Source organism: Gordonia lacunae (assembly GCF_002149015.1).
Taxonomy (GTDB): Bacteria; Actinomycetota; Actinomycetes; order Mycobacteriales; family Mycobacteriaceae; genus Gordonia; species Gordonia lacunae.
Window position 1 is genome coordinate 56,336 of sequence record NZ_NGFO01000010.1, and the last position, 57,671, is coordinate 114,006.

Genomic DNA, 57,671 nt, shown 5'->3' on the forward strand with positions numbered 1-57,671 from the left:
TGTGGGCGCTGCATCGGTCGCGATCGTCGGGCGGCAGCGCCGAGGAGGGGCCCGGGTTAGGCGTCGACGGTTGCCGCGACGACCGCGTCGCGCATCATGCCGGTCGCCGGGTGGCAGTTGATGTACTCGAAGAGTTGGCTGGCGCCGTCGGCCACCGACACCTCGTGGTACAGCCGCAGCTTGTCCAGGTCGGTCGCCACTTTGAAGAACGTGGTGAAGATCCGGAGATGGGTGGGGTGCGATTCTGCCCAGCGTTCGAGCTTCTCCAGTGACCGCCAGTGCCCGATGTTGTAGGTCTCGTCGACGGGATTGCCGTCCAGATCGATGTTCTGGACGAGACGGTTGCTGTAACAGCCGACGTCGGCACCGTTGTCGCGAAGGAAGTCCATACCCGCCTGCAGGGTCGGTTGGATCTCGTCGAGGTAGAGATCTCGCTCGGCCTGTCCGGCCTCGCGCCAGTCCTGGCCGGAACGGATCAGGGCGATGTTGTCATGCCCTGCGACGACGACGCGGCCGCCGTGCGCGGGATCTCCGTGGACCACGCGCAGCGACTCGTCGCGTCGCGGTTGCATCCAATCGTTCTGCGACAACGGGATTCGTTCGCGCATCGACCCCCAGTAACCGTGCTCGTTGATGTCGCCGCTGATCCCGTTCATCAGAGCGCCCACGCCGGGCAGTTGTTCCTGAAAGGCGTACAGGGTCTCGAACTGGTCGACTCGCGGCGACACGATCTCGCGGAAGTACCCGAGGGGTCCGGTCTCGCGGTCGGTGGACGACCACCAGGAGTCGACGTCGGGGCTGCTCATCCACCTGCCGAAGGCACTGGGATCGCTCCAGTAGCCGACGATCATGAAGTTGTCGTAACCCTGGTTGTCGGTGTGGTGCGTGATGTCGTGGTGAGCGGGTCCGTCGGCGTGCTCGAGGCTCGCCGCGATCTGCCGGACCGCCGCGAGTGCCTCGGTCCGGTGTTCGGCACCGGATGACTGCACACCCAGGTACGCCATGGTGACCTGTTGTATCCGGTGGTCGGCGCGGCCCACCCACATGGGGAAGGGCGGTTCGTAGTCGTCGGGTACTCGCCGCGAGATACTGCGCGGACAAGTGAGGTGGGAGTCGATCGCGGATTCCATCGGGGGCTGATCCTTTGGGCTGTGAGTCGGGTCGGATTGCAGTGTCGAGCTGAGTGATCGAGTCAGGAAAGCGGTGCTCTGCGGGCGCCGGTGGCCGCGTCGACGGAGCCGTGATCTCGGGGCGCGCGGAGAACTCGGTGGGCAAGCAGTGCGAACGATGCGGCCAGAGTGGTCCACAAGAGTGCGTGATCGGCGATGGTGTACATCCGGAAGTCCCCCAGTACATCGGCGGGAAAGCCCGGATAGGCGATGCCGGTCCCGTCCATGAGCGGCCCGGGGACCTCGTCGAAGCTCGGCAGGGCGAGAGCGGCGACCACGACGGTCGTCAGGTACAGGAGGACACCGACCAGCGACGAGGTCAGTCCACCCAGCCGCGGTCGCAGCCACACGACGACCACGGCCACCGCCGCGATGGCGGCGAGGACCGACACCACCGTGATGGTGAGGAACGCGCTGGTGCGCGACCCGATGGTCTCGCCGCTGCCGACCGCGGGCGGGTTGGCGGGAAAGACGAGGAAGGGAACCGCGAACACCGAGGTGAACCCGATCGCGCCGACCGCTGCCGCCACCCACCGCGGGTCGGTGCCGGGGTAACGCTTGCCGACGAAGCTCCAGAGAACGGTGAAGGCGACCGCGAACACCGCGCCCATGCACAGAGCGAAGGCGACGGTGCCCACGGCGGCACCCAGATTGGCCTGCATCGCCCGGCTGAAGACCTCGCCGTGATCGTGCGAGTGCCCGCCGGCACCCTCGAGTGCCTCGTGCGCGGCCGAGCGGCCCTCCTCGTAGGAGATCGCCGCACTCACCTGTGGCTGAAGGAAGATCCGGGCGAAGACGTAGGTCACGATTCCCGAGATCAGGCCGGCGCCGAGACCCGCGCCGATGAACTTCTTCTCCATGGTCTGATGTCCGAGTGTCGTCAGTGGCACGGGAAGCCGAGGAAATGGCGGGCATCGTGCACGAACTCGTGCACATGGGTGTCGGCACCGAAGACCGACACCGCGCCCTGGTCGTAACCGATGAAGTAGTACGCGAGCAGGGCCAGCGCCATGGTCAGACTCAGTGTGAGTGCGACACTGGCGGTCTCGAGATGGGGTACCGCCCAGCTGGGCGCGGCAGAGCGGGTGGTGGTGGTTGCGGTGGTGGACATGACGGTGCTTCCTTACGATCGAGCGGGTTGGGCGATGGCAGTGGACTCAGGGCGCGGAGGCCGGGTCGATCGCGACCGGTTCGAGAATGGCTTTGTGGTGGTTGCGATTCGGCGGCGCGGCCAGAACCCGGGCAGTGCGTCCGGCAACGTCGCCCGGATGCACCGCCCCGACCTCGGAGAGGACCTGTTCGAGTGCGGTGACCCAGTGCCGGTAGTAGGACCAGGATTCATCGGACAGGTCCTCGACCGAACTCTCCCACTCCTGGATCGACGCGATCAGCGCACCCTGGAACTGCGCCCACTCGTACTGCCCGCTCTGGTGGGCGGCCACGGCGAGGGCGAAAGCCCTGATCTCCCAGGGGCTGTCGAAAGCGAGATCCTCGGGTCGGCCACCGGGTAGATCGCAGACGAGATCCTCGACGATCTGGCGCTCCCGGGTCGTCGCCGGTGCGGTGGCGCTCATGACGCCGACACCTCTTTGACCGGTCCGACACCGATCATCGAGTCCCGGGTCACCAGCTCGGCGAGTTGGTCTTCGGTCCAGCCGTCGGTGCCGGCGGGTCGCTGGGGCAGCACCCAGTACCGCATTTCCGAACTCGAGTCCCAGATGCGGATCTCGGTGGATTCGGGGACGTCGTACCCGAAGTCCTCGGCCAGGACCTTGCGCGGCTCGCGCACGATTCGCGACCGGTACTGCGGTTCCTTGTACCAGTTCGGCGGCAGGCCGAGGACCGGCCACGGATAGCAGGAGCACAGGGTGCACACAATCGCATGGTGCACGGAATCGGTGTCTTCGAGTACACGCATGTCCTCGCCCTGCAAGCCGCTGATACCCAACTCCTTACAGGCCTCGGTCGCGTCGTCGAGGAGGCGTGCGCGGTACTCCGGGTCCGACCATGCCTTGGCCACCACCTTTGCGCCGAGCTGTGGGCCGACCTCGTTCTCGTAGATGTCGACGATTCGGTCGACCATCGACGTGGTCATCACGCCGTTCTCGATGAGCATCGACTCCAGCGCCTTGACGCGTGCGGCGATCTCTTCCTGGCTCGGTACTCCGTTGCTCATCACTCTGCTCCTTCTGTGGTGGATCCTTCTGGGGCGAATTCGATGTAGGGGTCCCACACGTCGAAGTAGACCGAGCTGTTCGGGTCGGCGTAACCGGCTCCCCACAGTTCCTCGGCGGCGAACTTCACCGTGTAGACGTGTTCGGGGTCCTCACCCAGCCCGTTGCCTGCGGTGTCCGGGTAGATGAAGGAACCATGGTGCGCGACAACGGTTCCGGTCTTTCCGCGCACGTATCGTGCCCGTCGGGTGTGACCGAACGGGCTGACGTCGGTCACCGTGACCACATCACCCGCCCGGAACCGAGCAACCTTGTCGGTCTCGCGGATGGCGGTCGCGCCCGCAGGGACGACAGCGTTGACGAACTCGATGAGCTCCTCGGACTGCTCGTGCTCGGGCAGCGGGGCATCCGGGTTCGCGAGGTAGTACTCGGTGCGACGATCGAGTTCGGCCGGATCGATCGCCCCGGCCGCGATGGCATGGTTCTCGATCGAATACAGCCAGTGCTCGTAGTACGGGGCCTTCAGGTAGACCGCGGGGTCCATCTTCTCCATGCCGTGGCGAAACGAATCGACCCCGAAGTACCCGGCGCGGAAGCACGCCGGGAACATGGTGAACATCGGCTTCTCCCATTCGGCGCGAAACACCGGTTCGTCGTCGACCACGACGACCGGACCGAGACCGTCGGTCCCGCCCAGATCGAAAACTCCGTTCATGCGAACTCCTCCTTGGTTTCCGGCGATGGCGACGGACTCGCACATCGCTCGACAGTGATGGTCGGCATACTGGCTGGCCGGCTCACGACGAGGCGCTGACCGAGGCCGTCCGGGGCGTGGGGAACCCGCCGACCAGTTGCTCGAATGAGTGCCCCACGCGCAGCACGGTGGCATCGTCGAAGTGCTTGCCGATGATCATCATCCCCACCGGTAGCCCGCTGACCTCGCCGGCCGGAACCGACAGTGCGGGATGACCGGTCACATCGAGCGGGGCGGTGTTCGCGAGCATCCCGAGCGCCTTGGTCACGTAGGTGGCGCGATCGACTCCTGGTTCGGGGAGTTCGGTGGCGACATACGGCAGGGTCGGCATCACCAGGACGTCGTAGTCACTCAGGGCCTGGTCATAGGCCGCTCGAATCAGCGGAACGAGGTTGCGGGCCTTGCCATAACTGGCACCCCCGAGTGCGGTGACACCGTGGTGCCCGCAGAACGCAACGAGTTTGACCGTCTCGGACAGCTCGTCCGCGTGCTCGATGCGATGCTGGGCGAAGAAGGCCATCTGCTCGGGGTCGTAGAGACCGCCCGCATTGAGGCCGTACCCGTTGCCGTCGAGCATCTGGTAGGCACCACCATCGGTGGCGATCACGTTCCAGACATGAAACGCGTCGCGATGCCACGCGACGCTCGTCTGCTCGACGACCGCTCCGGCGTCGGCGAACCGTCTCGCCGCGTCCTGCACCACCGCGTCGACCTCGAGCTGAGAGGCATCGTGTCCGAAACCCTCGGCCACCACACCGATCCGCAACCCCTGGACCCCGTCGGCGAGACCCGACAGATAGTCGCTCGGAGTGATCCCTTCGGGTTGGCGGGGGTCGAGTCCGTCAGCACCGGCGATCACCGACAGCATCAGAGCCGCGTCGGCGACTGTGCGGGTGATCGGCCCGACATGGTCGACGGTTCGCTCGATCGGAAACGCTCCCGTGTAGGGCACCAGGCCGAAGGTGGGTTTGTGCCCCACCACCCCGCAGAACGATGCCGGGATCCGGATCGATCCGCCCTGGTCACCGCCGATGGCGAGATCCACGTCGCCATTGGCGACCAACGCCGCACTGCCACCCGAGGACCCGCCGGCCTCCCGGCCCGGATCCCACGGGTTGCGCACCGGCCCGCTGGCGGGCGTGAAGCTCGACCCCGAGAAGCAGAGGTCCTCGCAGACAGCCTTCCCGGCGATCTCGGCACCGGCGTCCAACAGCCTCGACACAACGGTCGCGTCCCGTGCCGGAATGAATCCCTCCATCGACCGCGAGCCGTTCATCATCGGCACACCGGCCACCGCGACGTTGTCCTTGATCGCCACCCGACGACCCGCGAGCCGTGTGTCACCCGGCTCGTCGGCGGTGATGGAGGTACGCATGTACCACGCGCCCAACGGATTCGACCCGTCGACCGAGGCGGGGGTGGACTCACGAGCCGGCGCCACCGGGGTCGCCGAGGCGGCGTACAGCTCGTCGACCACGTCGTAGGAGCCCAGCGCGCCATCGACCAGCCCGGCGAACTCCTCGCGATCCTCTGCATTCAGCGTCAGCCCGAAATGTGCGGCTGCAGAACTTATTTCATCCACACTGGGACGACGAACCGACATGTTCTCTCCTTTTCGAAGCGGAATGCGAGACCAACTCCCCCGCCAGTTGCGCCTTCTCGCTGATGAACGAACCCGAGTCTAGGAACCGGCCGGCCAATAGGTCAATGGGTATCGACGTATTGACGCGTTAAGACTGTGTTTCGCCACTGTCACCCACCTCCCGAGATCCGACGACCGGTCGAATGCGACTGCGCGACAGCGCACTACGACACGCCACCCGCCGTCTCGGGGACCCGCCACTGCGGCCGGGCCAGACACCACCGTGGCGCGCGTCACATAGTCAGAACGTAGTACCCCGGTCGACATATGTCAATGAGTGGCGACGCATTAACTCGTAGCCGGGCGGGGGCGCAGGGTCCCCTGCCGCGATTCGGCCAGGATGATGGGACGGGACGGCGAGTTGCCGGCGGTTGCAGTACTGGTTATCAGTCTGCGCCGCAACCGTTCTCTGTCCATGTCGGGATCAGTCGACATCTCCTGCCCGTACGCCTTGATGGCTTCGTAGGTCGTCTCGGACAACGAGCTCATCGGTGGCATCAGGCCGTGCAGCTCGTGCCGGTAGCGACTCTCGAGATCGCGATGGACGTCGAGAGCACCCTGAAAGTACGCGAAGGCCGCCCAGACACCGTCGGCAGCGGTATCGCCGATCAGCTGCAACGTTGCCTCATCGAGCACGAGCGCAAGCGTTCTGGTCCGGGCCCGCAGTCCCCGCTGGGCGCATTGCCGTTCGAAGACGACCTCGTCCCGGCCGACCAGCGACGACAGGATCAGCTCCGCGCCGGAAGCCTCGATCGCCGCGATGGTCGAGGTGAAGTCCTGAGTCCCCAGCGGGAGGTAGGCGTCGCCCAGAACAGACCCGTGGTTCTCGGCCACCACGCGCCGAACCGCCCAGTGCGCACCATAGGACCACGAGTAGCGGTGGCCCACGAAAAACCATCTACGGCTACCTGTTTCCGCCATCAGCGCCGGCACGGCAGCGCGCGCTTGGGCCAGCGGCCGCTCCCCCAGTCGCACCGTCGTGGGACTGGGTCTACCACCCTCGTTCAGGACGGTGTGCACCAGCAGCGCATCCTTGCCCTGCAGCACGGAGGCAGCAGCGTTGAAGGTGGCCGACGTGACGCATGCGAAGATGACCCGGCAACCACTGCGCAGCAACCGGGTGGCCGCCGTTGCTCCCGCCAGCGACTCCGAGGCATCGTCACCGACCAGCAATTCGACGGGAACACCCCCGATGCCGCCCCCGGCATTGATCTCGTCCACTGCCAACTGGGCCAACGTCTCCGTCGCCTGGGCGAAGACCGCCGCGGAACCGGATTTGCTGACCAGCAATCCGATGCGGTGCCGGTCCGGCCGCAACGGCTCGGGCGGACCGAAACCGCGCTTGTGGGCCAGCCACGTCACACCATCCTGATCCAGACTGGACTCCACGACCACGCGCGAGCCACTGCCGTCGGCGAAGAACCGCACGGTCAGCCGACCACGCCATGGCTGATGGTGCACGATCACCACTGACCTGCCCCACCGAACCGAGGCAACATGTCCCAGCAGGGTGATCGGCATTCCCGCGACACCCTGACCGCCGCCGACCGGCAGGGATACCGACACGGCCGCGCCCACAGCCAACCTGGTGCATTCCAGATCGAGTAACTGGCCGGCCGCGAATCGACCGAACGCGATGTCGGGCGGATCAGCGGTAGGGATCTGGGCGGTCACGGAAAGAGTCGGCACACAACACCCCCGGATAGCCGGAACAGCGCCAGACTAGGCTTGCCGCCGCGCCTTCGCCTCGTCTTCACGGATATCGGGGGCCGGGGCGTCACCGGTGGCTTCTCCCGCACCGAGCGCCCGCTCCAGCACACCCTGCAGGAACTGCAGGGCGTCGTTGGCCGGACCAGCCGGGTCGATGGAGAAGTAGCGGTGCCGCCCCGCACGCCGCTCGACGACGACCCCGGACATCTTCAGTGCCTTGAGATGAGTCGATACGGTGGTGCGACCGACCGAGGAGATCTGGTCACTGATGAACCCGGCACTGCATTCGCCGTGGGACGCGAGTGTGTCCAGGATCTGGCGGCGAACCTGGTCGGCAAGGGCGGCGAAGACCAATTCACGACTCTGCTGGTCATTGGTCACACTCATGGTCGTTACCCGTCTGCCCCGGAACTGATACGTCAGTAAGTATCAACATATCGTACCGGCGGGCACTCCGGCTACCCGAGGCACCGCATCTCCGCGCCACTCACCTCCGGGCGGCTCCGTGGCAAGGACCGCTCGGATCTGCGGTACTCGGTCGGCGTGCACCCGAACTCGGCGCGGAATGCGCGGGCCATGTGGGCGGAGTCGGAGTATCCCCACCGTGCCGCCAGCATGGCTATCGGCCGCGAGTCGTCGCCGGTGAGCAGATCGCGGGCGCACGCCTGCAGACGTCGTTGGCGCGCCACCGCCCCGAAGGTCGTGCCGGATCGCTCGAAGAGCGCGTGCAGGGTGCGTACCGATACGCCGATCGCTCGCGCTGCCCCGGTCACCGACACCGGCCCGACAGGCAGGTGGGTGTCCATGTAGCGCACCGCAGCGGCACGGCGGGCGTCGTCGCTCAGCGGGGCGGAAGGCGGCCCCGGCGGGTTCTGGGCCCCGGCCAGCACAGCGCGGATGACGTCGGCGTGCGCGGTCCCGAGCATCTGGCGTTCCACCGGATTGCCGACCGCTCCTGCCGACTGCCACGTCGACACCATCAGCGAACGGGCGATCTGGGCGCTCCCCCGATCACCGTCGAATGTCGTCGCGGTGGCGGCCCGGGACGGATCGGACATCAGATCCGCCACAGATTCGCGAGGCAGGCGGAACGACAGGACTCGCCACAACCGCGCCACGTCATCCGGAGAGTGCTCCGGCTCGACGAATTCCAGGCTGTAGGGACGGGTCGAGTCGACGATCGCGAACTCGCCACGCGACACGACACATCGGCGGCCGTCTTGCTCGGTGAAGCACTGACCTTCGATCTGCAGGTTGACGAAGACGACGTCCTCCGTGGTCCGCGACACTTCGAGCTCGCCGTGTTCGACCAGTTGTGTACATGAGGCGATCTCGGCTGCGTTGGTCGTACCCATCGGGGCCGAGCGCACCCAGCCCGGCAGCCCCGCACTCACGCGACTGCGGCCCAGGTGATCACGGGACCGAGACGGGGTCAGCGGCGTGAAGGCCTGGCACAGGACGTCAGCCCAGTAGCTGACCTGGTCGGCAGTCCCCAACTCCTTGGTGGACCAGAAATCTGTCATGACGCGCTCCGAGGTCCGACGCCGCAGTTCGATCTCGTGCGGCGGCTTGGTGTCCACCTAAGCGCATTCGCGCCGCCGTGTCCGCCGACCGGAGCATCGGTGCAGATTTCTTCTGACAAGTGCGCAGGACGATTCAAGACCGGAGGCGGGGGTGTGCGACAGCCTTCGAGTGTGTGATTCGCCACACACCACGACCTCAGAGCAATCGTCATCACACCGGAGGAATCATGTCCCTGAGCTTCGAACTCAGTCCGGAACAACTCACCGTGCGCAACCAGGCGCGCCACGTCGCCGACGAGGTGTTGTCGCAGGTGGCCGGAGCAATCGACGGCCTCGACAAACCCGAGGACCGGTTCTACGCCTTGCTGCCGATCTACAAGCAACTCGTCGGCATGGGATTCCTGAAGGGCCTGGTGCCCGACGAGTACGGCGGAGCCTACTTCGACAATCTGACCTTCGCCCTGGCTGCCGAGGAACTCGCCCGTGTCGACGTCAACGTGCCGTCGGCACTTCTCGGAACCGGGCTGGGACTGAACCCGATCATCAATTTCGGCACGGAGGAGCAGAAGCAACGATGGTTGCCGTTGTTCTGTGGCGACGAACCACGCCTCGCCGCGATCGCCTACACCGAGGTCACCGGCGGAGCCAACTACGACACCCCCGATCCGACCGCCGGAATCCAGACGTTCGCCGTCCGAGATGGGGACGACTGGGTCATCAACGGCGCCAAGCACTACACCACCAACGCATCGGGTTGGGACGGGCTCGGCGCCGACCTGATCAGCGTCGTGTGCCGCACCGATCCCACGCTTCCGCCCTCCGAATCCCTCGCGGTCATCGTCGTCGAGCGCGGCACCCCCGGAGTCTCGATCACCGGGATGATCGACACCATGGGGCACCGTGCGACCAACTCGCCGCGGGTGGAGTTCACCGATGTCCGTGTCCCCGTGCGCAATCTCATCGGTCAACCCGGAGATGGATTGGAGATCGTGGCCACCGCCTTCTCCTGGACGTGCTCGTCCATCGGCGCGGCCTGCGTCGGGCGGATGCGCGCCGCATTCGACTACGCCCACAGATTCACGACCACCGATCACCGCTCCGGCCCGGTCCCGGTCATCGACCACCAGAACGCCGGCTACATGCTCGCCGACATCAAGACCAGGATCGAAGCCGTCCGCTACTTCGCGTGGAAGGCCGCCGACCACTTCGACCGCACCGGCGGCAAGGACCGTGAGCTGGCAAACGAGATCAAGATCTTCGCCTCGGAGACAGCCGTGCAGGTGGTCTACGACGCGATGCGCCTGGTCGGCGTCGATGCCTACACCAACCTCACCCCGATCGCCGCGATCATGGAAGACGTCCTGTGCTTCCCGGTGTACGACGGCGGCAACATGGGCGTGCGGCGACGCAATCTGCACAAACTCCTCAAGGACCCCAGCTTCGATGCCCTCGCCGCTGCCGAAAATCGGTTGACGACAACCTGATAGCAATCCTTCACACCCTTGTTCACCCGACTACCGAAGTGAGACAACCGATGACAACGACCGACGCCTCCCACGCCGCCCTGCCGGCGGGAGTCACCGACTTCCTCAACCGCCCCGTCCACCATTTCATCGACGGGGTCGACGTCGCCTCCCTGTCGAACGACTCGTTCGCCACGTTCAATCCGTCCGACGGAACCCCACTGGCCGAGGTCGCGCTCGGCAGCACCGTGGAGGTCGATCAAGCGGTGGCGGCCGCCCGCCGGGCCCTCGACGGACCATGGAGCCGGATGAGTGAGTCGCAACGCAGCAAGATCCTCTGGCGCGTAGCCGAACTCATCGATTCACGTGCGGACGAGTTCGCCATCCTGGAGGCGCTCGACAGTGGGAAGCCCGCGACTTACGCGCGGGCGGTGGACATTCCACTCGCCGTCGATTGGTTCCAGTACTTCGCCGGGTGGCCGACCAAGCTCGAGGGAACGACCATCCCGGTCTCGGCTGTCGCCACGCCCGGCAACTACTTCGCCTACACGGTGCGCGAACCCATCGGTGTCGTCGCCGCTGTCATCGCGTGGAACTTCCCCCTCATGCTCGCCGCCTGGAAGCTCGCCCCGGCGCTGGCCGCGGGCAACACCGTGATCCTCAAACCCGCCGAGCAGACGCCCCTCACCGCAACCCTTCTCGGCGAGCTGATGCGCGAGGCGGGAGTGCCCGAGGGAGTGGTCAACATCGTTCACGGCTACGGCCACGACGTGGGCGCCGCGCTCGCTGCCCATCCGGGAGTCGACAAGATCTCGTTCACCGGCTCCACCGAGGTGGGCAAGAGCATCATCACCGCGGCGAGCGGCAACCTGAAGAAGGTGACCCTGGAACTGGGGGGAAAGTCGCCCAACGTCATCTTCGCCGACGCCGACCTCGATGCGGCCATCGCGGGCGCGGCCAACGCCATCTTCTTCAACCAGGGCGAAGCCTGCGAGGCCGGCTCGCGCCTCTTCGTCGAGCGGGCGGTCTACGAGCGTGTGGTCGACGGGGTTGCGGCCGTGGCGGGACAGCTGACCGTCGGGGACAGCCTTGCCCCCGACTCCCAGATCGGACCGCTGGTGTCACAACGGCAGCTCGAGCGCGTCCTCGGCTACCTCGACAGCGGCCATACCGAGGGCGCGACCACGGTCACCGGTGGACGGCGCAAAGGAGATGTCGGTTATTTCGTCGAACCCACCGTCCTCACCGATGTGACCCCCACGATGAAGGTCGTCACCGACGAGATCTTCGGACCCGTCGTCACCGTCACACCGTTCGACGACGGCGATGACCTCCTGCGCGCGGCCAACGACACCAGCTACGGGCTCGCGGCCGCGGTCTGGACGAGAGACCTCACCAAGGCCCACAACGTCGCGGCGGGTTTCAAGGCCGGCACAGTGTGGATCAACAGCTATCACGTCCTCGACCCCGCACTGCCGTTCGGCGGGTACAAGCAGTCCGGGTGGGGCCGAGAGCACGGCGCCGCGGTCTTCGACGCCTACACCGAAACGAAAACCGTCATCCTCGACCGAGGCTGACGTGGTCCTCGGGCTCGTCACCGGCCCCGCCATGCAGGCGGTCGGTCGGGCACCCCTGTCGTACCGTGGACCCGATGCGTATCGCGGTGGTGGAGGACGACGACGGGGTCGGTGACGCGCTCGTCGACGCTCTGAACGAGGTCGGCCACGAACCCCGCCGGATGCGTCGCGGTGCCGACCTCCTCCTCAATCACCGGGATGTCGACCTGGTCCTGCTGGACCTGGGACTGCCCGACGAGGACGGCCTGACCGTGTTGCGCCGGTTGCGGACCGTCAGCGAGATGCCGGTGGTGGTGCTCACCGCGCGGCACGACGAACGGTCGGTCGTGCGGGCCCTGCGCGGGGGCGCCGACGACTATGTGGTCAAGCCGGCACGGCTCGGCGAGCTGATGGCGCGCCTGGAGGTGGCCGCCCGTCGGCGTGTGGCCGACGCCCCGGTCGCCACCGACCGACGGATCGCGTCCGGCGACATCGTGGTCGACCTCGATGCGCGTCTGGTCTCCGTGGCCGGCGTCGACGTGGCACTGACCCCCAAGGAGTTCGAACTCCTCGCGCACCTGGTCACACGCCGGGGTGAGGCGGTGAGTCGCGAGCAGTTGATGGACGCGATCTGGGGCGACGCCTACGTCGCGATCTCTCGGAGCCTCGACGTCCACATGACCGCACTCCGGGCGAAGCTCGGCAGACCCGGAGTGATCGAGACGATCCGCGGGTACGGCTACCGCTGGGGTTCCTGAGCGATGTGGCGGCGTGTGCTGCTCGTGCTGGTCGGCTATTCGGCGATCGTGGTGCTGGGCCTGGCAGTCCCCCTCGCGACGACGGTGAGTAGCGAACGGCTGCAACGGTTCACCGAGAGCCGGACCGCGTCCGCGGTCTATTTCGCCGACCTCGCCGATCGGGAACCGGAGATGCGGGGCACCGAGTTGCAGAGCGCCGTCGAGCGCTATCGGGATCTCTACGGGGAAGGTGTCGTGGTGGTCGATCGGGCCGGCACGACGCGGGCCGCAGCCGGGCTCACGGCCCGGTCACCAGAGGTCGCCGACGCCGTGTCCGAGGCGTTGCGCAATCAGCGCACCCGGGTCGCGTCGGGGTTGACGCCGTGGTCGCCCGGATCGGTTCTGGTGGCGATGCCGATCGGCACGGGCACCCAGGTCGACGGCGCAGTGGTCATCGAGGCCTCGACCTCGGCGGCCAGACGCGACGTCGCCGAGACCTGGGCGGTGATCGCCGGTGGGGCCGTCGCGATGCTCGTGGTGGGGTCGCTGATCGCGGTTGCCCTGTCGCGGTGGACGGTTCGTCCACTCACCGCGTTGACCACCCGGGTGCGCTCGCTGCGCGCATCGATCATCGACCGCGTTCCGGGTGCGAACGAGCCGAGTCAGAGCGGACTCCGCGAGCACCGGCACAGCGGCCCGCCGGAGGTCCGTGAGCTGGCCCGGATCTTCGACGCGATGGCCGACGACGTCGAGAACGCCACCGCGGCCCAGCGCCGTCTGGTCGCCGACACCGCGCACGCCCTGCGAAATCCGCTCGCCGCGGTCCGCTTTCGTCTCGACGCTCTCGGTCTGGGCCTCACCGGCAGATCGCTCACCTCGCATCAGAAGACGCTCGTGGAGATAGACCGGCTCGACCGCATCGTCGAGGACCTGCTCGTCCTGGCCACTGCCGAGTCACGACCCGTCGGCGCCGTGACGGGGGTCTGCGACGTCGCCGCCGTACTGACCGAGCGCCACGACTTCTGGGCGGGCGCGCTCGCGGATGCCGGGCTGTCGGCGTCGATCGCACTGCCATCGGGACGAGCGTCCTCGACGATCGCCGCGCTCGACGAGGACGACCTCATCCGGGTGACGGACGTCCTCATGAGCAACGCGGTCCATCACGCCGGACCGGGCGCGTCTGTCGAGCTGGGCTGCCGGTCCGAGGGAACGCGCGTCCGGGTCTGGGTGGCCGACACCGGTCGCGGTGTGACGGACGACGAGTTGCCTCGCGTGACGGAACGGTTCTTTCGTGCGTCGGCCGGCGGTGGACCGGGGTCGGGGCTCGGACTGTCCATCGCCGCGGCCCTGGTCGAGGGGGCCGGGGGCGAGCTGACGGTGAGCGCCGGACAACCCGCGGGCCTGCGGGTGGATCTCTGGGTCCCGGCGGCGGAAGTCGAGTTCCACGAAGCCGTGGACGACCTCTCCTAAGGGAGTGTTAGGAAACCGCGATCGGCTTCCGTTGCGCATGTGACTGCGTTCACAGTGTTAGGGGCACCGACGCCGGACCGGGTCGGGTGCACGTTCGACGACCTGGAGGACCCTGATGACCGACTCGCCCACCCGGCCCCCCGCGGATGCCCGGAACGCACCGCCGATCTCGTCCGCCGCGGCAACGCGCCGTGCCGTGCTCAACACACTGCGCGGATCCTCCGGCAATCTCGTCGAGTGGTACGACGTCTACGTCTACACGGTGTTCGCGACGTACTTCGAAAGCCAGTTCTTCGACTCGGCCGACAAGAACTCGACCGTATACGTGTACGCCATCTTCGCCGTCACCTTCCTGATGCGGCCGGTGGGCTCCTGGTTCTTCGGCCGGTACGCGGACCGTCGGGGCCGCCGGGCGGCGCTGACGTTCAGCGTGTCGCTGATGGCGGCGTGCTCTCTCGTCATCGCGCTGACACCGGGCCGCGAGTCGATCGGCGTGTGGGCGGCGGTCGTCCTGGTGCTCTGTCGACTGGTACAGGGGTTCGCGACCGGCGGTGAGTACGGCGCGTCCGCCACCTACATGTCCGAAGCGGCCACGCGTGAGCGTCGCGGCTTCTTCTCGTCGTTCCAGTACGTCACGCTCATCGGCGGACACGTGCTGGCGCAGCTCACCCTGCTGGTGATGCAGGGCTTCCTCGACAAGGATCAGATCTCCGACTTCGGTTGGCGCATCGCGTTCCTCATCGGCGGTGTGGCCGCCGTGGTCGTCTTCTGGTTGCGCCGCAGCATGGACGAGTCCCTCACGCCGGAGCAGCTGGAGGCCGTGCGCAGCGGGGCCGACTCCGAGTCCGGATCGATCCGCGAACTCCTGTTGAACTACTGGCGCCCCCTGTTGGTCTGCTTCCTGGTCACGATCGGCGGCACCATCGCCTTCTACACCTACAGCGTCAACGCACCGGCCATCGTCAAGACCGCTTACGAGGACCACGGTCGCACCGGGACCTGGATCAACCTCATCGGCTTGGTGTTCCTCATGGCGTTGCAGCCGATCGGCGGAATGATCAGCGACAAGGTGGGACGCAAACCCGTCCTCATCTTCTTCGGCGTCGGCGGTGTCCTGTACACCTACGTCCTGATCACCTACCTGCCCCAGACCACCTCGGTGGCGGCCTCGTTGACCCTGCTCGCCGTGGGATATGTGATCCTCACCGGTTACACCTCCATCAACGCGATCGTGAAGGCGGAACTGTTCCCCTCGCATGTCCGGGCCCTGGGGGTCGGGCTCGGGTATGCCCTCGCGAACTCCGCGTTCGGTGGCACCGCACCGCTGATCTATCAGGCCGCGAAGAACGGCGGTCATGTCCCGTGGTTCATCGCCTACGTCACCGTGGTGATCGCCGTGTCGCTGCTGGTCTACATCTTCGTCTTGCGCAACAAGGCGGAGACGCCCCTCGATCGCGAACAGGGGCGGGCCTTCGTCGACGCGGAGGTCGATGCCCGGCGGGCCTAAGGTGACACCATGTCGTACGCGCTCGGGTCGGTCGACCGGCGGACCGTGCTCCGCGGGGGCTGCGGGGCGGGAGCACTGCTTCTGCTGTCCGCATGCGGAACCGAGCGCGGTGCATCGGTCCGTCTCGCGGCGGGCGAGCCCGGCGGGTTCTTCTGGGAATTCGCCGGCCTCCTCGCCGCGGCGGCCGACCGGTCGGGCGCGCCGCCGATCCGCCCGCGTCAGTCCGGTGGCTCGGCCGAGAACCTCGATGCCCTGGCGGAGGGTTCCGCAGAGCTCGCCATCAGCCTCGGTGACACGGCCATCGAACGTGTGAATCCACAGCTGACCGCTCTGGGCTGCGTGTACGAGAACTACTTTCAGGTGGCGGTCCGCGCCGACTCCGGCATCGCGACGATCGCCGATCTGCGCGGACGGGTGGTGAGTGTCGGCGCACCGGGATCGGGTGCCGCGGGACTCTCCGAGCGCGTACTCGCCGCGGCGGGCCTCGCACCCGACCGCGACATCCGACCGGTCCGCCAGACGATGCGGGATGCCGGCGTGGCGCTCGCCGCGGGAGCGGTCGACGCCGTCATGTGGGCAGGTGGTCTGCCGACACCGGCGTTCACCGACCCGCGGGTGCCGATCGCTCTTCTCGACCTCGGTGGTGTCGTGTCGGCCCTGCGACGGCGGCATGGGCAGGCGTATGAGCCCGTCCGCATCCCGGCCGACATCTATGGCCGACATCCGGCGGTCACCACCGTCGGGGTCGCGAACCTGCTGCTCGCGCGCCGGGACGTCGCCGACACGACCGCTGCGGCCGTCGTCGATCTGCTCCTCGACGAGTCCGCGCACCTGGTGCCGTCCCAGGCGATCGGCAGTCAGTTCCTCGACGCGCAGTCACTGATCCTCACCGGCCCCGTTCCGCTGCATCCGGGTGCCGCACGCGAGTACCGCCGTCGGCACGGGTGAGTCGTCTGCACCCGCACGCCGGGCCGCGGTCCGTGATACCGATAGACGCGAGCAGTTTGTCGGGTTCGGGTCTCCGGATCGGCTGTCGAGGGTGAGAGGAACACATGAAGCAGGTGGCTTCCCGCCGCGCCCAGGTCATTGCCGGATTGTTCGCGACCACGCTGATCGCCGCCGGTTGCGGCGCGTCGGACGCGGACGAGTCGCCCTCCGGGGTGTCTACGACGACCGCAGCGGCCGGCGACACGACGGGCCCCTCCCCGGTCGCGGAGAATGTCGCGCCCGGACCCACCGAGGTGACGGTGATGGGCGAGGACGACGTGGAGGTCACCCTCACCGGTCCGATAGCAGCCAAGTACGGCTCGGCGACCGAGGCACAGCGGGCCGCCCTCGGCAAGCCGTTGACCGGGGATCACAACGCCGGGACCCGCGAGAGTGGCGTTGTCTATCAACAGTTTCGCGGTGGTGTGATCATCGCGGAGAACGACGCCCCGGCAACGCCGGCGTACATCATCAACTCCGGCAGGATCCGAGACGCGTGGAACACCGAACGGGCCCCGGACGGAACCCCAGCACTTACCGGCGCCAACGGCTCGGCGGGACCGCTGGGGGTGCCCACGAGCGACGTGACGGTCGAGGGCGACCTCGAAGTGGTGACTTTCGAACACGGCGAGATCTCCGAGAACACGACGAACGGCGAGGTTACCGTCACCGTCAACGGCAACACCGTGCCCTCAGGGCTGAAGTAGACGGTGAGGCCCTGATCTGTACCTACCGACTGGCGACCATGTGGACGACTCGCTGCCGTTGGTGACGATCATCCACGGCGGTGGTTGGGAAAGCCGCGCGGGTGCAGAGCAATTCGACGAGATGGCCAGAGATCTCGCCGGCCGCGGGTTGGCCGTCTACAACGTGGAGTACCGGCGGCTCGGCACGGGCGGAGGATGTCCACCACCTTCCACGATGTGGCTCGCGCACTGGACCACGTACCGGCGATCGCAGAGACGTACCCGCAGTTGCGAATCGACGACGAGTTGGTGATCGGACACAGCGCCGGTGCGCAATTGGCCGTCCGGGGCGGCACCCGCCATCGCCTCACCGACGATGAGGTCGGCTCGCGTCCTGCGTTCGTCCCATCAAACATCGACGCAACATCCCCACCCGCACGAAAAGCACTGACCCCCAGCGCAACCCCCAGAAGCGACCGACACGAACACGACCAACAAATCGGTCGACACCGACAAACCCTCCGGCCTCAACCCGAAGTCGAGAGTGTTCCGCGGAACACTATGAGGTCGGCGCCGCGCTCCCCTGCCGAGCGACTTTCGGTTGGATGACTTCCTTCGCGTACGTCTTCCCCCACTCGTTCAGTGCCGACACGAACGAACTCAGCGCCTGCCCCTGGTCGGTGAGCGAATACTCGACCCTGGGCGGGACCTCCGGGAAAGCAGTGCGCTGCACGATGCCGTCGCACTCGAGTTCACGGAGCTGGCGGGTGAGTACCCGCGGAGTGACCGGACCGACCGCACGTCCCAGCGCCCCGTACCTCATCGGACCCTCGAGAAGGTTCTTCACGATGGTCATCTTCCAGGAGCCGCCGAGAACGGCAACGCTCACTTCGACGGGACACACTTCGTAGGCGCGGCGAACCGGATCCCTCAGAGTGGGCACGTCCTCGCTGTCCATCGTCGACCTCCCGCAGTTACTTCTCGTGGACATTCTCGTCCATATGGACGATATTGTGCATACTACCGTCGGTGCACGTAGTGAGTTAGACAGAAGTCATGCACGGTTCCGTCGAGCAACGCGAGAACACTTCGGTGGAGCGCGACTTCGCGCGCTTCACGGCTCCGACAGTCCGAGCGTGGCTGGGTTCGATCGCAGTCCTGGCGACGCCGGCGGCCGCAGCCCTCTACGACGTCGGCACTGTGCCCGGGTTGATCGGAACAGGCTGTGCCGGGGCGGTTCTGACACTCGCCCACCTCGGGCTGCAATGCCAGGCCGCGATACTCGTCCTGCGAGATGGCCGATGGCTGCCGGCAGTGCTGGCCGCAGCGCTGTGCGCGGCGACGCTGACTGCGCTGTATCTGGTGGCGTTCGACCACCCCGCGGGGTGGTACCTGCTGCTCATGAGTGTCGTGGCGGTTGCCGCGTACGCCGCTGCTGCCGGCCCGAGAGCAACCACAACGGTCGACCGTCGATCAGGTCCGACACCTCGGTGACGGTGGCGCAGCGCTACCGGCCGATCGCCACCGGAGGCAAGGCACGGACGACGACCATCAGCGGCTCGCAGTAGAACGCGCTCGACATACAGACGAACCGTCCGGTCTTGTCGTAGTTCCAGGCGTCGCCATGGAACGACCATGTCAACCCGTCCGGCGATGGCTGCATTGCGCACTGGGCCTGGGATTTCCCTGCGCACGGCCCCTGGATCTTCCATGGGCCCACCGGATAGGCGTCGGCCGTTCCCGCGCCACTCACCATCGATCCCACCGAAGCGGCCAGGATGACACCGGCAGATGCGAGTCGCGTCTTCATATTCATGAATCGTGTATCGCACATACGGCATAGATGAGTTACGCCGCATCGGTCCTCCCCTGCAGCCATCCGGGTCGCGTACGGCGCCGAAGGTCCTTCCGAGACACCCAGGAAGGCACCGGCGAAGCCAACTGCCGACGCCACAGAGGCGGATCTCGATGCGCTGCCATCGCACTGATGGGTGACATCGAGCGGACAGAAGGCAGCGCCACATGAAGGCAGACAGCTTCGAACCGGTAGTCGTCGACGATGACCAGGACGCGTCCCCGGCAGGTCGTGCACTGGCACTGATCTCGACACGGCGCGATCAGCTCACGATCCTGACCGCTCACGGCAGCATCGATCTACTCACCGTTCCCCGGTTGGGCGCAGCCGTTCTCGAAGCGGCGAGCGGGCAACCCCGCGGGCTGATCATCGATCTCACCGCCACCGATTTCCTCGCGTCCTCCGGGATCGCCGCGCTCCTCGCCGCGCGTGACACCATCACCCCGTCCGGCCGGTTCGGTCTCGTCGGTGACCACCCCGCGATCACGCGGCCCCTGCAGATGACCGGTTTCGATCGCACCCTCGCGCTCTACGCAACGCTCGCAGACGCTTTCGCGGCGATGACCCAGGACTGAGAAAGCGGCGCGGTCACTCGCCACCCAAGAACTGCACGATCACCGCGTTCACCGCCTGTGGCGCCTCGATCGGGATGAGATGCGTCCCGGGGATCACCGCCAGTCGAGCGCCGGCGATGGCTGCGGCGACGTCGCGACTGTGCTCGAGGGTCACCTCGTCCCGGTCGCCCTGCATCACCAGCACCGGTACGGTGATGGCCGCCAGATCACCGAGATCGATCTCGGGTTCGGAGTTGATCATCGCCATCGTCTTGTCGAACACGACCGGAAAATGATCTGCTCCGTCCGGTGATTCGGATGCGTACTCCGCGGCGAAGAAACCCATCAGCTCGTCGTCGGCGGTGTCGAGCGCATCGAGGATTCCGCCTACGGCCCGCCCCGAACCGTTGAAGTACTGGCCGATCAGTACCAGGCGACGGACCAGATCGGGTCGACGAAGCGCGACCAGCACGCCGACCACCGCACCATCACTCCACCCGACGATCTCGGCCGGGCCACCGACGACCTCGTCGAGATAGGCGATCGTCTCCTCGGCCATGTCCGCGTAGTGGAACTCGTCCATCACGTCCGGGCTGTGACCGTGGCCGTGCCGCTCTGGACAGAACACCTTCCAGCCCGCCTCGACGAGCGCGGGCACCTGCCCACCCCATGACGACGCGCCCGCGAACGCACCGTGGAGCAGCACGACGGGCTGACCGTCTCCGTGGATCTCGAGCCAGACACGGGTATTCGGCTCCGGGTGGCTGATGGTCGTGTACTCGCGTATCGGAGAGGTCACCTTGCCAGAGTAGAGACCGACGCCGGGCGCCGTGGCACTACGCGGGGGTCGTCCGGACGGCCGATGAGAAACCGAGGCCGGACGAGTCAGCCTCGATAGGTGTTCACACGACGAAAGGGAGTCCCATGCCCACCGACACCACCCAGGCGCCGTCGATACTGGCGGCCGCCGACCACATGCTCGCGATGACCGCCACGATCTCCGATGCCGACCTGGGCCGTCCGACACCCTGTCGCGACATGGATCTCGCCGCGCTGCTGGCCCACGTCGACGGACTGTCCCAGGCGTTCACCGCCGCGGCACGCAAGGACTTCGGTCCGTTGACCTCGACGCCGCCGGACCCGGCACAGAGCCGACTGTCGTCGGAGTGGCGAGACGATCTGGCTCGGCATGTGCGCGAACTCGCCCACTCCTGGGACGACGACGCCGCCTGGGAGGGCATGACCCAGGCGGGCGGCGTCGAGTTGCCCGCCGAGATCATGGGACGGGTGGCGTTGTCGGAACTGGTGTTACACGGCTGGGACGTCGCCCACGCCGCGGGCGTCCCGTTCGAGGTCCCCGATGAGATCCTCCAGGTCGTCTTCGACTTCCACCACCCACCCCAACCACAGGACGAGCGCGAGGGAATGTTCGGGCCGGTGGTCGAGGTGCCCGACGACGCACCGCTCGTCGACCGGCTCGCCGGCCTGACCGGCCGGGATCCCAGGTGGGCGCAGGCAACCACGCAGGGCTAGCAGACAGTCTCAACGGATGTACTGCGCGGGCTTGGTGGCCAGATAGAGCAGTTGCTCCAGTGGTCCGCGACGAAAGATGCGAGACCAGAGGGTGGCGAAGAGTGCGGCTCCGGCGACGAACCACAGCAGGGGCACCCACGAGGCCTGGTCGAGCGGCCCCGCCTGCATCCCGAGAGCGGACTGCAGGACGAAATGCCCCACGTAGCAGGTCAGAGACATGCTTCCGACGGCGATGAGCGGCACCGCCAGACGTCGAAGCCATCCGCAGCTCTGCACGACGGCGACTGCGGTGACGATCACGAGTGTCGCAACCCCCAAGCTGCCGATGATGTCGAAGGTCGTACCGCTGTGCGGACCCGCCAACAAGAGCGCACCGGGATCTGACTGAGCGCCAACCGGTTCGAGCCCCTTGTCGAACTTCGGGGCCACATCCATGCCCGACGACGCCCCGGATTCGGCCATGCTCTTGAGCGCGTCCCCACCGGCGAGCAGCCGGGAGAGACCATATCCGAGGACCGTGAGGACCACACCCAGCGCGGCCAGTCGCTTTCGGACTGCGTCGATCGACATGTCCAGGCGGGCCAGCGCCATACCTGCGATGACAAACGGCATCCAGGTGATCGCCGGGTACATTCCGGTGAGCAGGAGATCGAGGACGCCGACGCCGCTGAGCCGCTCCAACGGGTCGATAGCGTTGACGCTCTGCTGAACAGAGTCGGTCAGCGTGCTGCGCAGGATGTAGGCGAGTTGCGGTGTCACCAGCGCGAGTCCGAGGGCGATGAGTGCGAGAGCGCGAGCCCTCAACCTCACCAGCGGCAACGCCAACAAGAAGTAGACCCCGTAAGCAGCGAGGATCACGACGTCGCCGTAGAACATCGCCATCACACTTCCCAGTCCCAGAAGGACCAGGGCACGAATAGCGATCCGCGCCTTTGCTTGTCGACCCGCCCTACCGGTCTTCGGCTCCAGACGACCGGCGATCAGCATCAGCGAGAATCCGGCAAGAGTCGCGAACAACACCGAGGAGCGACCGTCGGCCAGATATCGAACCCAGCTACCCACCCCACTTGTGGCCGACAGCGGGGGGCCGATGTGCACGGTGTACATGCCGAACACGGCCAGCGCCCGCGCCACATCCAGGCCGACGATTCGGCCCACCGAGGCGCCGGACGAGGCCGACGTGTCTCCGGTCGACTGGTCCGTGGGCTCGGGGAGAATCGGGTCCGGGTTCTGTAGCGACGTCACAGCCCCATGCTTGCGCCCAGGCGTGCTCGCGCCCATCCCTCAGGTGTCTATTTCGACCCCGCCGATCGGATGAGACCTGCGACATCGGCTGCCCGATCGACCATCAGATGGTGGCGAGCCGGCGTGAGAACAACGCACTCTGCCCGCAACTCGCGCGCGGCGCGACGCTGCATCCGGATCCAGCGCGCCGATGATGGGAAGGCTCGGCCCGAATCAGCGGCGATCACGAGAGCGGGACCGAGCAATGGCGCTGATCCCCGGATCTCCATCAGGTCGGCGACGAGCCGAGGATACGCGGCGTACTCCCGTAGGAGAGCACGAATGTAGGAGCGGCCGCGAAGGACCGTCGCCGCAACCTCAGAACGCGAACTGCCCGACTCCCGGACGCTCCCGATCAGCAGGCGATGAGCCGTCGGGACCAGGGTGGGGACTCCGGAACCGACCAGCAGCCCAGCGAGGGTCTGTGCGATCGAGTCCCGGCAGTCGGGTGAGAGTGCCGTTCGCGACGGTGTCGGTACCGATCCGTCCACCAGCACCACGCCCCCGACAAGCGATGGATGGGTGCGCGCGAGCGCTTCGGCATAGAGCCCGCCGAGCGAGTGCCCGACGACGATCGTCGGTCCTCGCAGGGTGAGTTCGTGCATCAGTCGACGGAGTCGTTCGACTTCGCCGCGGATGCTGGGGACCTCGGCAGCCGGCGGATTGAGACCGTATCCGGGTCGGTCGGACCGAATCACCTGCCGTTCGGACGACAACAGGTGGACGACCCCGTCCCAATCGAACCAGTTGCCACCGAGCCCGCTGCAGAGCAAGACTGCGGGACCACGACCGTCGACGGCGACATGCTCCGCCGGGAGATCGGGCACGGTCGTCACTTCACACCGACTGCAGCGGAAGTCGCAGGCCGCGCGGACCACAGCGCATCCAGTGCAGCGACAATCAACCAGGCGCTGGTTCCGATGAGTTGCGCACGCTGCGCGAGGCCGAGATAGAGGACATGCTGCTCACGCAGCGCGATCGCAGCGAGCGTCCACGCCGTTGCCGTGACCAGCACCACCACTGAACCCCCCGACAACAGTCGCCGCCATTGCGGCGCGTCGATGCGTCTGATCGCAAGCCAGCAGCACGCTGCCGCGAACAACGCCGCAGTCGAGGCCACGGAACTGAAGATCGCGTGCAGTGTCTCCGACATCGACGACCCGGCAGAGCCCGCGTCGCAACCCGGATGAACCGACGGGGCACACGCCATGGGCCAGCGCGAGTCGAGGAGGGTGGCCACGGCGAACACCATGAGCGCCACCCATCCGAACAGTTGCCACCGCCCGTGCAGTGGCCGCTTCAGCACTACAGCCCCGGCCGATGCGACGAGCAACGCCGCGATCAGATCGGCCGTTCTGTACAACGCTCCGAGCGGACGATCCCGGGCGCCGAGTTCGCTGACGTATCCGCGGAGTGGGTCCACACCGGAGACCAACCCGATGTCGAGAACCCACGAGGAGTACGCGAGGGCACCGGCGACCAGGAGCGCCGCAGGGAGCAGTCGCGCGCTCACGGATGAGGCCTGACGAGTGGGAATGCGAGTGACTCTCGAATGGTCGCTCCGGTGATGAGCATGACGACGCGGTCGACACCCATACCGAGTCCTCCGGTCGGCGGCATCGCGTACTCGAGGGTCGTCAAGAAGGCCTCATCGAGTTCCATGGCGTCCGGGTCCCCACCCGCGGCCAGCATGGACTGCTGGGTCAGTCTCCGCCTCTGTTCGATGGGGTCCGTCAGCTCGCTGTAGGCGGTTCCGAGCTCGACACCCCAGGCCACCAGGTCCCACTTCGCCGCGACTCCCTCGATCGTCGGGTGTGGTCTCGTCAACGGCGAGGTCGACGTCGGGAAGTCGGTGTAGAAGGTGGGGAATTCGGTCGTCTTCTCCACGAGTTCCTCATAGAGAGCCTGCGCCACTGCGCCTGCGTCCCATGTCGTCTGATAACCGACATCCCGGTCGTTGCAGAGACGCTGCAAGGTATCCAAGGGCGTGTTCGGGTCGACATGCACTCCGACAGCGTCGGACACTGCCTGGTACATCGACACGACGGGCCAGTCCCCGGATATGTCGACCTCGACCAGGTCGCCGTCCGGCCCGCGCCGCATGATGACCTCTCGACCGTGCGCGGCCACCGCCGCAGCTTGGATGAGCCGACGGCACAGGGTCATCATCTCCTCGTAGTCGCTGTGCGCGCGATAGGCCTCGAGGATGGTGAACTCCGGGTTGTGGGTCCGGTCGGCCCCCTCGTTGCGGAACACACGTCCGATCTCGAAAACCTGGTCCATTCCCGCCACGCAGAGTCGCTTCAGGTACAGCTCCGGGGCGATGCGCAGATAAAGATCCAGGTCGTAGGCATTGATATGGGTCTGGAACGGCGCAGCGTTGGCGCCTCCGTGAACCGGCTGGAGTATCGGTGTCTCGACCTCGAGATAGCCGTCTTCGCGCAGGAGGTCGCGCAGCGCGGTCACGATGGCACTACGGGCTTCGATCACGTCTCGAGCGCGTTGGTTGAGCATCAGATCGAGATGGCGTTGCCGCACCAGCGCCTCGGGATCGGTGAGCCCTTTCCACTTGTCCGGAAGTGGATGCAGTGACTTCCCGAGCAGGGACCAATCTCGCGCAGACAATGCCCGATCGCCGGATCGGGTCCGGGTCAGGACTCCCTCGAACTCGGCGAGGTCGCCGATGTCGAACTCACGGGTGAGAGCCCTTATGCGCTCTTCTCCGACGGACCGAGTATCGATCATGATCTGCACCTGGTCCGACCACACGCGAAGATCGACGAAGACGACTCCGCCGTGGTGACGCACTCGCACCAGCCGACCTGCGAGTCGCATCTCCGTGCCCAGTGGGGCCACCGTCGCCTGCCGAAGGGAATGTGTGGGACGACGAGCCGGCGGACTGGTGTCGACCCCTGATCGCGCGAGGCTCTCGAGCTTGGCCGACCGCACGCGCATCTGTTCCGGCATGCGTCGACGAGGGGGCGGAGGACGCTGAACCGCCCAGCTCGGCGGTCTTCCGTCCAGGTTGAGACCAGCGCGCAGGACGAAGTCACTCGAGAGGCTCTCCTGGGTCCCGGTGTGTCGAGCCGCAGAGTCCGCCGAACCTGGAACGGGAATGAAGCCTTCGGCAATCGCCGAGGCCACTCCCACCCGCGGGAGCGCACTCCCGACCTCGTAGCACAGGTAGCGGGGATACCACTTCGGACAGTACTTCTCATTCGATCGATACAGCGTCTCCAATTGCCACCATCGAGAAAGGAACTGGAGCACTCGTCGCCACGCCTTCAAAACGGGTCCGGCGCCGATGCGTGCGCCGTCGTGAAAGACCGCCCGGAACACCGCGAAGTTGAGCGATATCCGCCTCACGCCCAGCTGCGGCGACTTCTCGGCCAGGGTCGCGATCATCAACTCCACAACACCATTCGGCGCTTCCGGATCTCGCCTCATCACATCGAGCGACAGCGCGTGCGATCCCCACGGCACGAGGGACAACAGTGCTATCGGCTGTCCATCTGGTCGTACTGCTTCGACCAGGACGCAGTCACCGTCCAGAGGATGGCCGAGCCTACCCAGGGCCATCGAGAAACCTCGCTCCGTCGCCGAACCACGCCACGATTCGGCGAGACCGATGACCTCGCCCATCTCGGAGGCGGGAACGTCACGATGCCGCCTGATCCGGACGGTCACTCCGTGGCGGGTTGCTCTGTTGACCGCCTGGCGCACCTGACGCATATCGGCTCCGGCAAGCCGGAACTCACGGGTGTCGAGGACGGCTTCGTCGCCGAGATGCAGAACGTTGAGCCCGCTGGCTCGATATGCTCGCGCACCGGCCTCACTGGCGCCCATGACGGCCGCGGTCCAGCCGTACCGATCGATCTCGCGTCGCCACGCCTTGATCACCTGAGGCCAGGCCTGGACGTCGCCGACCGGATCACCGCTGGCCACGCACACCCCTATTTCCACGCGGTAGGTGATCGCCGCGCGCCCGTCCGGCGAGAAGACCACGGCCTTGTCGCGACGAGTCGCGAAGTACCCGAGCGAATCGTCGTCACCATGGTGCAGCAGCAGACCCCTGATCGCGGACTCGTCGTACCCCGTCAGAGCGTTCGCCGATCGCTGAGCCCGGAACAGAACGAGCATCGATGCCAGGAGTGCAACCGCACCGAAGGTCCCCAGCACGGCGGAGGCTGCCGCCGGCGGGTGACCGGAGAAGTCGTCGAGATCGATGAGACTGAGCGCGCTCACCCTGTTGAATGCCCACAGCAGACGCTCGCCCGGCGCGAGATCGCCCGGGACGACCGAGAGAAGACCCCAACCCGCAACGGTGCCAACACATAGCCCCACGATCAGCACGGTCACCGCCCGCGGCAGGGCTCCTCGCCGCACGCGTGTCGAGAACTGCTTCCGCGCGGCAACCAGGATGAGCAACACCCCGGATTCGATGACTGTCGCGACAGCGGCGTGCGGATCACCGTCCACCACCACCAGAGCGGCCAGAAAGAGCACTCGCACAACGAGATAACCGACCAGCAGCCACCACGCGACTCGCTTCCTGCGGCCGAGTGCTGCGGCGAGCAGTCCCAGTACGAGGGCCCAGGACAGACTCGTGTCCGGAGCGTCGAAGTAGTAGTCGTCGAAGTACCGCCGGGGAACGCTGACGAGGTGACGAACGGGCGGTGCGATGCTCCACAGGGCGACGACCGCGGCAAAGAGTCCCAGGACCCGCCCCGTGATTCGCGGAACGTTGCCGCTCCACCGATCGGCCTCCACCGGTGCGCGAACCTGACGCCAGACATCGGTCAAAGTACTCACCATCAGTAGTGCTGCCTAACCGTCCAAGGGCCTGTTGTCGATGTCATGGACTTGTCGATCGCACGCAGAGTCGCCGACATCCCTCGGCCGGGAGTCACCGGTGCCGCGTGACCGCCGGAGCGCAGAGCAACCGTCGTGACCGAAGCGCCGAGCTTGCGGGCAGCGGTCGCGTAGTCGGCCCCGACGGAGTATCGGACGACCCGGTCGTCGACGGCGTGCACGATCGTGACCGGTACCGCGGGGTTGATTCGCTCGATCGGGTTGACCAGCGCGTACCGTCGGGGGACATCGCGTCGATCGCCACCAAGGACATCGCGCGCGTTGGTGCTGATTCGTCCCGTTGCGGCCATGTCCAGAACACCTGCCAGACTTATCGCCGCGCGCGGCACGACCCGCGGTGGCGGTCCGGGCCCGTCCGTCGGACGGACTGCGCGCGAAGCGATCCACACCGCGAGTTGACCCCCGGCCGAATGGCCAACCACCACAACGTCTTCGGGGTTGACCAGCGGCGTCGCTCGGGCGAGCTCGGGGATGAAGTCGATTGCATGTGCCACATCGGTGAAGGTGGTGTCCCAGCCACCACCGCTGCCGATGCGGCGATACTCGATGTTCCACACCGTGACTCCGCGTGACTGCAGCTGCGACGCGAGCGCATCGAGCGCGTGCGAGTCGACCCCCGCTTTCCACCCACCGCCGTGGATGAGAACCACGGTGGCGGGACGAGTCGGATGCGACCGCGGAAGGAACAGCCGCCCCTGGGTCTGGTCGTCGACACCCACTCGCAGATAGGGGATTTCGGTCACCGATCCAGGACTGAGGACCACCGGGTGCTGCCGCGGGTGAGACATGGGAATTGACGCGCCGGACCAGCCACAGCCGGCGACGACCGCGCAGATCAGGAACAGCGCTGTTCCGATCACGACGCCGCGTTGCACTCGGTCGTGAAAACGGGCAGCAACTGGGTTCCTGGGCATCGGCACACGCGGTCCTTCTGTCGGCGACCGTTCCAGTCTCAGTCGCCGCGTGGTCCGCTACCACCCGCTGATCAGCTGTTTCACCCCCGCCGACCGGCTGCTCGACCGAGCTGACAACGATCCCGCGTGTCGCCAGGGTCTACATTGAAGCGCTATGTCGAACGAAACTCCGCCGCCCACTGTCCGAGTGGTGATCGTCGACGACGAAGCGCTCATCCGATCCGGCTTCGAACTCATCCTGAATGCTGCACCCGACATCGACGTCGTCGCCACATCGTCGAGCCCGGAAGCCATGCACACCATCGAGACGACGGCACCCGATGTCGTTCTCCTGGATATCCGCATGCCTCCGCCCGACGGACTGATGATTCTGGAAACACTTCAGCAGCGTGTCGATCTGGAACCGATCGTGGCAATGCTCACGACGTTCCACACCGACGACTACGTACTGAGGGCGCTTCGCCACGGAGCCGCGGGGTTCATTCTCAAGGATTCCGAGCCCGGCCAGTTGACCCAAGCCGTCCGGACTCTGGCCGCGGGCGGGGTCGTGATGTCGAGCAAGGCCACGTCGGCGCTTCTGGATTCCACGCGACAGCCGGAGGAAGACGCGACGGCGGTCAGCAGGGTCGCACTGCTCACCGGACGTGAACGCGATGTCGTTGTTCTGCTCTCGGCCGGGTTGACCAACGCGCAGATCGCCCAGGAGCTGTATCTGAGCGTCGGGACCGTCAAAGACCATGTCAGTGCGGCACTCGGCAAATTGCGGGTGTCGACCAGAGTCGAAGCCGCCCTCCTGGCGCAGCGCGCCGGACTCCTGGAGCACGAATGACTGACACCCTGCTGAGGCCGTCGCCCCGCCGCTGGGTCATCGATCTGATGGCGGTCGCCGTGAGCGTCGCCGACATGGGCGTGGCCATGTGGACCAACGAACTCGGAATGTCTGCACTCGCGATCGCCTGCGTGGTCGGCGCGGTGGTCGGTGTCCTCGTCCGCAATGACCACCCGCTGATCGGATTCGTCCTCACACTGCCGGCGGTCGGCATCGTCGGCGCTCTCGCCGCACCCGCGATCACCCTGTTCGCCGTCGCTCGGCATACCGAACGGGTCGCGGTTGTGGCCCTGTGCGTGGTGACCAGCGCGGTCATGGCTTCTCTGTCGGAGCCGCTACCCCAGCCCGACCGAGCCTACGAGGTTGCTGTCGCTCTCGCCTACTTCACTGCGGGCGCTGCCGCCCCCGCGTTCTTCGGACGAATGACACGACTTCATCACGCCTTGCGTAGACGTCTCGACGAAATCGACGACATCCACGCGCACGAGCGGCAGTTGTACGCCCAGACGGTTCTGTCGCGCGAGCGCGCACAAATCGGTCGCGAGATGCATGATGTGGTGTCACACCAGGTGACCCTCATCGCGGTCCGTGCGGCCACCATCTTGGTCGACCCCAGCCCCCAGCGAGCGCGCACCGAGGCCGAAACCATTCGTGGCCTGGCTGTGTCGACGCTCGAAGAGCTGCGTCACCTCGTGACCCTGCTTCGGGCCTCTGGCGGTTCGTCGAGCGACACGTCCACCGCGCCGCAGCCGGACATGTCCGATCTCCGTGCGCTCATCGACAACTCCGGGATCGACGTCCGTGAACTCGGTCGGCTACCCACCGACCTCCCGGGCGCCTGGCAGCGAACGATCTATCGAATGGTCCAGGAATCATTGACCAATACCCGCAAGCACGCCCCCGGCGCCGAAGCGACAATCCGGTACACGGTCGAAGAACCTGCGCACCTGGTGGTCACCATCACCAACTCGCCTGCGCAGCGTCCGGCACTGGCCCTACCCGGCGCAGGGCACGGCCTGATCGGGTTGCGCGAGCGTGCTGAACTGCTCGGCGGAACGCTGACGGCCGGCCCCTCACCGGACGGCGGCTTCACCGTGACACTCGCCCTGCCCGTGGTCTCCGTCAATCAGTCGAAAACCGAACGGAGACGGAAGTAGTGCCCTGTCTCCGCTTGCACCTCCAGACCGTCCACGGCAGATCATCGACCGTGGCGGTCAGACCATGAGACCTCGGACGGTGCCATGAGTGTCCCCGAACTCCCGCTGCTGACCCAGTGGGTCGTGCCGGGAGTTACGGCGGTCACCTGCGTCGTCTCGATCGTAGCCGTGGCGAGACGGCCGTCGCGATGGGTGCGCAGGTGGCTCCCGGTGTCGCTGGTCGGGGGCGCTCTGATCCTGACAGCGGTTGTCACCGGCTTCCACGTCGCAGAACTGGGTACTGCCGGCGTGCCACTGTCGTTGTGGTGCGCGGCATTCGCGACGGGCGCCGCGCTGCCGACTGCGATCCTCGGGTCCGTGCAAGGCCGTTGGTGGCAGCGTGTGTCGGCGGTCGCGACTGTGCCGGCGACGCTTGTCGTGCTGCTCCTGGTGGCCAACCTCTGGACGGGGTACTTCTCGACCACCACACGCGCGTGGGAAGCGTTGACCGGCGAGACTCTGCAGGGACAGATCACCGCGTCCGATCTCGATCACCTGCGCGGAGACCCCCCTACCACCGGACGCATTCTCTCGCTGCCGAATCCGAACGGCCCCAGCAGATTCACGCATCGCACGGAGTACGCCTACATTCCGCCCAACTGGTTTCGGGATCCGCAGCGTCCACTGCAGGCGATCATCATGATCGGCGGCGTCCTCACCACGACCACCGACTGGATTCGCTCCGGCGACGCAACCCGCACAGCCGACCGCTACGAGCGCGCCACCGGACGATCTCCGATCCTCGTATTCGTCGACCCCACCGGACGACTCGGCAACGACACCGAGTGCGTCGACAGCCCCAGAGGGCGCGCCGAGTCGCACATCATCGACGATGTGCTGCCCTGGGTATCCCACACTCTGGCCGGTGGGCGGCATGTCGATGTCGCGGTAGCCGGATGGTCGATGGGCGGCACGTGCGCGATGACGCTGGCGCTTCGTCACCCCGAGCGCTTCCGTGGATTCGCGTCGATCCAGGGTGACCTGCGTCCGGATGTGGGAGGTCGCCAACGCACCATCGACGAGCTCCACGGTGGATCGACCCGGCGATGGTTCGAGCACGACCCGTTGACCATGCTGCGCGACCATCAGCGATACCGTGGGATGTTCGCGTGGTTCGCCGCTCCGGGATCAGGTCCTCCGCAACGATGTTCAGCCGGCGGGCGCGACGAATGTCGAACGACCCTCCAGCTCGCCGACGCCGCCAGAGCTGCCGGCTTGCGGACATCGGTCACGCTCGAGCCGGGACGACATGACTGGCCATTCGCCGCCCGGGGATTTTCCCGCGCGCTTCCTCGACTGATCGCTCAGATGCACTCCGGCCGCTGACAACCGGCCATACCAGATCGGTGGACGCACGGCGACCTAGCTCGACGCCTCCGAACGGCCGTAGAGCTTCCGAATCACCAGCGGTGCCCCCACACCGTGGATGATCAGACTCCCGAAGACGATGAAACAGGTGGCCACGAGGACCGCTGCCCCGTCGTCTTCGGGCAGTGCGTTGAAGGCGATGAGACCGAAGACGATCGATGCCGCTCCACGAGGACCCATCACGGCCATGAACGTCCGGTCCCGCCACGACACCGAACTCCCGATCAACGAGACGAGAACCGGACCGATCCGCCCGAGCGTCAACACGAACACTGCCAGGACGACCGCCGGCCACCAGTTGTAATTGCCCACCAGCAGCGCCACGGACACGACACCGAACGCGAGCCACAGGATCAGATTCACCAAACCGGCAACGTCTTCGACGAGGGAGAACTCGGCCGCATGCTCGGTCTCGTCTTTGCCACCGGGCGACAGCGCGATCCGGAATGTCACCCCGCACACGAACGCCGCCACGAATCCGTTGCCGTGGGCCATGACCGAGAGCGCAAACGTCAGCAACGGTAGAGCGAGGACGCCCAGTCGCAGGCTGTGAAGATCGGCCCATCGGCTGTCCCCCGCTGCCCGGAAGAGCCAGCCGGCCAGGGTTCCGACCGCCAGCCCCACGACGATCGCGATCGCACCGGCGGGAGCCGCTTTGAGGAAGGCCGCCGCAGCCTGCTCCCCGGGGTCGCCGGAAGTCGTGGCCAGCGCCAGTGAAGCAAGGAGGAACGGAGCGACCAGCCCGTCGTTGTACCCGCTTTCGATGCCGAGCCACCGGCGCACCGAGACCGGTATCCGACTATCGCGGATGATCGACAGTTCTGGCGAGAAGTCCACGGGGACCGCGATGCAAGTGATGGCCAGGACGGCGACGACGGAAAGCTCCAGCGGCAGAGCAAGGCCGACGACCATCACCAACGCCAGCGACAGTGGTAGGGCCACCCCCAGGAGCCGGAGAGGGACTGCGCTGAAGTGCGACTTGAGAGGGCCTTTGATGTCCACCGCATCGACGAAGAGGAGCACGGCGAGCACGATCTCCGCGAGATACAGCGCCAACTTCGAATCGAAGAAGACCACGCTGTCGGCCGTGATCGACCAACCGATGACTGCTCCGAGTCCGGTCATGAGCAGCGGGCCGGTGATGCCGAGTCGACGGAGTTTCTGCTGAGTCAGCGCCCACAACAACAACGGTCCAGCAAGCATCAACAGCACGAAGCTCATCGGTGGTCAATTCCTTTGCGTCACGAGCATCTTCACGTCCTGCCGAACACACCTGCACTGCAGGCGGGCCGACGGACCGGTGCCACTATTGCACACGCGGCGCTAGTGACTGATCCGGAGCGCCGCGACCAGTTCACGGTAGAGTTCGTCGTCGTTCAGCAACTCGCGATGCGTACCGCGAGCGCGAATGCGTCCGCGCTCCAGCACAACGATCTCGTCAGCGTCGATCACCGTCGACAACCGGTGCGCGATCGTGACCACCGCGTTGCGTTGCGCCACTCTGCTGATGACCTCGTGGATGGCGGCCTCGGTTCGGCCGTCGAGCTGCGCCGTGGCTTCGTCGAGGAGAAGAATGTCGGCATCGCTGATCAGCGCGCGGGCGAGCGCGAGCCGCTGACGTTCGCCACCGGAGAGCGTGGTGCTCAACGCAGGCGTGTCGAGACCCCCGGGTAGGGCTCGTACGCGCTGGTCCAGATCCACTGCCGCCAGCGCCTCGAACATCGCGGCGTCATCCGCCCGCGGGTTCCCGAGAGCGAGGTTGTCACGCACCGACCCGGGAACCACAGGCGTGTCCTGTTCCACGTAGGCGAATCGGGACCGTACCTCGTGGTAGCTCAACTGCTCGTACGGGGCGCCGTCGAGGAGCAGGTGCCCCGCGGAGGGATCGAGGAACCGCAGCATCAACGAGAAGATCGTCGTCTTACCGGCTCCCGAGGGGCCGACGATCGCCAGGTGACCTCGGCGAGGTACGTCGAGGTCGACGTCGATCACAACCGGCTTCGATGTCTCGTCGTAGCGTGCTTCGACGTCGACGAATCGCACCAGCGCCGTCTCGGGGGACCCACCGTGGAGACTTCGCGGAGTCCCGTCGGCTTCCGAGCCGTCGGTGCCCCCGGGCCTTACCTGCACGTCGTCGGACTCCACGCGAATGGACTCGAGTTCGCGGATCCGACCCGCTGCCGCGATGCCTGCCTGGAGTTGCGAGACATGCATGGTGAGTTCGGTGACCGGCTCGACGAGTTGGAAGGCGTACAGCAGGAACGCGACGAGCGTCGAGACTGCCAGCGTTCCGTTCGACACCCGCCAGGCGCCGATGGCCAGAACAGCGATGACCGAGAGCTGGATTCCCGCACCCGCCGCCGTCCACGCGACCGCTTCGATTCGCACCGCTCGGATGCTGTGTCGCGCCGACAACCGCGCGTCTCGCATCACGCGGTCGGCCTGGCTGCGTTCGGCTCCGTTCACCTTGATGGTTCGCAGCGCACGGATGCCACCTTCGAGTCGAGAGCCGAGATCGCCGAGTGAACTCTGTGCTCCCTGCTGCGCACTCGCGATGCGTGGCATCAAGATCCCGACCACGATGCCGACGCCGATGACCGCAACCAGGGTGACGAGCAAGATGGGCCAGTCCAACACCGCCATCAGCACGATCGAACCGACCAATGCGATCGAGCTGTTGACGATCTGGACGATGCTCGACGATGCCGCTTCCCGCAGCAGGACGGTGTCCGAGGTGACCCGGGTGACCAGCTCTCCACCCGACCGCTTGCTGAGCGCGTCGACTCGTGCGCCGTAGATCCGGCGAATGAGCGAGGTCCGCGCCCCGAGCACCACCTTCTCCGCCATGGTTCCCAACACGATTTGTTGCCAGAACCCGAGCAGTGCACCGATGACCAGTAGACCCAACAGGATGACCACCGGCAGGACCATCGAGCCGCTCCCGCTCAAGCTGTCCAGCACCCACTTGATCGCCATCGGCGTGGCCAACAGGCTCGCGGTCGCACCGAGTCCGAGTACCAGTCCGAGGATCAGCGACGACCGGTGCGGGCGGACCAGGCCCCAGAGCACTCGAAGGCGTGGCAACGTGTCCTCGCGGTCACGGCCGGGGGGTCCACCGACATGGTTCGCCGGCCTCGGCTCATCCAGGCGTTGCGTCGTCACGTGTGCTCTCCAGTCTCTCCACCACGACCCAAACCGGCCGATGCGCCCTATAGTACCGACCGAATGGTCGGCACTATAGGGCGCGGTGGATGGTTGGAGCCGGTTCGGTGCCGGCGTCGCGACGGCTACGAACCGGCAGCCGGCGAGTTCGGGACCGGGTCGTGGGTATGGTGACCGAGGATCGCCTCAGTCAACCGCTCGTTCCCAGCGCGCCCAGAAACCAGGACATTTCAGTGACATCGCCCGCATCCCCCACTCGAAACACCGAGCGAACTCGGCGCGCCATCCTGCAAGCCGCTGGCGAGTTGCTCGCCGAGCGTGGCCTCTCCCCGTCGCTGTCCGAAATCGCCGCCGCCGCCGGCGTATCGAAAGGCGGTCTCCTGCATCACTTTCCCACCAGAGACAACCTTTTTCTCGAAGTGGTCGTCGACTCCCTGGAACGCTTCCGCGCGGAGGTACTCAGGTTCGTCGACCTGTCCGAGAATCGCCCGGGAAAGGGCTTGCGCGCATACGTGCGCGCTCTGTGCGGCGGCAGCCGCGAAGCCATGAGAATCTTCGCCTCGGAGTTCTGCGGTCCCGTTGAATCCATCCCAGGCGTCGCGCAGGCCCTCAGCGATGACAGCCGAAGGTGGCGCGAATTCTTCAGCCAGGACGGCTTGCATCCCGACCGGATACTCGTCGTCCAACACGCAGTCGAGGGTTTCGCCGGCGCCGCCTACTACGACGACGCGTACAGCGACGACACAGTCGACCACGCGCGCGCTGTGTTCCTGGATCTCATCGACGTGGACTCCTGGCGTCCTGATGACGACAGCGCCGCACGTCAGCACCTGCGCTGACTCACGGTCCGAGCCGCGCGGCGCCGATCAGATCCGAAACGGCCAGCCGGTGATCCGCTTCTCCCGCGGCGGGGCGTAGGTCCGGACCTTCGACGTCGAGAGTCCCATCCGGACAAGGCCTTCGGCGATCGTGACCGCCGCGCGCACCCCGTCGACGATCGGGACCCCGGTCGCTGCGCGGACCTGCTCCTCCAGTTCGGCCATCCCGCCGCAACCCAGGCAGATCACCTCGGCATGGTCGTCGGAAACGGCCCGGGTGGACTGTTCCACGATCGCCTCGACCGCTCGCTGGGGATCCGACTCCAGTTCGAGCACACCGAGCCCGGACGCCCGGACCGACGCGCAGCGCTGGTCCAGGCCCGCGAGCTTCAGTCGGTCCTCGATGAGCGGGACGGTGCGATCCAAGGTCGTCACGACCGAGAACCGGTGCCCGAGATACATCGCCGTCGACGCCGCGGCCTCGGTGATGTCGACCACCGGGACCTCGAGCAGCTCCTGCAGGCCCTCTCGGCCGTGTTCGCCGTAACCGGCCTGGATCACCGCGTCATATGGTTCGGGATAGGCGAGCACCGCATCCATCACGGCGATGGCGGCGAGGTAGGACTCGAAGTTCCCCTCGCACGAGTCTGCTCCGAATCGTGGTGTGATGCCGACGATCTCGGTGCCCGGCGAGGCAACCGAGCGGGCCGAGGAGGCGATGGCCTCGGTCATCGACACGGTCGTGTTGACGTTGGCGACGAGGATGCGCATGGTGATCTTCCCTCTTGTCGATCAGTGGGTGCTGGCGACGGAGATCGGCTCGCCCGACACCTCGGCGAACGGTCCGCGACGGTCGGCGACCGCCAGGTAGACGACCGCACCCAGACCGGCACCGATGAACCAGGAGAACTCCGAGACCACTTCGAAGGCGGGGACGAAGGCCATCACCAGGGCGATGGCGGCGGTCGGGACCAGCGCGGCGATCGCGCGCATGTTCACGCCGTTCCGGTAGTGGTAGGCCGCACCGGGTGCTTCGCTGAACAACGCAGGCACGTCGATCCGCGAGCGGCGGACGAGCCAGTAGTCGGCCATCACGATGCCGAACAGCGGACCGAGGAGCGCACCGAGTCCGCCGAGGAAGTAGTTGATCACCGCGGGCGAGTTGTAGAGGTTCCACGGCAGGATGACCAGTCCGATGATCGCGGCGACGAGCGCTGCGCGCCGGAAGTCGAGATGACGCGGGAACAGATTCGACAGCGCGTAGATCGGCGCGACGAAGTTGGCCATGAGGTTCACCGCGACGGTGAGGATCAGCAGCGCCAGGCAGGCCAGCACCAGCAGGAAGGTGTTGGGGACGGTCTGGACGATGTCCGAGGGCGACTCGATCACCGTACCGTTGATCCGGAACTGCGCGCCGGCGAGGACGATCACGATGCCGCCGAAGAGCAGCATGTTGAGCGGAATGCCCCAGAAGTTGCCGCGCACAATGGCTTTTCGCGATTCCGCGTTACGGGTGAAGTCGCAGAAGTTCAGGACGAAGGTGCCGTAGATCGCGACCCACAGGCTGGCTCCGCCGATGATCTGCAGCCACATGTCCACGCCGGTCAGCGAGTCGGGAGTCGACCACGCGATGGTCCAGTCGGCCTTGCTGAGCATCCAGACGGCCAGCGCCACCATGGTGATCAGGATGACCGGGCCGGCGAAGGCCTCGTAGCGGCGGATCATCTCCATGCCGTAACTGACGATGATCACCTGGATCACCCACAGCGAGACGAAGGAGATCCAGCCCAGGGTCGAGAGCCCGAGGAAACGGTTGGTGTCCAGGTCGGCGGCGCCCGGGAACAAGGCGATGAGCATGATCCGGAGCACGACGGAAGCGAGGTAGGTCTGGATGCCGAACCACGCGATCGCCACTCCGCCACGGATGAGCGCGGGGATCTGGGCGCCGCGGATGCCGAACGAGATGCGGCTCATGACCGGGAACGGCACACCGGTCTTCTCGCCCATGAACCCGGAGAGGTTCAGCAGCAGGAAGAGGAAGACGCCGCCCAGCACCAGTGCCGTCAGGATCTGCCAGCCGCCGAGCCCGAGCGCGAAGAGCCCGATGGCGAAGGCGTAGTTGCCCAGACTGTGGACGTCGTTGGCCCACAACGTGAAGATGTTGTAGCTGCTCCAGCGTCGACCGACACGGCTCGTGGGCGCGAGGTCGTCGTTGTAGAGCTTCGGGCTCAGCCCGTCCGGGACGACGCCGGCGGTACCGGAGACGTTCTCACCGACGGGAATCGTGTGCTGCTCAGTGCTCATCTCTGCACTTTCGATCGGACGGTCGATGACCGCGCTCCTACACTCGCGGAGTTCCGTGATGTGGAATGAAGTTTCCGCGTTCGTGACAGTTAGCCTCACGATCACGGGCGTTGTCAATAGCATGACACCGGGCTACTCGCGAGTTGAGTTCCGAAATGACAGCGCATCATTCCATGATGAGGAATAACCTGGGTTAGTCTCTGGATCGACCCAGGACACGGCGACCAGCAAGGAGTCCCGCCCCATGACCGCAGCACCCGGTGCCCCGGCCCCCCTTCCCGACACGACCGACACCGACACCGCGGCAGCCGGCCCGGACGCGTCCGACGCGCCGTTCGACCTGGTCGTCCGGGGTGAACAGACGCTGACCACCGCCGGCATCGTGGCGCGCGAGATCGGCATCCGGGACGGCCGGGTCGTCGCCATCGAACCGCTCGGAAGCGGACTGGTGGGCGCCGAGGTCATCGAGCTGGCCGACGATCAGGTGATGATCCCCGGACTGGTGGACACCCACGTCCATGTCAACGAGCCCGGCCGCACCGAATGGGAGGGGTTCGACTCGGCCACCCGTGCGGCCGCGGCCGGTGGCGTCACCACCCTCATCGACATGCCGCTCAATTCGATCCCGCCGACCGTGAACGTCGACGCGCTGGCCGAGAAGCGGGCTGCGGCGCAGGGGAAGACGCACATCGATGTCGGTTTCTGGGGTGGCGCGATCCCCGGTAACGAGGACGACCTGCGCGGCCTGCACGACGCGGGTGTGTTCGGGTTCAAGTGCTTCCTGCTGCACTCGGGTGTGGACGAGTTCCCGCACCTGACCGCCGACGAGATGGAAGCCGACATGGCCAAGCTCGCCGAGTTCGACTCGCTGATGATCGTCCACGCCGAGGACTCCCGCGCCATCGACAAGGCACCCTCCCCCGAGGGCGACGAGTACACCCGCTTCCTCGCGTCGCGCCCGCGCGGCGCCGAGAACCTGGCGATCGCGGAGGTGATCGAGCGCGCACGCTGGACCGGGGTCCGCGCCCACGTGCTGCACCTGTCGTCGTCGGACGCCCTGCCGATGCTGGCCAGCGCCAAGCGCGACGGTGTGAAGATCACCGTGGAGACCTGCCCGCACTACCTCACCCTGCTGGCCGAGGAGGTGCCCAACGGAGCGACTGCCTTCAAGTGCTGCCCGCCCATCCGCGAGGCAGGCAACCGTGAATTGCTGTGGGAGGGACTGCTGGCCGGCACGATCGACTGCATCGTCTCCGACCACTCGCCGTCGACCGTCGACCTCAAGGATCCCGAGAACGGTGACTTCGGGGTCGCCTGGGGCGGCGTGGCGTCGTTGCAGCTGGGGCTCTCGCTCATCTGGTCGGAGGCCAAGAAGCGCGGCATCGACCTCCCGCAGGTCATCGAATGGATGGCGTCGAAGCCCGCCGACCTCGCCGGCCTGCCGACCAAGGGCCGCATCGCACTCGGCTGCGACGCCGACTTCGCGATCTTCGAACCGGAATCCGCGCAGATCGTCGACGTCAACCGTCTCCACCACAAGAATCCGGTGAGTCCGTACGACGGTCGCGCGCTCGCCGGCGTCGTCAAGGGCACCTGGGTTCGCGGACAGCGGGTGGACTTCGAGACCGCGCGGGGCCGCATGCTCCGCCGCGGCGACGTCTGAGCCGAGGACTCCCAGTAAGCTCGATCGAATGAGTTCGGATGACCAGCACACCGGCCTGGCCGATGAGTTGGCCGCGCGATCCGACGACTCGCTGACCGAGCTCCTCCTCGAACGTCCGGACCTCGCGTCACCGACACCGTCGGGCACCCGTGTACTCGCGCAGCGGGCGTTGTCGGCGGCGTCGCTGTCCCTGGCGGGCGAGGACCTCGACGTCCTCGCCGTCGCGGTCCTCGAGGAGGTCACCGCGCGCCACGGCCGGAGCTCGAAGAAGACGAGACGCCCGTCGGTCGCGACAGTTGTCAAGGCCTTGTCCGGGCGAGCCGACGCCGACGCCGTGCGGGCGCGGATCGATCTTCTCCGACGCCGGGCGGTCCTCTGGGGTGAGGACTCGTCCCTGTGCGCGGGCGAGCACGTCGAATCCGCGATGCCTTGGAAGGCCAGGCACCTCACCGGGCCGCTCGTCGGCCGGTCCGGGGAGGAGATCGCCGCGATGATCGCGGGTCTCGACGAGCGTCCGCTCGGCCTGCTGCAGACCCTGGCACGCGGCCCCGCTCTGGGCCGGAGTCGCGACGCGGCACCGGACGCCGATCCGGAATCCCCGGTCGCACGCCTGATCTCGTCGGGATTGCTGGCCCGTGTCGACAACCAGACGGTCGAGCTCCCGCCGATGGTGGGCGCCGTGCTCCGCGACGAGCCGGCCTGGCACACAGAGGTTCTCGCGCCGCCACCGCTGCACGATCCCGGCGCGAAGCCGCGATTCGGGGCCAAGGCGGTCGATGCCGCGGCGGGCGGCGAGGCACTCGAGCTCATCCGTCATCTCACCCAGCTGATCACGGTTCTCGGGGCGACACCGGCGGCGGTACTGCGTTCCGGGGCGCTCGGAGTCCGCGAGCTGCGGCGTCTGGCGAAGCTGACCGGCCTCGAGACACAGCGGGTCGCGTTCCTCGTCGAACTCGCCGCGTATCTGCGGCTCATCGACGCGGGATTTCCCGAACCCGCACCGCCCAACGATTCGGGCGAGCAGTCGTTCGCGCCCACCTCCACCGCCGACACCTGGCTGCACCAGCCGCGCGAGCGTCAGTGGCTCGCGCTGGCCGATGCATGGCTGCACATGCCACGCCGCGCGTGGCAGGTCGGTGAACCCGATCGGGACGGCAACGCGCTGCCCACACTGGCCGCCGACCTGCACGACGCCTACGCCCCGGTGCAGCGGCAGCTGATCCTGTCCACACTCGCCCACGCAGGCACCGCGGTGGGCGTGCCCGCCGACACCGTCCTCGCCAACCTGCACTGGCACCGACCCCGACAGATCCGCCGTTTCAGTCGCCGCGTCGTCGCCGAAACACTCCGTGAGGCACGGGAGTTGGGTCTCGTCGCGCACGACGCCCTGACCACCGTCGGCCGCGCGTACACCGTCGAGGAGTCACCGGAGACCGACCCGGCCGACGTCGACGCGGCGGTGCTCGCCGCGATGCGCAAGGCGCTGCCCGAACCGGTGGACCACTTCCTCACGCAGGCCGACCTGACGCTGACCGTCCCCGGCCCGATGACCTCGGAACTGGCCGAACAGGTCGAGCTCGTCGCCGACCTCGAGTCGGGCGGTGCGGCGTCGGTCTATCGGGTCTCGCCCGAGAGCGTGCGCCGGGCACTGGACGCGGGCCGCAGCAGCAACGAACTGTTGTCGATGTTCACGACACATTCGAGAACCCCGGTGCCGCAATCACTCACATATCTGATCGAGGACGTGGCTCGCAGACACGGCCAGTTGCGGGTGGGCGTGGCGTCGGCGTTCATCCGCTGTGAGGACCCGACGGTGCTGGCCGCGGTGTTGCGCAGTGCGGCCGCCGAACCGCTCGCCCTCCGCGCGCTGGCGCCGACGGTCGCGGTCTCGCCGTCGGAGGTGCGCGACGTCATCGACCAGCTGCGGGCAGCGGGATTCTCGCCCGCGGGCGAGGATTCGTCGGGCGCCCTGGTCGATTTGCGTGAACGCGGCAGCCGGGTCACGGTGTCGCGGGCACGGCGACAGGCCCAGCCACGCCGGAACGCGCCGTCGGAGGCACAACTACGGTCGGTGGTCACCCGCATCCGCTCGACCGACCGGGCGGCGGCCGCCAACCCGGTTCGCGGTGCGGCCACGACGACCCCGGTCCGGGCCACCGGCGGAGGCGAGTCCGCCACCGCGCTCATCCAGCTCGCCCTGCGCGCCAACCGCAGGCTGCGCGTGGGGTACGTCGACGCGCAGGGCTCGGCGAGCCGGCACGTGGTGACGCCGAAGATCCTCGGCGCGGGTCAGCTCGTGGCGGTCGAGGAGGGCAGCGACGACGAGCAGCGGTTCTCGCTGCATCGTCTGACCAGCGTCGAACTCCTGGACGCCTGACGACCCGTACCCAGGGCGGTCAGGCGAGATGCTCGTCGCTCGAGTCCCCGGGGAGCCAGCGATCGAGGACCTCGCGGACTCGCTGCCCGGCTTCCACCGGCGTGAGGTGGCCGGCGCCGTCCACGATGGTCACGGGTGCGTGTCCGGGTAGCAACTCCTGCAGACCCGCGGCCTGCTCCACCGGAATCCACGGGTCCTCGCGGCCCCACCCGATCGCGACGTCGCACCGCACCGCATGCAGCCGTTCGACAATGGGTTCCGTGTGCGCGGGTTCGAGCGCGGCGATCTGTCGATAGAAGGCGGCCTGGCCGAGCCCCGTCGTCCACGGTCGACTCAATCTGTCCAGCCAACCCGGCGACAGACCGTGGTTGGCTGCCCCGGCGATGTACTCCCGCACCAGCGCCGAATGCAGTTCCGCGGGTAGCCGTCCGAACACCTCGGCATGTTCGGCGACGAGACGGAAGAACGGCGAGCCCCAGGGGTGCAGTGTGACGACGTCCCACAGGGCCAGACTGGCGAACTCCGCGGAGTGGAGTAGATGAGCACCCAGCGCGACTCCACCTCCGATGTCGTGTGCGACGACGTGCGGACGGCCCAGGTTCCAATAGGACAGCAACGCCGCGAGTCGCCGCATCTGAGCGGGTAACCCGAGATCCGTTGTGAGACTGCGCATCGACTGCCCGTATCCAGGCATGTCCCAGAGAAAAACGCGATACCGACGACTCAGGTGGGTGGCGATCTCAGCCCATACCGCGGACGACCAGGGAGTTCCATGGCAGAACACGATATCGCCTGCGGGCGAACCATTTTCGGGACCAAAGACGTACGTCGCAACGGTCGTCCCGTCCACATCGACGAAGTCGGGTTCCGGTAGTGACCGTTCGACGCGCACGGGGGGCATCGCCTGTCGATCGCCTGCGGGGTTCGCTTCGGTGTCCATGGCGTGGGAAGTATACGACGGCACTAGAGACGTACTGTGACAGACGTCTCATCCTTGGTAGGCTCGGGTATGAGCGCGGCACCCGAACTCCCCGCACGAGAGCTCCCCGGCGGCCCCGTCCCGGACGCCTATCAGCACGCCCTGGTCGCGCGGATGAAACCCGCGCGCAGGCGTCGCCGGGTGACTCGACCGGCGGACCTGGTCACCGCCATCGGGCCTTCCCTCGCCGGCGCCAATGTGATCATGCAGCTCGCCAATCCGAAGGTCGGCTACGGCGTCCACGAGAGCCGGGTGCCGTCGGGCAATGCGATCAAGCGACCCATCAAACGCGGCCGTACCACCGGGACGTTCCTCGCCGTCGCGTTGATGGGCACCGACGAGGACAAGGCCTACATCCACGAGGCCGTCGGTCGCGTCCACGACCAGGTCTACTCGACGCGGACGAGTCCCGTCCGTTACAGCGCGAACGACTCGCGTCTGCAGCTGTGGGTCGCGGTGTGTCTGCTCAAGTACTTCATCGACCAGTACGAACTGCTCTACGGCCCCCTGAGCGCCGAGGAGAAGCAGATGGTGCTCACCGAGGCGCATCCGCTGGGCACCGCGCTCAACGTGCCGCGCGACAAGTGGCCGTCCACCTACGAGGATCTGCTCGTCTACTGGAACGCCGAGCTCGCCGCGCTGCGCATCGACGACCCGGTCCGCGACGAACTCCGCAGCCTCGCCGACCTGTCCTTCCTAGAGTACCGCGTCGGGCCGCTCGGAACCCTCGCGCACCTCACGATCGGACCGTCACTCGCCTACGCGATCAAGGCGGGGCTGCCCCCGGAGTTCCGACAGATGATGCGGTGGCGGTGGACCGAACGCGACGAGCGGCGCTACCAGCGGGCTCTCGCCGGCTTCCGGGTCGTCGACCCCCTGGTGGCGCCCGTGCTGCGCGGGATCTTCCGCCTCAACCTGGTGGATCTGCGGGTCCGACGCAGGCTCGGCATCCCGGTTTTCTAGGCTCCGCGAGGTCTCGCGCGTCACAGAGCAGGCCCGACGCTGACAATCGTCGGTGCTTTCTGGACAATGGAGCGGGTGACCGATGGACCCCTGATCGTGCAATCCGACAAGACGCTGCTGCTCGAGGTGGATCACCCCGACGCCGCGGCGGCGCGCGCGGCGATCGCACCCTTCGCCGAACTCGAACGTGCCCCCGAGCACGTCCACACCTACCGGGTCACCCCGCTCGCGTTGTGGAACGCCCGAGCCGCAGGTCACGACGCCGAACAGGTGGTCGACGCGCTCGTGACGTACTCGCGTTACGCGGTGCCCCAGCCGCTGCTGATGGACGTCGTGGACACGATGGGCCGGTTCGGCCGGCTGCAGCTGGTGAAGCATCCGGCCCACGGCCTGACCCTCGTCAGTCTCGACCAGGCCGTCCTCGTCGAGGTGATGCGCAACAAGAAGGTCGCACCGATGCTGGGTGCGCGCATCGATGACGACACCGTCATCGTGCATCCCTCCGAGCGCGGCCGCCTCAAGCAGGTGCTGCTGAAGGTCGGCTGGCCCGCCGAGGACCTGGCGGGGTACGTCGACGGTGAGGCGCACGCCATCGAGCTCGCTCAGGACGACTGGCAGTTGCGCGACTACCAGGAGATGGCGGCCGACTCGTTCTGGGCCGGCGGTTCGGGCGTGGTCGTGCTCCCCTGTGGTGCCGGGAAGACGATGGTCGGGGCGGCGGCGATGGCCAAGGCCGGTGCGACGACCCTGATCCTGGTGACCAACACGGTCGCCGGGCGTCAGTGGAAGCGCGAGCTCATCGCGCGCACCTCCCTCACCGAGGAGGAGATCGGCGAGTACTCGGGTGAGCGCAAGGAGATCCGGCCGGTCACGATCGCGACGTACCAGGTGATGACGCGCAAGTCGAAGGGCGAGTACCGCAATCTCGACCTGTTCGATTCGCGCGACTGGGGTCTGATCATCTACGACGAGGTCCACCTGCTCCCCGCCCCCGTCTTCCGGATGACGGCCGACCTGCAGTCGCGCCGTCGACTCGGCCTCACTGCGACCCTGGTCCGCGAGGACGGCCGCGAGGGCGACGTCTTCAGCCTCATCGGCCCCAAGCGATACGACGCGCCCTGGAAGGACATCGAGGCACAGGGCTGGATCGCCCCGGCCGACTGCGTCGAGGTCCGGGTGACCCTGACCGACGAGGAACGTCTGCAGTACGCGGTCGCCGAGCCCGAGGAGAAATACAAGCTCTGCTCGACGGCGCACACCAAGGTCAACGTGGTCAAGGCGATCCTCGACAAGCACCGGGGGCAGCAGACCCTGATCATCGGCGCCTACATTGATCAGCTCGAAGAACTCGGCCGCGAACTCGATTCCCCGGTGATCCAGGGCTCGACCAAGAACAAGGAGCGCGAGGTGCTGTTCGACCGGTTCCGTTCCGGCGAGCTGCAGACCCTCGTGGTGTCGAAGGTGGCGAACTTCTCCATCGATCTCCCCGAGGCATCGGTCGCGGTGCAGGTGTCGGGAACCTTCGGCTCCCGCCAGGAGGAGGCACAGCGCCTCGGCCGGTTGCTGCGGCCCAAACGCGATGGCGGACAGGCACATTTCTACTCTGTGGTGTCCCGCGACACCCTCGACGCCGACTACGCTGCGCACCGCCAGCGGTTCCTCGCCGAGCAGGGTTACGCCTACCGCATCACCGACGCCGACGACCTCCTCGGTCCGACGATCGGTGACGCCACCTCCACGGACTGACCCCCCGCCCCTGAGGTGCGACGGCGACGAGCCTCGAGGGTCACGTCTCGATGAGGCAGTACCCGATCGACTCCGGTTCGGCGAAGACCCACTTGGTCTCGTCGCCGGAGCAGGTGACGGAGGCGTCCGACCGCGTGGTGACACGAGCGAGGACCGTCTGAGCCGTCGCGGAGCTCGCGCACGCGGCTTCCCGGTAGTCGGCGAGCGAACCACCCGATAGCGGGACGAGGTAGCAGAGTCCCTCGTAGAAGTTCGGTGTGAGACAGAGCTTCTCCGTGCTGTCCGGGAAGGTGAGCGTCGAGTTCTGCGGGCTCGCGCACGACGTCGACGCGGCGATCTTCGACGCGGCGTAGAAGTTCAGACCGGCTGAGCCACAGTCGACCTTCGAGGCGTTCACACTCGTCGACGACCCGGAATCGGTGGCGATCCCGACGCAGTCGCCGATCTGGACGTCTCCCGGCCCGTTGACCGGCGACGTCGAGGAGTCGGTGGTGCGCGGAGTGGAGGTGCCGGCGGCGGAGGTGGCGGTCTCCGGCCCGGCCGCCGTGGTCGAACGCGACGTCGAGGTGCCGCCCGCGGTCGGCGCACCGGACACCTGGGTCGCGACGTACACGACCCCGGCGGCGATCGCGAGGACGAGGATCACCGCGACCGAGCCCAGGACCATCAGCAACCCGGAACGCTTCGTGGGCGGGGGCGGCGGGGCCGGCGGATAGCCGCCCTGCGCGGGATACCCGCCGGGATACGACCCGGGTTGCGACTGGTACGGCGAATATGACGGTGGCCCTTGCGGATAGGTCGCGGGCACCGGTCCAGGTGACGGCGCGCGCACCGTCGGTTCCTTGGACAGCTGCGGGGCCGCGAGCGCGCCTTCGAGATCGGCGGCGAACTCACGGCAGGACCCGTACCGGCGGTCGGGCTCTTTCGACAGTGCGCGCCCGAACACCGCGTCGACGCTGCTCGAGATCCCCGGTCGCAGGGTCGACGGGCGCGGCGGCATCGACTGGAGGTGGCCGGCGATGATCGACGCGGTGCCGGCACCCTGGAACGGTGGCCGGCCGGTGAGGAGTTCGAAGACGGTCGCCGCGAGCGCGTACTGGTCCGCGCGCGCGTCCACCGGATCGCCGAGCAGTTGCTCGGGGGCGGCGTAGGCGACCGTCCCGAGGAAGACGTTCGTCGAGGTGAGATGACTGACATCCTGTTCGGACTTGGCGATCCCGAAGTCCGCGAGCAGAACTCGCGGCTCCGGGCCGCCCACGCCCTGCAGCAGGATGTTGGCCGGTTTGACGTCGCGATGCAGGAGTCCCGTCGCGTGCGCCCGGTCCAGCGCGGCGCCGACGGCGCGCACGATGGCGATCACCGTCGGGGTGTCGAGACCCCGCGGGTTCTGGCGCAGCAGTTTCAGCGCATCGATGCCGTCGATGTACTCCATCGCGATCCACAGGTGGCCGCCGTACTCGCCGGAGTTGAAGATCGTCACGATCGACGGATGGACGACGCTCGAGGCGTGCTCGGCCTCTTTGACGAAGCGCTGCCGGTACATCGGATCGCGGCTGAGATCGGCGGGCAGCACTTTCAGCGCCTCGTTCCGCGGCAGGTGCGGGTGTCTCGCGAGATAGATCTCGCCCATCCCGCCGCGGCCGACGAGTCGGATGATGGTGTAGCCGGCGAACTGCTCGCCGGGATTGCGCGGCATCGCTCCTCCTCGTCAATGTCGGCGACTGGGGTCAGTCTGTCACCCCCGCAGCGCCCACCGCGACCGTTGAAGGGAGGACCTGTGCCACTGTTGGAACATGTCATCCGCGAACCGGACAGTCGACCGCCTGCGTCCGTTCACCACGACGATCTTCGCCGAGATGTCGGCACTGGCGGTCGACCACGACGCCGTGAACCTGGGGCAGGGCTTCCCGGACACCGACGGGCCGGCGTCGATGCTCGACGCCGCGCGCCAGGCCATCACCGACGGCCGCAATCAGTATCCGCCGGGCATCGGGGTGCCGGAGTTGCGGCGCGCGGTCGCGCGTACGCAGCACGACCTGTACGGCCTGGACTACGACCCGGATCGCGAGGTGCTGATCACGGTCGGCGCTACCGAGGCGATCGCGGGTGCGGTCGTCGGCCTGGTGGAACCGGGTGACGAGGTCATCATGATCGAGCCGTACTACGACGCCTACGCGGCCACCGTGGCGATGGCCGGCGGCGTGCGGCGCGTCGTACCGCTGGTGCCCGACGGCGATGGCTTCCGCCTGGATCGTGAGCGTCTCGCCGCGGCCTTCGGACCGAAGACGTCGATGGTGCTGGTGAACAGCCCGCACAATCCGACGGGGACCGTCCTGTCGCGCGACGACCTCACCGAGATCGCCCGGCTGTGCGTCGAACACGACGTCGTCGCCGTCACCGACGAGGTTTACGAACATCTCGTCTTCGACGGACGGACCCACACACCGCTGGCGACGCTGCCGGGCATGCGGGCGCGGACGCTGCGGATCTCCAGCGCCGCGAAGACCTTCAACTGCACCGGCTGGAAAGTGGGCTGGGTGAGCGGACCGCCCGAACTCGTCTCCGCGACACGGACTGCGAAGCAGTACATGTCCTACGTCGGCTCCGGACCGTTCCAGCCCGCGGTCGCACACGCCCTGGAACACGAGATGGGGTGGGTACGCGAGTCGGCACTCGCACTGCAGGCCAAGCGCGATCGGATCTCGACCGCCTTGACCGATGCGGGGTTCGCCGTACACCGCAGCGAAGCAACGTATTTCGTCTGCGCAGACCCTCGGCCGCTCGGCGTCGACGACGGCATCGAGTTCTGCCGGTCACTGCCCGAACGCATCGGTGTCGCCGCGGTGCCGGTGAGTGTGTTCACCGACGACCGCGAACCCTGGCACCACCTGCTCCGGTTCGCCTTCGCCAAACGCGACGAGGTGATCGCCGAGGCCGCCGAGCGACTCCGCCGCCTGTGAGCATTCCCTGATCCGAAGGAACCGACCCCCTTGCTCCCCAATCCGAGAGAACCACACACCCACTGGTCCCTGATCCGAAAGAAGCGACCCCCAATTGCTCCCTGAGGTGCGAGGAGCGCAGCGACGAGCCTCGAAGGGTCAGCGCAGGACGGGGACCACCTGCTCCTCCACCAATGTGGAAAGTTCGTCCCCGTGAGCAACATCGAAGGGCAATATGCCCTTCGACCATGCTGAGGGGGACGAACTTTCAACCGTCAGCGGCGTCACCCCCGCTGGTTGAGCCGGCACCGAGCGCAGCCGCCGGGCCAAGCAAGCGACGAAGGCGCGCGTCGAGGTCGAGGAGCCGAGTCGAAGCCACCCGGTGACCTCGACGGGCTCGGCCGGCGGGCGGGCACTGGGGCTCGGCCAGCGGGCGGGGCAAAGCGGCTCAGCGCAACGCCGGGATCACCCTCTCCTCGAACAGTTCGAGATCCTCGCGGTCGACGGCGATGTTCGGGAAGTAGCAGATCCCGTAGGCCAGACCGGCGTCGGCGAGCCCGCGTAGGTTCTCCGCGACCTGCTCGGGCGTCCCGACCGCAGGCATGCCCCGGAATGCGCCCATACTGCCGGACGCCGCGTCGGGCCCGACGATCTTGCTCAGCCGGGCTTCGAGGTCGGCGAGTTTGCGCTCCACGTCGGCCTCGGTCTCGCCGAGCATGACGTTGTAGTTGGCCGAGCGGGTGATCGACTCGAAGTCGCGTCCGAGGTCGGCACAGTGGCGTTGCAGCACTTCTGATTTGTGCGCGAACCCGGCCGGCGTGCCGTCGAAGTTGGTGTAGTCGGCGTACTTCGCCGCGATCCGCAGGGTCTTCTTCTCCCCACCACCGGCGATCCACAGCGGCAGCCGGCCGGCCGTGGGCTGCGGGGCACAGATGGCGTCGTCGACGGTGTAGTGCGTGCCGTCGAGGGTCGCTCGCCCGGTTTCCCAGGCCTGCTTCATGATCTGTACTCCCTCGTCGAGCCGCGCCAGGCGCTCACCCGCCGACGGGAACCCGTATCCGTAGGCCCGCCACTCGTGTTCGTACCAGCCGCCACCGATGCCCATCTGCACTCGACCGCCCGAGATGAGGTCTGCGGTGGCCGCGACCTTCGCCAGGTACATCGGGTTGCGGTAGCTCATCGCGGTGCACATCTGGCCGATCTCGACGCGGCTGGTGGTGGCAGCGAGCGCGGCCACCAGCGTCCAGGCCTCGTGGGTCGCCTCATCTGTCGGCAGCGGCACGGTGTGGAAGTGGTCGTACACCCAGACCGAGTCCCACCCGCCCGACTCGGCACGGTCGGCGACCGACGACATCACCCCCCACTGGTCCGCGGGTGCCACACCCACGAGATCGAGACGCCAGCCCTGCGGAATGAAGAGTCCGAATCGCATGGGGTCCAACTTACGGGACGCGGCCGGACGCGTCAGACAGCTGTGGCGATGAGGTTGTCGGCCGCCCAGTTGAGATGCGCGACAACGGCATCCCGAGCCGCACCCGGATCGCCGGCGGCGATGGCGTCGATGATGACCGAGTGGCGGGCGACGTCCATGTTGCCGACGGCTCGTTCGGTGCCCGCATACATGATCGACATGCGGATCGAACCCTCCAGGGAGGTCCACGAGTGCACGAGGGTGTCGTTGCCGGTGAGCCGGCAGAGCGCGCGGTGGAAGTCCAGATCGGCTTCGATGCGATCGTCGAGCCGTTCGGTGCCGGCGTTCGCCATCCGCGCCAGGGTGTCCCGCAGTTCGGTGACGAGGGCGTCCCGGTCGGGTTGCGCGGCCAGTTCGGACGCGGCGAGCGACTCGAGGGCACCGCGCACCGCGAAGATGTCGCGGATCTCCTTCTGATCGAGACTGCGCACCGAGAGCCGGCCCCGCGCCCCCGAGACCACCAGTCCCTCCTGCTGCAGTTGGCGCATCGCTTCACGAAGTGTCCCGCGGCTGATACCCAGACGCTCGGACAGCTCGGTTTCGACGAGAGCACTGCGGGGGCGGAGCTCGCCGCTGGTGATGGCGGTGCGCAAGGCCGCGACGGCCTGCTCGCGCAGGTTCGTTCGCTGTAGACCCAGCAACGCGCCCTTCTGGTCCGCCATCACGTCCTCCTGTCGACAACAATGATGTTGACTGCTGTTTGTTGACAAGAGTGTACGTGCACGGCGCCACCAGAAGGGCGGGCGCGGGCGCCGTCAGAGTTCGGCGAGGACCCGGGACTCGATGCTGTCGGTGGACAAGCCGTACCGGTGATGCAGGGTCGGCAGCGCGCCGGCATCGAGGAACTCGTCGGGCAACGCGATGGCACCGATCCGGACGCCGAGTCCGCGTTCGACCACCGCCGCGGCCACGGTCTCGAACAAGCCCCCGACCCGGGTGTGGTTCTCCAGCGTGTAGGCCCGCCGCCCCTTCGCGAGTTCCGCGAGAACGGTGTCGGAGTCGAACGGCTTGATGGTCGGTGTGTGGACCACGCTCACGTCGACGTTGTGCCGCTCGAGCCGCTCGGCCGCCTGCAGTGCACGCATGGTCATCAAGCCGGAGGAGATGAACACGACGTCGTTGCCGGGGCGCAGCACCTTCGCCTTGCCGAGTTCGAAGGTGTAGTCGTACTCGTCGAGGACGGTTGCCACCTTGCCGCGCAGCAGACGCAGATACGACGGTCCGGGCGCCGCCGCCAGTTGCGGCACGGCCTGTTCCAGGTCGACCGAGTCGCAGGGGTCGACGATGGTCAGGTTCGGCATGCCACGGAAGATCGCCATGTCCTCGGTCGCCTGGTGGCTCGGACCGTAACCGGTGGTGAGCCCGGGTAGCCCGCCGACGATGTTGACGTTCAGGTTCGGCTCGGCGATGTCGAGGCACAAGAAGTCGTAGGCGCGACGCGCGGCGAAGACCGAATAGGTCGACGCGAACGGGACCAGGCCGGTCTCGGCCATGCCGGCCGCGGCGCCGAACAGGAGCTGCTCGGCCATCCCCATCTGGAAGAACCGGTCGGGCATCGCCTGCGCGAGGATGTGCATGTCGGTGTATTTGGCGAGATCGGCGCTGAGGCCGACGATCCGCGGATCGGCTTCCGCGGCACGCACGAGTGCGTGGCCGAACGGTGCCGCCACGGTTCGCTGACCGGGGTCGACGAACGAGGCGATCATCGCCGAGGTCTTGAGTTTCGGTGCGGTGGTGGTCATGTCAGGCCTTCATGCTGTTCGGTGTGAAGCGTTCGGTGAGCTGGTCGCGGCAGATCTGCCACTCGTGGTCCTCGATCCGCATGAAGTGCGCCTTCTCGCGTTCCTCGAGGATCGTCGCGCCGTAGCCGACCTTGGTGTCGCAGATGACGATCGACGGCGCCCCCCGTGGAGTCGCCCGGGACGTCACGTCGTCGAAGGCCTCCAGGAGCGCCGCCGGATCGTTCCCGTCGACGCGCCGCACATACCACCCGGCCGCCACCCACTTCTGCTCGACGGGTTCGATGTTCAGGACTCCGGCGGTCGGGCCGTCGGCCTGCAGCGCGTTCATGTCGACCATGGCGATCAGGTTGCCCAGCTGGTGGTGGTGAGCCCCCATGGCGGCCTCCCACGTCGAGCCCTCGTCGAGTTCGCCGTCGGACAGGAAGTTGAAGATGCGGGACCCGGAACCCTGATGACGCAATCCGAGCGCCATCCCGACCGCGACTGTGAGTCCGTGGCCCAGCGAACCGCCGGAGATCTCCATTCCCGGTGTGTACGAGGCCATCCCGGACATCGGCAGCCGGGAATCGTCCGCCGCGTAGGTGAGCAGCTCCTCGGTCTCGAGGATGCCCGCTGCCGCCAGTGCGGCGTACAGGCCGATGGCGTAGTGCCCGGTCGACAGCAGGAAGCGGTCTCGTTCGGCCCATTCCGGGTCGTCGGCTCGGTGATTCAGGTGACCGGCGTAGACGGCGGCGAAGATGTCGGCGGCACCGAGCGCCTGGCCGACATACCCCTGCCCCTGGACCTCACCCATGTCGATGACATGGTGGCGCATCCGGTAGGCGAAGTCGGTGATCGCCGCCAGGCGGTCGGCGGAGTCGATGTCGACGGCGGTCGTGGTGGTGGAGGTGAGGCTCACAGCAGTTCCTTGGTGGGATGAGAGACGACAGGGCGGCCGGCGACGACATCGTGCTCGCCCGAGTCGCAGTGCGCGTCGGCGAGGTGCGCGTCGGCGACGAGGCGGCGCTGTTCGGGCCCCCACGTCTCGCGCGTCAACAGTGCGGAGACGAGCCCGATCGCGGCGTAGGTCGCGAACAGCAGAGCGGGTCCGACCCAGCCGAGCCAGATGAAGAGCAGAGTGGTGATGAAGGGCGTGAATCCGGAGACCATCGCCGAGATCTGGTATGCCAGTGAGGCTCCCGACGCACGCCGCGCGGCGTCGAACAGCTCGGGGAACCACGCGCCCTGCGCACCGGCCAAGGCGTTCTGGCAGACGGCGTAGGACAGGACGATGGTTGCCCCGATGAACAGCATCAGGCCCGTGTTGACCAGCAGGAACATCGGTATGGCGAACAGCACCGCGAAGGCGCACACCCCGATGTAGACGGGACGCCGGCCGATCTTGTCGGTGAGGGTGGCCCAGCCGACCGTCGCGAACACACCGATCGCCGATGCGATACACAAGGCCGTGAGCGTCTCGCTCTTGGTCGCCAGGTCCTCGCTGTGCAGGTACGAGATCATGTAGGTGATCGACACGGCGTAGCCGGCGGTCTCGGCGATCCGGAGTCCGATGCCGCGCAGGATGTCTCGCCAATCGTGCTTGATCGACTCGAGCACCGGGGACTTCTCGACCCGACCGGATTCCTTGACCTCGTCGAAGACGGGGGACTCGGGGACCTTCGCGCGGATGATCAGTCCGACGGCGACCAGCACGATGCTGGCCAGGAACGGCACCCGCCAGGCCCAGTCGCCGCCGAGGTGAACGCTGCCGAGGAACACCAGGTTGGCCAGCAACAGACCCACCGGGAACCCGGCCTGCACGATGCCGGTGTACCTCCCCTTCGACCGCCAGGGCGCGTGTTCGTAACTCATCAGGATCGCGCCACCCCATTCGGCACCGAAGGCGAGACCCTGCACGATCCGCACGATGACCAGGAGGATCGGCGCGATCACGCCGACCTGGGCGTAGGTGGGGAGCAGGCCGATGACGAAGGTCGCCAGGCCCATCACGATCAGCGAGGCGACCAGGACGGGCTTGCGGCCGACCCGGTCACCGAGGTGTCCGCCGATGATGCCGCCGATCGGACGCGCGGCGAACCCCACGCCCAGTGTGGCGAACGCGGCGAGCGTACCGGCCACCGAACTCTGTCCGGGGAAGAACGCGGTGCCGAAGTACAGGGCCGCCGCCGTACCGAAACCGATGAAGTCGTAGGTCTCGATCACGGCGCCGACCGAGGAGCCGACGGCAACGCGACGAGCGTCCGGCGTGCCCTCGATCGGGCCGCGCATCTGGAGTGCTGCTGTCGTCATCGCGCACCCCTCCTTCGAGTAGATGGGTCAAGTTTCTCAGTGAGCGTTGGGCCTCAACAACCACGAGTGTGACCCGACACACTTTCATTGTCAACAGTCAACGGTTGGCGGTTGACTGTTCGTTCGTCGACGCATACTGTGGGCCGCATCACGACGAAGGAGATGCGCGATGCGCCACCCGCGGCTCGGCTGCTCGACGATCACGTTTCGCCGACTCGATCTGGACCGAGCCCTCGACACCATCGCCGAACTGGGATTTCGCGAGGTCGACCTCGGGTCGCTGCCGAATGTCTGCGAGCACGTCCCGCTCGACCTGGACGACCGAGCCCGTTCTCGGGTGGTCCGCGCGGTTGGCAACAGCGGACTCGAGGTGCGCTCGATCAACGCCGACATCGGCGACCTGAACCGGCCCGCCACCCGCGCCGAACTCGACGCCGCTCGCATGCACGTGGACAGCCTGCTGGCGCTGGCGACCCAGGTCGGGGCGGTCGCCGTGGTGCTGCCGAACGGCGCCCTCTCCCATGACCCGATCGAGACGCTGAACTCTGATCTCGACCGGGTAGCCGGCCGGCTGATCGAGGCCGCCGGGTCCGCGTCGACCCACGGCGTCGAGCTGTGGACGGAGTCGCTCCACGTCCATCGCCTGTGCTGTACCGCCGAACGCGCCCTGGCGTTGACCGCCCGCCTGGACGGCAGCACAGTGCGGCACGTCGTCGATGTCAGCCACGTGGTCGCGTCGGGGGCGGACCTCGCCGAGACCATCGACGCCTTCGGTCGGCGCACGGCCCACGTTCATCTCCGCGATGCCACGCCCGGTGACATCAACCTCAGCATCGGGCGCGGCGTCGTGGACTTCGAGCGAGGACTGGCGGCACTGCAGCGCAACGACTTCGACGGTCACCTGACCCTGGAACTCGAGACGCACGACGTCGACGACGCCGATCGGCCATCAGCGACGGCGGCCGCCGCCGACACCATCGAATCGCTTCTGGACCCCCATCCCGCCACACCCCTGAACGTCGTCTCACAGCAAGGAGATCCATCATGAGCACGCTGCGCACCGCGATCGTCACCGGCGCCGCCTCGGAGACCGGACTGGGCCGCGCGACAGCCGCCCGGTACGCCGAAGACGGCTGGGCCATCGTCGTTCTCGATCTCGACGGCGAGGCCTCGGCCAAGGTCGCCGCCGAGATCGGCAACGCCTACGACGTCCCCGCCTTCGGTACGTCCGTCGATGTCGCCGACGAGTCCTCGGTCGCCCGGGCCCACGACGCCATCGCGGCCGAGGTCGCCTCGGGCGCATTACCGGCGGTCGGCGCGCTCGCCAACATCGCCGGCATCACCTCGCCGGTCCCGTTCCTCGAGACCACCCTGGATCTGTGGAACAAGGTGATGGCCGTCAACGCGACCGGGACCTACCTCGTCACGAAGGCATTCCTGCCGGAGATGATCGAGAACGGTTGGGGGCGGATCGTCAACATGTCGTCGGTGTCCGCCGAACGCGGCGGCGGGGTCTTCGGCAAGGTGCCCTACTCGTCGGCGAAGGCCGCCGTCCTCGGCTTCACCAAAAGCCTTGCGCGCGAACTCGGCGACTGCGGAGTCACCGTCAACGCCGTCGCGCCCGGTGCCGCCGACACCGCGATCAGGGTCGGCAGCACCTCCGAGCAGGAGGCGGCCATCGCCGCGAGCATCCCGCTGGGCCGGGTGGCCACGACCCGCGAAGTCGCCTCGGTCATCACGTTCCTGAGCTCCGAGGACGCCGCCTACCTCACTGGCACCACCATCGACATCAACGGCGGTAGCCACATGCACTGAACCGCGTCTCTCCAGGTCAGCGGTCCGTCCGGTCACTCGATCGGGCGGGCCGTTCGTCGTCCGTGACCTGTATCCCCAAACTTACAAGCAGTCCGGACTGTTTGTGCTATCGTCGCCGATGTGACCGAGCCCACCCAAGCCCCGCGGCGGCGCACCCAGGCCGAGCGCACCGCCACCACGCGCGCGCTCATCCTCGACGCGACCGTCGACGCCCTGGTCGACGTCGGGTACGCAGCCACCACCACGCAGGAGGTGAACCGTCGCGCGGGCGTCTCCCGCGGGGCACTCCTGCACCACTTCCCCACCCGGGAATCACTTGTGGTCGCCGCGGTCGGACACCTTGTGGAGCGCCGGCTGGCAGAGATCCTGTCCCGACCCCGCACGGGTGACGAGGGACTCGAGATCCTCGTCGAGGCGTTCAGCGGCCCGTTGTTCGACGCCGCACTCGAGCTATGGGTCGCCGCCCGCTGCGACGTCCGCTTGCGGACCGCGATCATCCCGCTCGAACAGCAGGTGTCCGACGCGCTCGCCGTCGGTTGTGCCGAATTGTTCGGCGACCGGTACACCGCAGCGGAACTCGAACTCTCCATCGAACTCGCACGCGGTCTCGCGGTGTCGCGCATTCTCCGCTCGCCCGACGCCGACCGCGCCCTCCTCGACCACCTCCTGCCCGTCTGGAAGGAACTGCTCACCCATGACTGACCTCTGTCCCGATGTGCCGCAGAAGAACACGCTGCCCCGCCGCGTCGACGTGCTCGTCGTCGGCGTCGGGTTCGGCGGCCTCGCCGCCCTGCATCGTCTGCGCACAGATCATCCGCAGCTACAGACCCTGGCCATCGAACGCGGCGACGGCGCAGGTGGAGTGTGGCGCGAGAACGACTATCCGGGCGCGGCCTGTGACGTCCCGACGTCGCTGTACTCCCTGTCCTTCGCCCCCAATCCGGATTGGTCCAACACCTACGGCCGACGCCACGAGATCCACCAGTATCTGCGTTCCGTCGCCGCCGATTTCGCCGACCAGATCCGCTACAACTGTGCGCTGACGTCGGCGCGATGGGACGGCAGCACGCAGGAGTGGGTCGTGGCGACGAGCGACGGCGAGATCCGGTGCCGCTACCTGGTCGCCGCGCCCGGCGCCCTGTCCGAACCCGGCCTGCCGACCGTCCCCGGCGCCAGCGAGTTCACCGGCACGATGTTCCACTCCGCCGACTGGGACCACTCCCACGACCTGCGCGGGCGCCGCGTCGCAATCGTCGGCACCGGCGCGTCGGCGATCCAGATCGTGCCCGAGATCGTCGACGAGGTCGGACATCTGACAGTCTTCCAGCGCACTCCCGCCTGGGTCGTGCCGCGCCTGGACCGCAACATCGGCACGCTCGAACGCGCGCTCTATCGCCGCGTGCCCGGTGTCCACCGACTCGTGCGGCGGATGGTGTGGACCTACCGCGAGGCGTACGTCCTGATGATGGCCCGCAATCCCAAGCTGCTCCCGATCGCCAAGACCATCGCCCTCGCCCAGCTGCGCATCCAGGTCCGCGACCGCTCGCTGCGCCGTCGACTCACCCCCGACTACACCATCGGCTGCAAGCGGATGCTGTTGACCAACAAGTGGTTCCCCGC

Annotated in this window: 52 protein-coding genes and 1 pseudogene (1 of these 53 cut by a window edge); 24 read left to right on the forward strand and 29 right to left on the reverse strand. The window is 67.2% G+C overall.

Features of this window, described 5'->3' with window-relative positions; all coding sequences use genetic code 11:
• Positions 1-56 precede the first annotated feature (56 nt).
• The 10 genes from oxdA to CA982_RS10615 form a co-directional block, all read right to left on the reverse strand.
• Positions 57-1,130: an aliphatic aldoxime dehydratase gene (gene oxdA, locus CA982_RS10570; protein ID WP_086535292.1), complete on the reverse strand. Its 1,074-nt coding sequence runs from the start codon at positions 1,128-1,130 to the stop codon at positions 57-59.
• A 62-nt stretch (positions 1,131-1,192) separates the two neighbouring features.
• Positions 1,193-2,029: a CbtA family protein gene (locus tag CA982_RS10575; protein WP_086535396.1), complete on the reverse strand. Its 837-nt coding sequence runs from the start codon at positions 2,027-2,029 to the stop codon at positions 1,193-1,195.
• Between the two features lie 20 nt (positions 2,030-2,049).
• The gene (locus tag CA982_RS10580) at positions 2,050-2,280 is read right to left on the reverse strand and encodes a CbtB domain-containing protein (protein WP_086535293.1); all 231 of its coding nucleotides are present in this window, start codon (positions 2,278-2,280) and stop codon (positions 2,050-2,052) included.
• A gap of 46 nt (positions 2,281-2,326) precedes the next feature.
• Positions 2,327-2,743 carry a nitrile hydratase accessory protein gene (locus CA982_RS10585; RefSeq protein WP_086535294.1) on the reverse strand — a complete coding sequence of 139 codons (417 nt, stop codon included), beginning with the start codon at positions 2,741-2,743 and terminating at the stop codon, positions 2,327-2,329.
• Positions 2,740-3,345, reverse strand: a complete 606-nt coding sequence (gene nthA / locus CA982_RS10590) for a nitrile hydratase subunit alpha (RefSeq protein WP_086535295.1) — start codon at positions 3,343-3,345, stop codon at positions 2,740-2,742. The genes CA982_RS10585 and nthA overlap by 4 nt, the downstream gene beginning before the upstream one ends.
• The gene (gene nthB, locus CA982_RS10595; protein WP_086535397.1) at positions 3,345-4,058 is read right to left on the reverse strand and encodes a nitrile hydratase subunit beta; all 714 of its coding nucleotides are present in this window, start codon (positions 4,056-4,058) and stop codon (positions 3,345-3,347) included. The genes nthA and nthB overlap by 1 nt, the downstream gene beginning before the upstream one ends.
• A gap of 82 nt (positions 4,059-4,140) precedes the next feature.
• Positions 4,141-5,700 (reverse strand): amidase, encoded by a 1,560-nt coding sequence (locus CA982_RS10600; RefSeq protein ID WP_086535296.1) that lies wholly within the window; start codon positions 5,698-5,700, stop codon positions 4,141-4,143.
• Positions 5,701-6,027: 327 nt separating this feature from the next.
• Complete coding sequence (locus CA982_RS10605) at positions 6,028-7,413, reverse strand: ABC transporter substrate-binding protein (RefSeq protein WP_244176211.1); 1,386 nt, start codon at positions 7,411-7,413, stop codon at positions 6,028-6,030.
• Positions 7,414-7,461: 48 nt separating this feature from the next.
• Entirely contained in the window at positions 7,462-7,836 is a 375-nt protein-coding gene (locus CA982_RS10610; protein ID WP_086535298.1) for an ArsR/SmtB family transcription factor, read from the reverse strand.
• A gap of 71 nt (positions 7,837-7,907) precedes the next feature.
• A complete protein-coding gene (locus CA982_RS10615; protein ID WP_144066017.1) occupies positions 7,908-8,972 on the reverse strand; it encodes a helix-turn-helix domain-containing protein in 1,065 nt (354 codons plus the stop codon).
• Between the two features lie 227 nt (positions 8,973-9,199).
• On the opposite strand from CA982_RS10615, the gene CA982_RS10620 reads away from it, so the two are divergent.
• The 8 genes and pseudogenes from CA982_RS10620 to CA982_RS26885 form a co-directional block, all read left to right on the forward strand.
• Entirely contained in the window at positions 9,200-10,456 is a 1,257-nt protein-coding gene (locus tag CA982_RS10620; RefSeq protein ID WP_086535300.1) for an acyl-CoA dehydrogenase family protein, read from the forward strand.
• Positions 10,457-10,506: 50 nt separating this feature from the next.
• Positions 10,507-12,012: an aldehyde dehydrogenase family protein gene (locus CA982_RS10625; RefSeq protein WP_086535301.1), complete on the forward strand. Its 1,506-nt coding sequence runs from the start codon at positions 10,507-10,509 to the stop codon at positions 12,010-12,012.
• Between the two features lie 74 nt (positions 12,013-12,086).
• Positions 12,087-12,749 carry a response regulator transcription factor gene (locus CA982_RS10630; protein ID WP_086535398.1) on the forward strand — a complete coding sequence of 221 codons (663 nt, stop codon included), beginning with the start codon at positions 12,087-12,089 and terminating at the stop codon, positions 12,747-12,749.
• Positions 12,750-12,752: 3 nt separating this feature from the next.
• Positions 12,753-14,198, forward strand: coding sequence for a sensor histidine kinase (locus CA982_RS10635; protein ID WP_086535302.1), 1,446 nt, complete (start codon positions 12,753-12,755; stop codon positions 14,196-14,198).
• 115 nt (positions 14,199-14,313) lie between these two features.
• Positions 14,314-15,705: an MFS transporter gene (locus CA982_RS10640; RefSeq protein ID WP_086535303.1), complete on the forward strand. Its 1,392-nt coding sequence runs from the start codon at positions 14,314-14,316 to the stop codon at positions 15,703-15,705.
• Positions 15,706-15,714: 9 nt separating this feature from the next.
• Entirely contained in the window at positions 15,715-16,653 is a 939-nt protein-coding gene (locus CA982_RS10645; RefSeq protein ID WP_086535304.1) for a TAXI family TRAP transporter solute-binding subunit, read from the forward strand.
• A gap of 104 nt (positions 16,654-16,757) precedes the next feature.
• Positions 16,758-17,399 (forward strand): LGFP repeat-containing protein, encoded by a 642-nt coding sequence (locus tag CA982_RS10650; RefSeq protein ID WP_086535305.1) that lies wholly within the window; start codon positions 16,758-16,760, stop codon positions 17,397-17,399.
• A 13-nt stretch (positions 17,400-17,412) separates the two neighbouring features.
• Positions 17,413-17,813, forward strand: a pseudogene (locus CA982_RS26885) (alpha/beta hydrolase); the annotation flags it as partial.
• A 124-nt stretch (positions 17,814-17,937) separates the two neighbouring features.
• Here the strand turns inward: CA982_RS26885 and CA982_RS10660 are convergent.
• The gene (locus CA982_RS10660) at positions 17,938-18,336 is read right to left on the reverse strand and encodes a winged helix-turn-helix transcriptional regulator (protein WP_086535306.1); all 399 of its coding nucleotides are present in this window, start codon (positions 18,334-18,336) and stop codon (positions 17,938-17,940) included.
• 98 nt (positions 18,337-18,434) lie between these two features.
• Here CA982_RS10660 and CA982_RS10665 point away from each other — a divergent pair, with 98 nt between their 5' ends.
• Positions 18,435-18,872 (forward strand): hypothetical protein, encoded by a 438-nt coding sequence (locus CA982_RS10665; RefSeq protein ID WP_086535307.1) that lies wholly within the window; start codon positions 18,435-18,437, stop codon positions 18,870-18,872.
• Between the two features lie 13 nt (positions 18,873-18,885).
• On the opposite strand, the gene CA982_RS10670 is transcribed toward CA982_RS10665, so the two are convergent.
• Positions 18,886-19,188, reverse strand: coding sequence for a hypothetical protein (locus CA982_RS10670; RefSeq protein ID WP_086535308.1), 303 nt, complete (start codon positions 19,186-19,188; stop codon positions 18,886-18,888).
• A gap of 212 nt (positions 19,189-19,400) precedes the next feature.
• Here CA982_RS10670 and CA982_RS10675 point away from each other — a divergent pair, with 212 nt between their 5' ends.
• On the forward strand, positions 19,401-19,808 hold the full coding sequence (locus CA982_RS10675; protein ID WP_086535309.1) for an STAS domain-containing protein: 408 nt from the start codon (positions 19,401-19,403) through the stop codon (positions 19,806-19,808).
• A gap of 13 nt (positions 19,809-19,821) precedes the next feature.
• On the opposite strand, the gene CA982_RS10680 is transcribed toward CA982_RS10675, so the two are convergent.
• Complete coding sequence (locus CA982_RS10680; protein ID WP_086535310.1) at positions 19,822-20,586, reverse strand: alpha/beta fold hydrolase; 765 nt, start codon at positions 20,584-20,586, stop codon at positions 19,822-19,824.
• A 125-nt stretch (positions 20,587-20,711) separates the two neighbouring features.
• On the opposite strand from CA982_RS10680, the gene CA982_RS10685 reads away from it, so the two are divergent.
• Complete coding sequence (locus CA982_RS10685; protein WP_086535311.1) at positions 20,712-21,320, forward strand: TIGR03086 family metal-binding protein; 609 nt, start codon at positions 20,712-20,714, stop codon at positions 21,318-21,320.
• Between the two features lie 9 nt (positions 21,321-21,329).
• Here CA982_RS10685 and CA982_RS10690 read toward each other — a convergent pair whose 3' ends face one another.
• Genes CA982_RS10690 through CA982_RS10710 form a run of 5 tightly spaced genes read right to left on the reverse strand, consistent with a single transcriptional unit; the run spans position 21,330 to position 28,219 of the window.
• Positions 21,330-22,565, reverse strand: a complete 1,236-nt coding sequence (locus CA982_RS10690; RefSeq protein WP_208617927.1) for a DUF418 domain-containing protein — start codon at positions 22,563-22,565, stop codon at positions 21,330-21,332.
• Between the two features lie 47 nt (positions 22,566-22,612).
• A complete protein-coding gene (locus tag CA982_RS10695) occupies positions 22,613-23,431 on the reverse strand; it encodes an alpha/beta fold hydrolase (RefSeq protein ID WP_158097807.1) in 819 nt (272 codons plus the stop codon).
• Between the two features lie 5 nt (positions 23,432-23,436).
• A complete protein-coding gene (locus CA982_RS10700) occupies positions 23,437-24,117 on the reverse strand; it encodes a DUF998 domain-containing protein (protein WP_158097808.1) in 681 nt (226 codons plus the stop codon).
• On the reverse strand, positions 24,114-27,419 hold the full coding sequence (gene lysX / locus CA982_RS10705; protein WP_086535314.1) for a bifunctional lysylphosphatidylglycerol synthetase/lysine--tRNA ligase LysX: 3,306 nt from the start codon (positions 27,417-27,419) through the stop codon (positions 24,114-24,116). The genes CA982_RS10700 and lysX overlap by 4 nt, the downstream gene beginning before the upstream one ends.
• The gene (locus tag CA982_RS10710; protein WP_158097809.1) at positions 27,419-28,219 is read right to left on the reverse strand and encodes an alpha/beta hydrolase family protein; all 801 of its coding nucleotides are present in this window, start codon (positions 28,217-28,219) and stop codon (positions 27,419-27,421) included. Before CA982_RS10710 ends, lysX begins: the two co-directional genes overlap by 1 nt.
• A gap of 325 nt (positions 28,220-28,544) precedes the next feature.
• Here CA982_RS10710 and CA982_RS10715 point away from each other — a divergent pair, with 325 nt between their 5' ends.
• The 3 genes from CA982_RS10715 (at position 28,545) to CA982_RS10725 (ending at position 31,741) form a co-directional block, all read left to right on the forward strand.
• Positions 28,545-29,219 carry a response regulator gene (locus tag CA982_RS10715; RefSeq protein ID WP_086535316.1) on the forward strand — a complete coding sequence of 225 codons (675 nt, stop codon included), beginning with the start codon at positions 28,545-28,547 and terminating at the stop codon, positions 29,217-29,219.
• Complete coding sequence (locus CA982_RS10720) at positions 29,216-30,376, forward strand: sensor histidine kinase (protein WP_244176215.1); 1,161 nt, start codon at positions 29,216-29,218, stop codon at positions 30,374-30,376. Before CA982_RS10715 ends, CA982_RS10720 begins: the two co-directional genes overlap by 4 nt.
• Before the next feature lie 84 nt (positions 30,377-30,460).
• On the forward strand, positions 30,461-31,741 hold the full coding sequence (locus tag CA982_RS10725) for an alpha/beta hydrolase (RefSeq protein WP_086535317.1): 1,281 nt from the start codon (positions 30,461-30,463) through the stop codon (positions 31,739-31,741).
• Between the two features lie 36 nt (positions 31,742-31,777).
• Here the strand turns inward: CA982_RS10725 and CA982_RS10730 are convergent, their stop codons facing one another.
• Both CA982_RS10730 and CA982_RS10735 read right to left on the reverse strand, forming a co-directional pair.
• On the reverse strand, positions 31,778-33,004 hold the full coding sequence (locus CA982_RS10730; RefSeq protein ID WP_086535318.1) for a cation:proton antiporter domain-containing protein: 1,227 nt from the start codon (positions 33,002-33,004) through the stop codon (positions 31,778-31,780).
• Positions 33,005-33,106: 102 nt separating this feature from the next.
• Positions 33,107-34,867, reverse strand: coding sequence for an ABC transporter ATP-binding protein (locus tag CA982_RS10735; RefSeq protein WP_086535401.1), 1,761 nt, complete (start codon positions 34,865-34,867; stop codon positions 33,107-33,109).
• Positions 34,868-35,112: 245 nt separating this feature from the next.
• On the opposite strand from CA982_RS10735, the gene CA982_RS10740 reads away from it, so the two are divergent.
• Complete coding sequence (locus CA982_RS10740) at positions 35,113-35,784, forward strand: TetR/AcrR family transcriptional regulator (protein ID WP_086535319.1); 672 nt, start codon at positions 35,113-35,115, stop codon at positions 35,782-35,784.
• A 27-nt stretch (positions 35,785-35,811) separates the two neighbouring features.
• Here CA982_RS10740 and CA982_RS10745 read toward each other — a convergent pair whose 3' ends face one another.
• Positions 35,812-36,534: an aspartate/glutamate racemase family protein gene (locus tag CA982_RS10745; protein WP_086535320.1), complete on the reverse strand. Its 723-nt coding sequence runs from the start codon at positions 36,532-36,534 to the stop codon at positions 35,812-35,814.
• A 21-nt stretch (positions 36,535-36,555) separates the two neighbouring features.
• The gene (locus CA982_RS10750) at positions 36,556-38,067 is read right to left on the reverse strand and encodes an NCS1 family nucleobase:cation symporter-1 (protein ID WP_086535321.1); all 1,512 of its coding nucleotides are present in this window, start codon (positions 38,065-38,067) and stop codon (positions 36,556-36,558) included.
• Positions 38,068-38,311: 244 nt separating this feature from the next.
• Between CA982_RS10750 and allB the strand changes: the two genes are divergently transcribed.
• Positions 38,312-39,730 carry an allantoinase AllB gene (gene allB, locus CA982_RS10755; protein ID WP_086535322.1) on the forward strand — a complete coding sequence of 473 codons (1,419 nt, stop codon included), beginning with the start codon at positions 38,312-38,314 and terminating at the stop codon, positions 39,728-39,730.
• A gap of 28 nt (positions 39,731-39,758) precedes the next feature.
• Positions 39,759-42,107 carry a helicase-associated domain-containing protein gene (locus CA982_RS10760; RefSeq protein WP_086535323.1) on the forward strand — a complete coding sequence of 783 codons (2,349 nt, stop codon included), beginning with the start codon at positions 39,759-39,761 and terminating at the stop codon, positions 42,105-42,107.
• 19 nt (positions 42,108-42,126) lie between these two features.
• Here CA982_RS10760 and CA982_RS10765 read toward each other — a convergent pair whose 3' ends face one another.
• A complete protein-coding gene (locus tag CA982_RS10765) occupies positions 42,127-43,047 on the reverse strand; it encodes an alpha/beta fold hydrolase (RefSeq protein ID WP_341865030.1) in 921 nt (306 codons plus the stop codon).
• Between the two features lie 69 nt (positions 43,048-43,116).
• On the opposite strand from CA982_RS10765, the gene CA982_RS10770 reads away from it, so the two are divergent.
• Both CA982_RS10770 and CA982_RS10775 read left to right on the forward strand, forming a co-directional pair.
• Complete coding sequence (locus CA982_RS10770) at positions 43,117-44,049, forward strand: oxygenase MpaB family protein (protein WP_086535324.1); 933 nt, start codon at positions 43,117-43,119, stop codon at positions 44,047-44,049.
• A gap of 75 nt (positions 44,050-44,124) precedes the next feature.
• The gene (locus CA982_RS10775; RefSeq protein WP_341865031.1) at positions 44,125-45,795 is read left to right on the forward strand and encodes a DNA repair helicase XPB; all 1,671 of its coding nucleotides are present in this window, start codon (positions 44,125-44,127) and stop codon (positions 45,793-45,795) included.
• A 40-nt stretch (positions 45,796-45,835) separates the two neighbouring features.
• Here the strand turns inward: CA982_RS10775 and CA982_RS10780 are convergent, their stop codons facing one another.
• Positions 45,836-47,491 carry a serine/threonine-protein kinase gene (locus tag CA982_RS10780; RefSeq protein WP_086535326.1) on the reverse strand — a complete coding sequence of 552 codons (1,656 nt, stop codon included), beginning with the start codon at positions 47,489-47,491 and terminating at the stop codon, positions 45,836-45,838.
• A gap of 97 nt (positions 47,492-47,588) precedes the next feature.
• Between CA982_RS10780 and CA982_RS10785 the strand changes: the two genes are divergently transcribed.
• Positions 47,589-48,755: a pyridoxal phosphate-dependent aminotransferase gene (locus tag CA982_RS10785; RefSeq protein WP_086535327.1), complete on the forward strand. Its 1,167-nt coding sequence runs from the start codon at positions 47,589-47,591 to the stop codon at positions 48,753-48,755.
• 427 nt (positions 48,756-49,182) lie between these two features.
• Here the strand turns inward: CA982_RS10785 and CA982_RS10790 are convergent, their stop codons facing one another.
• The 5 genes from CA982_RS10790 to CA982_RS10810 all read right to left on the reverse strand — a co-directional run bounded on the left by CA982_RS10790 (position 49,183) and on the right by CA982_RS10810 (position 54,236).
• A complete protein-coding gene (locus tag CA982_RS10790) occupies positions 49,183-50,166 on the reverse strand; it encodes an LLM class F420-dependent oxidoreductase (protein ID WP_086535328.1) in 984 nt (327 codons plus the stop codon).
• 32 nt (positions 50,167-50,198) lie between these two features.
• Positions 50,199-50,867 (reverse strand): GntR family transcriptional regulator, encoded by a 669-nt coding sequence (locus tag CA982_RS10795; RefSeq protein ID WP_086535329.1) that lies wholly within the window; start codon positions 50,865-50,867, stop codon positions 50,199-50,201.
• Between the two features lie 93 nt (positions 50,868-50,960).
• Positions 50,961-51,947 carry a transketolase family protein gene (locus CA982_RS10800; protein ID WP_086535330.1) on the reverse strand — a complete coding sequence of 329 codons (987 nt, stop codon included), beginning with the start codon at positions 51,945-51,947 and terminating at the stop codon, positions 50,961-50,963.
• A gap of 1 nt (position 51,948) precedes the next feature.
• Positions 51,949-52,845, reverse strand: coding sequence for a transketolase (locus CA982_RS10805; RefSeq protein WP_086535331.1), 897 nt, complete (start codon positions 52,843-52,845; stop codon positions 51,949-51,951).
• Positions 52,842-54,236, reverse strand: a complete 1,395-nt coding sequence (locus tag CA982_RS10810) for an MFS transporter (protein WP_086535332.1) — start codon at positions 54,234-54,236, stop codon at positions 52,842-52,844. Before CA982_RS10810 ends, CA982_RS10805 begins: the two co-directional genes overlap by 4 nt.
• A gap of 169 nt (positions 54,237-54,405) precedes the next feature.
• Here CA982_RS10810 and CA982_RS10815 point away from each other — a divergent pair, with 169 nt between their 5' ends.
• The 4 genes from CA982_RS10815 to CA982_RS10830 all read left to right on the forward strand — a co-directional run.
• Positions 54,406-55,284, forward strand: coding sequence for a sugar phosphate isomerase/epimerase family protein (locus CA982_RS10815; protein WP_086535333.1), 879 nt, complete (start codon positions 54,406-54,408; stop codon positions 55,282-55,284).
• The gene (locus CA982_RS10820) at positions 55,278-56,051 is read left to right on the forward strand and encodes an SDR family NAD(P)-dependent oxidoreductase (protein ID WP_086535334.1); all 774 of its coding nucleotides are present in this window, start codon (positions 55,278-55,280) and stop codon (positions 56,049-56,051) included. Before CA982_RS10815 ends, CA982_RS10820 begins: the two co-directional genes overlap by 7 nt.
• Before the next feature lie 120 nt (positions 56,052-56,171).
• Positions 56,172-56,753 (forward strand): TetR/AcrR family transcriptional regulator, encoded by a 582-nt coding sequence (locus CA982_RS10825; protein WP_086535335.1) that lies wholly within the window; start codon positions 56,172-56,174, stop codon positions 56,751-56,753.
• Positions 56,746-57,671, forward strand: the 5' portion of a protein-coding gene (locus CA982_RS10830; RefSeq protein WP_086535336.1) for a flavin-containing monooxygenase. The gene runs 643 nt beyond the window's last position; the window shows 926 of its 1,569 coding nt (coding positions 1-926); it begins with the start codon at positions 56,746-56,748; the stop codon falls past the right edge of the window. The genes CA982_RS10825 and CA982_RS10830 overlap by 8 nt, the downstream gene beginning before the upstream one ends.

Coding starts and splice junctions, on each gene's coding strand:
- CA982_RS10715 (WP_086535316.1), top strand. CDS start 28,545: ATGTCGAACGAAACTCCGCCGCCCACTGTCCGAGTGGTGATCGTCGAC.
- CA982_RS10810 (WP_086535332.1), bottom strand. CDS start 54,236: ATGACGACAGCAGCACTCCAGATGCGCGGCCCGATCGAGGGCACGCCG.
- nthB (WP_086535397.1), bottom strand. CDS start 4,058: ATGAACGGAGTTTTCGATCTGGGCGGGACCGACGGTCTCGGTCCGGTC.
- lysX (WP_086535314.1), bottom strand. CDS start 27,419: ATGGTGAGTACTTTGACCGATGTCTGGCGTCAGGTTCGCGCACCGGTG.
- CA982_RS10615 (WP_144066017.1), bottom strand. CDS start 8,972: ATGACAGATTTCTGGTCCACCAAGGAGTTGGGGACTGCCGACCAGGTC.
- CA982_RS10815 (WP_086535333.1), top strand. CDS start 54,406: ATGCGCCACCCGCGGCTCGGCTGCTCGACGATCACGTTTCGCCGACTC.
- CA982_RS10785 (WP_086535327.1), top strand. CDS start 47,589: ATGTCATCCGCGAACCGGACAGTCGACCGCCTGCGTCCGTTCACCACG.
- CA982_RS10765 (WP_341865030.1), bottom strand. CDS start 43,047: ATGGACACCGAAGCGAACCCCGCAGGCGATCGACAGGCGATGCCCCCC.
- CA982_RS10575 (WP_086535396.1), bottom strand. CDS start 2,029: ATGGAGAAGAAGTTCATCGGCGCGGGTCTCGGCGCCGGCCTGATCTCG.
- nthA (WP_086535295.1), bottom strand. CDS start 3,345: ATGAGCAACGGAGTACCGAGCCAGGAAGAGATCGCCGCACGCGTCAAG.
- CA982_RS10780 (WP_086535326.1), bottom strand. CDS start 47,491: ATGCCGCGCAATCCCGGCGAGCAGTTCGCCGGCTACACCATCATCCGA.
- CA982_RS10725 (WP_086535317.1), top strand. CDS start 30,461: ATGAGTGTCCCCGAACTCCCGCTGCTGACCCAGTGGGTCGTGCCGGGA.
- CA982_RS10630 (WP_086535398.1), top strand. CDS start 12,087: ATGCGTATCGCGGTGGTGGAGGACGACGACGGGGTCGGTGACGCGCTC.
- CA982_RS10750 (WP_086535321.1), bottom strand. CDS start 38,067: ATGAGCACTGAGCAGCACACGATTCCCGTCGGTGAGAACGTCTCCGGT.
- CA982_RS10770 (WP_086535324.1), top strand. CDS start 43,117: ATGAGCGCGGCACCCGAACTCCCCGCACGAGAGCTCCCCGGCGGCCCC.
- CA982_RS10585 (WP_086535294.1), bottom strand. CDS start 2,743: ATGAGCGCCACCGCACCGGCGACGACCCGGGAGCGCCAGATCGTCGAG.
- CA982_RS10660 (WP_086535306.1), bottom strand. CDS start 18,336: ATGGACAGCGAGGACGTGCCCACTCTGAGGGATCCGGTTCGCCGCGCC.
- CA982_RS10650 (WP_086535305.1), top strand. CDS start 16,758: ATGAAGCAGGTGGCTTCCCGCCGCGCCCAGGTCATTGCCGGATTGTTC.
- CA982_RS10730 (WP_086535318.1), bottom strand. CDS start 33,004: ATGAGCTTCGTGCTGTTGATGCTTGCTGGACCGTTGTTGTTGTGGGCG.
- CA982_RS10600 (WP_086535296.1), bottom strand. CDS start 5,700: ATGTCGGTTCGTCGTCCCAGTGTGGATGAAATAAGTTCTGCAGCCGCA.
- CA982_RS10760 (WP_086535323.1), top strand. CDS start 39,759: ATGAGTTCGGATGACCAGCACACCGGCCTGGCCGATGAGTTGGCCGCG.
- CA982_RS10720 (WP_244176215.1), top strand. CDS start 29,216: ATGACTGACACCCTGCTGAGGCCGTCGCCCCGCCGCTGGGTCATCGAT.
- CA982_RS10635 (WP_086535302.1), top strand. CDS start 12,753: ATGTGGCGGCGTGTGCTGCTCGTGCTGGTCGGCTATTCGGCGATCGTG.
- CA982_RS10800 (WP_086535330.1), bottom strand. CDS start 51,947: ATGACCACCACCGCACCGAAACTCAAGACCTCGGCGATGATCGCCTCG.
- oxdA (WP_086535292.1), bottom strand. CDS start 1,130: ATGGAATCCGCGATCGACTCCCACCTCACTTGTCCGCGCAGTATCTCG.
- allB (WP_086535322.1), top strand. CDS start 38,312: ATGACCGCAGCACCCGGTGCCCCGGCCCCCCTTCCCGACACGACCGAC.
- CA982_RS10670 (WP_086535308.1), bottom strand. CDS start 19,188: ATGAAGACGCGACTCGCATCTGCCGGTGTCATCCTGGCCGCTTCGGTG.
- CA982_RS10625 (WP_086535301.1), top strand. CDS start 10,507: ATGACAACGACCGACGCCTCCCACGCCGCCCTGCCGGCGGGAGTCACC.
- CA982_RS10665 (WP_086535307.1), top strand. CDS start 18,435: ATGCACGGTTCCGTCGAGCAACGCGAGAACACTTCGGTGGAGCGCGAC.
- CA982_RS10675 (WP_086535309.1), top strand. CDS start 19,401: ATGAAGGCAGACAGCTTCGAACCGGTAGTCGTCGACGATGACCAGGAC.
- CA982_RS10790 (WP_086535328.1), bottom strand. CDS start 50,166: ATGCGATTCGGACTCTTCATTCCGCAGGGCTGGCGTCTCGATCTCGTG.
- CA982_RS10640 (WP_086535303.1), top strand. CDS start 14,314: ATGACCGACTCGCCCACCCGGCCCCCCGCGGATGCCCGGAACGCACCG.
- CA982_RS10580 (WP_086535293.1), bottom strand. CDS start 2,280: ATGTCCACCACCGCAACCACCACCACCCGCTCTGCCGCGCCCAGCTGG.
- CA982_RS10740 (WP_086535319.1), top strand. CDS start 35,113: ATGGTGACCGAGGATCGCCTCAGTCAACCGCTCGTTCCCAGCGCGCCC.
- CA982_RS10610 (WP_086535298.1), bottom strand. CDS start 7,836: ATGAGTGTGACCAATGACCAGCAGAGTCGTGAATTGGTCTTCGCCGCC.
- CA982_RS10795 (WP_086535329.1), bottom strand. CDS start 50,867: ATGGCGGACCAGAAGGGCGCGTTGCTGGGTCTACAGCGAACGAACCTG.
- CA982_RS10745 (WP_086535320.1), bottom strand. CDS start 36,534: ATGCGCATCCTCGTCGCCAACGTCAACACGACCGTGTCGATGACCGAG.
- CA982_RS10645 (WP_086535304.1), top strand. CDS start 15,715: ATGTCGTACGCGCTCGGGTCGGTCGACCGGCGGACCGTGCTCCGCGGG.
- CA982_RS10685 (WP_086535311.1), top strand. CDS start 20,712: ATGCCCACCGACACCACCCAGGCGCCGTCGATACTGGCGGCCGCCGAC.
- CA982_RS10620 (WP_086535300.1), top strand. CDS start 9,200: ATGTCCCTGAGCTTCGAACTCAGTCCGGAACAACTCACCGTGCGCAAC.